The sequence below is a fragment of the Advenella sp. RU8 genome (assembly GCF_048381675.1).
GTDB lineage: Bacteria > Pseudomonadota > Gammaproteobacteria > Burkholderiales > Burkholderiaceae_B > Advenella.
On the sequence record NZ_JBLWIS010000001.1, the window covers coordinates 455,910 to 513,580 of the forward strand.

The window sequence follows — 57,671 nt, forward strand, 5'->3', positions numbered from 1 at the left end:
GGCCGTGCAACATGAGTTTGCCCAAGAGTTTGGCGCTGAAAAAACCATTACCACCTGGGCGGCCACTACAAAAACCTGGAATCTTATTCTTTTGTGCGCTGGCATGGCCTTATCGATCTTGGGGGCAGACCTGCTAGTGGACAGTGCGGTCACTATCGCAGAGCATTTCGGGGTTTCAAATGCCATCATAGGCCTTACAATTGTTGCGATTGGTACCTCATCTCCCGAATTGGTTACCACCATTTTGTCTACCATCAAGAATGACCGGGATGTGGCTATCGGCAATCTTATTGGCAGCAGTATTTACAATATCCTGTTTATTCTGGGTGTAACGGGTTTTGTCGTGCCTAACGGACTGAATATAGGTTCAGATCTTCTCTGGATTGATTTTCCATTGATGATTGCCGTTTCTGTATTATGCATTCCCATCTTTAAAAGCCAGGCAACCGTTTCACGCAAGGAAGGTGCATTCTTTGTTTTTCTTTATTTAGCCTATATGGCCTTATTGTTGTCCCGTATTTAGATAATGGCTGTTGAGATTATGATGCAAACGATTTCCTGGCAGGAAGCTGAAAAAGATTACTTTGCCTTCTGGCATTCTGAAAGCGGGGCCAAGCCACCCAGGCGTATTGTTCCAGTGAATGATACCTTGACCGCTGATGAGGCACTGAAGTTGGCGCATGAGGGTACCGGCTTGCTGTGGCAGGGCGATTATCAGAATGCGCGTCAGCTTTTGCAGGCAATGACGCGGCGACTGGATAAAAAATCATCCAGAAAAAAAGAAAAAACAGGTTCACCGGAAAATATCAAAGAGGTTTTCAACTTGTACCGGCTGGGGCAGGCACAACGTGCCCGGTTGTTGGGCATGGTGCTAATCCGGATTGATCCCGGTTTTAAAATTTCCCTTCGTCGTGCACCCGATGTGCAGCAGGCCTGTGCTTTGGTGTACCCGTACACCGATTCATTTGTTGTTTCACTTCGGGAACTATTGGGGGTGATTGGGGCGTTTGAATGGCGTCGCAACGGGGTACCGGTGCCCGAGGTGGGTGGCAAGATCCATCCTTATTATGGGGTTTTTTCACCGGTTCGGGGTGAGTATCTCAAGCTGGTTGATCAGGCTCCTTTGCCTGACTCGTGTGAAACCGCTTTTGACATCGGTACCGGTACCGGTGTGTTGTCCATTATCCTGGCTAAACGGGGTGTCAAGCACATAGTGGCTACTGATATGCAGCAAAGGGCGGTTGAGTGTGCCCGTTTTAATATTGCCAATACAGGGTATCAGGATGTGATTACGGTAGAGCAGCGCTCTTTTTTTCCTGATGGAAAAGCGGATTTGATTGTTTGTAATCCGCCCTGGTTGCCGGCGAAGCCTTCTTCACCACTTGAACATGCGGTTTATGATCCGGACAGCGCGATGCTGAGAGGTTTTTTGAAAAACCTGCCGGCACATTTGAACCGTAACGGGCAAGGTTGGCTGATTATTTCAGATCTGGCAGAACACCTTGGCTTGCGCAGCCGGGAAGATTTGCTTGGCTGGATAAAACAGGCCGGTTTAACCGTATTGGAAAGGCATGATATAAAACCGCATCACGCCAAAGTGGCAGACACCACCGATTTGCTGCATGCCGCCCGAAAAGCTGAAGTGACCAGTTTGTGGCGGCTTGCCGTGCACGAATGTACTGACGTTGGCTAATTAATTACACTGAAACGTCATGAAGTAGGCATCGTCAGTATTGCCGGAACCGGTTGGTGCATGTTGTGAGGCATTGACAACCGCTTGTGAGCCGCAGGTTGCCTGTGCTGATTTCATGCACATTTGCCAATTTGGAGGGGTAGTGGCATTTTCAGAACATTTCACGCCAAAATTATTTCTGTCAACGATGTCTATGCCGCTAGAGGCGCAGCCTGCCAACACAAGGGGAAAAATAGCGAGTAGAATTTTTTTCATGAATTTATCTCCAGTGGACAGCGAATATTGTAGCGAAAATAAGAGAATGTTTTTACTTTTAATTGAATTAAGAATATAGTATTTTAATAATGAAAAAAATTTCTTGCTTTTTTAAGTAAAGTGGTTTTACACAGTGTAAAGTGGCAGCATGACTTTCGTAATGGGTAAAATTTTTTTATCATGCAGCTCAGATATCTGAAAGTTTCTTTTTGTTTCAAAAAATGTACTGGCAACGAGTACAATGGTTTTTATACTAACTAGTAACGTATTTTATGAGGATTTTAATGATGAAAAAATATATTATCCCCGCTTTGGTTGCGCTCACTGCTTCAACAATGGTTCAGGCTCAAGAGAAGGACACGCGTTCCGCATGGGCAAAATCCCAGGATATGTATGTGGCGCCTTCATTGCGAATGACCGAAACTACGGTCATCATGACGCCTGAGCAGGCTCAGCAATTTAAGAGCTCAGGTGAGAAAGTACTGCCAGCAGGTTCCTATGAGGACGTTACCACTGTCCGTAAGATTATTTATCCAGACGGAACCGTGGTGCAGGTTCAGGAAGAGGCAGGAAAAGTTTTGCCTGTAGCGCCTGGCGCAACGCAAATGGCGCCGCAAGGAACTGCACCTGTGCAGGATTTGTCTACACCCAAGTAAGACCGTTACTCTTCGGTACTCGCCTGACCTGGCTTTTTAGCCAGAATCCTCAGGCAGTCCTCATGCCCGCCTTAACGGCGGGCATTTTAATTTGGGCGGTTATTTCAAATCAGGCCGGACACATTTAACCCTTATCCGGTTTTATCCGGGGTTCCCCAATTAGAATTAAGCAGCTTACAAAAAATCGGGGGTAGACATGAACCAGGCGGATGGGGAAGAAGATTCGGCCTTTCAGGAGCTGGCTACCTATCAAACCCTGTTTGACCGGATAGAGCGGCAACCGCTTACGATTGAGCAACGGATAGCCTGTGTCTCTAATGCCAGAAATACCTTGGTTTTGGCAGGGGCAGGTACTGGAAAAACCAGTACCCTTGCGGGCCGGGCGGCTTATTTGCAGGCCAGTGGCAAAGCCAGGGCAGCGCAGATTCTGTTATTGGCATTTGCCCGGGAAGCAGCCGATGAAATGGACAGCAGAATTGCTGCCCGTCAGTGGCAAAACGGAAACTCTGTTGAGGCAAGAACCTTTCATGCACTGGGGCTGAGCATTGTTCAACAGGTTGAAAAATCGGCCATTGCCTTGTCTGAGTTAAGTGATGAGGACCGGTTGCAGGCATTTCTTGAACGTGAGTTTCTGGATTTGTTCAAGCGTTCAACCCGGTATGGGCATCTTGTCTTGTCGTGGTTTGATGCCTATGAGTACAGGCCTATGCTGCGTTCACACTTTAAGGATGAAAAAAACTATACCGCCTATTTGGCACAGCAGGTTTTCAGGTCCTACAACGATGATTATGCAAGAAACGTGACCGAGTTGCTGTTTGCCAATGCGCTGGCCGTGCTAGGAATACGCTATTGTTATCGTGCCCACTATTTCAAGGATGTTTATATTCGTGCTTACGAACCCTACCGTTGCTGCTTCTATCTACCTGCTTATGATTGTTATGTGGAGATTCATGATGTGCCCGAGCATCAGGTTTCTGCTTGTGCTGCAATAGAAAAATATCGTGCCCGGATCCGCGAGATTCACCGCGCCAATCGTACCTGCCTGCTGGAGTTTTATGAACAGGAAATCGGACTTGTGGGCAGGAATCCATTTATAGGATTAATTCGGCAGACACTTAGTCTCGAGCCGCTGCCCATGAAAATGCCAGAACGCCTGTTTCGTTCGCCTTCACGTTTTCGAAACCTGCTGGGCTTACTCAAATCAGCGTTGTTGGCGGCCAGATCAGGTGCAACAAGCTTGCAGGGCATGAGGGCCAGGCTAGAAAATAAAAGTGATTTTGAAAGCAGGTATCAGGCACTTTTGCTTGACTTGTTGATGCCATTGGCCAGGATTCATGAGCAATATATTCTGGATTCCGGAACAATTGATTATGCCATGATGATTGACCGGGCTACCTGCTATGTTCGAGAGGGCAGGTATACCGCTTCATGGAGCGATATCCTGATTGATGAGTTTCAGGACCTGTCTGCCCAACGGTATGCTTTGATCAAGGCTATACGGGATCAAAATCCCCAGATACGGCTTTTTTGCGTGGGTGATGACTGGCAGGCCATTTATCGTTTTGCTGGCAGTGATATTGGCTATACCGCAAAGTTTGAATCCTGGTTTGGCCAGGCAAAATGTGTGGCCTTGCATCGTACTTTCCGGTTTAATAACCAGCTCTCTGCGCTGGCCAGTCGCTTTGTTCTTGAAAACCCTTCACAAACCCGCAAGGATCTGCTTGCCAATGTGTATCAAGCTGAACCGGCAGTAAGTGTGCTGGATGAAAAAAATGGCTTGGCTCCTGTGTTGTGGGACATTGTCCTGAGACAGGGAGAAAAAACCGGGATAAGCGTATTGATCCTGGCCCGTTTCAGGCATTTGCTGTTGCCTGAATCAACCCTGCAACGTTGGCAGCAGGATTTTTCTTCGCTAAGCTTGCGCTGTGCAACCGTGCATGCAGCCAAGGGCCAAGAGGCCGATTATGTTATTGTGCTGGGGTTGAATAATGGCCAGTTCGGGTTTCCGTCAGGCAAGCAGGCTAATCTTTTGCAAGAATCGTTGTTACCGGAAGCGGAAGATTTTACGCAGGCAGAGGAACGGCGCCTGTTTTATGTGGCATTAACCCGGGCCAGGGAACATGTTTACCTGTTGTATGATCCTGCGCATCCTTCTGCGTTTGCGCTTGAATTATTAAATAATCATTATGCTGTTAATGTGCTGGCAAACAAAGACTTGCCAGGTGAGATATCTTTAAAGCGGAGTAGGGCAGCATTAAATGCTGTATTGCACAAGATACCTTTGTTCCCTTTTGCGGCAAGCACCGGACGTTATCGTCATGATAAAGGGAGTGTTGGCTTGCTTTCCGGGCCTGCTCCTGATGGTAACGGGCCGGAAAGCATCGTTTGTAAAAACGGCCTGAAAACGGCTTTGCTTAAATTAATTGGGTTTGATAAAAGAGCGTGAATCCTGGTAATTCAGGAAGTCCAGGCCAGTATGGTAACTATTTTCATCTGAGCAAAAGAAAATGACTGTATCTTCCGATTGCATGTTGACCAGTACGGATTCCATTTCATCTTCAATGTCTTGGGATTCGTCAAGCGAGGCAACATGGATATCGTTCCCGAGTTCAAAACGCTCTTTGGGCACCAGGGTGGTGATTGCCTCGAAATCGGTTTCACCCATGATGAAATAAATATTCAGCGACAGGTTTTCAACTTCGCACTGGATTTCGATGCCATGCTCAAGGGGGCGGATTAAAGTACTTTTCAGTTCCATGGTGCAGTATTGTTATTGTTGAGGGGACATTAAATTGGTTGGAGGTGGAACATCGGCCGGAACCGTAGGTGCTCCATTGTAAGCGCCTTTGCTGGAGCAGGCGGCAAGTAAGGTGGCAACAGCAAGCGTTAATAGTTTGATTTTCATGATTTATAATAAGTGGGATGTGTAAGGTGTTTGGTTTTTGCCTTGGGCATAACAGTACATTGTAATCCAATTTAGGGTCTGCTTTTTGATGACGCGCAAGATTATTCATGTTGACATGGATGCCTTCTATGCTTCTGTCGAGCTTAGGGAAAATCCATCGTTGCTTGGCAAGCCGGTTGTGGTTGCCTGGGATAGTGGCCGCTCGGTAATTTGCGCTGCCTCGTATGAGGCAAGGAAATATGGACTGCGTTCGGCCATGTCAGTGGCAAAGGCCAGGATCTTATGTCCGCAGGCTATTTATGTTCCGCCCAATTTTGATCTTTATCGTTCTGTTTCAAGACAGGTAAGGTCTGTTTTTGAGCGTTATACCAATATGATTGAGCCATTGTCGCTTGACGAAGCCTATCTGGATGTCACGGTGAATTTCAAGAATCTGCCTTCGGCAACCGCGGTTGCCAATGCCATCCGGGCGGATATTTTGTCGCTTACGGGCTTGACGGCTTCTGCCGGTGTGGCGCCTAACAAGTTTTTGGCAAAAATAGCTTCTGATTGGCGCAAGCCTAACGGATTATTCGTTATTTCACCTGCAAAGGTACAGGATTTTCTGGCGCCATTGCCTTTGCAAAAAATTCCGGGTGTAGGTAAAGTAACCTTGGCCAAATTTCATCAATTAGGCATGTTTACGGTCAGTGATCTTTTGCGCTTTAGTGATAGCGAACTGGTGTTTCATTTTGGCAAATTCGGCCATCGCCTTTATCAGCTTGCCCGAGGTGTAGATGAGCGTCCTGTAGAGTCCAATCAGGTGGCCCAGCAGATTTCAACCGAAACCACTTTTGACGAAGATATTTCATTTGCGCAAATTGAAATGCCCTTGATGACATTGTGTACCAAGTTATGGGGTCAATTGCTTAAAAAGAATAAGTTTGGCTGTACGGTTACATTAAAGCTTAAAACAAACTCTTTTCGTATTATTACCCGCTCAAAAACCTTTTCTGTGCCTTTGCATAGCCAAACGCATTTGGTGCAGGCCGGCCTGTCATTGCTCGAAAGGGTAGACGAGGACATCAAGGACAATCAGTTTCGTTTGGCGGGTATTGGCGTTAGCCATTTTCCTGAAGAGCATCAGGCTGGTCAGCAATTGTCATTGTTGTAAGGCATCCAGGCAAGAATGCGGAAGATGATAAGACGGGTATGACAAGTGTGTGCATGCTGTCATTGCAACAGCGGTTTCAAATGACTGTTGCAATGTGGGGCCAGCCAGGGAAAATGGTTTGTATAACCTGGCTGGCAATTATGAAATTACATTAAGCGGGCTTTGAGTTGTTTGGACAACTCGGACATATCGGCGCGACCGGCGAGTTTTTGCTTGATGATAGCCATCGCTTTACCCATTGCCGGAGCGCCGCTTACCCCCTGTGCGGCCACTTCTTCAATGGCTGCAGTAATAACGGCAATGATTTCTTCCTGGCTGGCTTGTTCTGGCAGGAATTCGGCCAGTACTTGCATTTCGGCTTTTTCCGCTTCGGCCGTTTCAGTGCGTCCGGCTTTTTCGTAAGCGGCAATAGACTCTTTTCTTTGTTTGATTTGCTTTTCGATAATCGCCAGAATCTCATCGTTGGACAGCTCTGTGCGCTCATCTACCTCTTTTTGCTTGATGGCAGCCTGCAAAAGGCGCAAGGTGCCCAGGCGCTCTGATTGTTTGGCGCGCATTGCATTTTTAATTTCTTCGGAGATGGTTTGTTTTAAAGAATCAGACATGAAAATTCCAGGGGAATGTTAAGATAGAGATATATTATTACGCAGTTTTTTATAGGCTTCAACATGACAGAGCTGGTAACCGAAAGAATACTTGTTCCAGGAAATAGTGACATCAGGCAGTTATTTATCATTTTTTTAGATGATATCAGGCAAAAAGACAATCTTGATGTGCTGGTGCAGCATATATGCAAGAGTTTTGAAAATGCAGCGGTGGTCGCCGTTTGCCATTATCCGGTACAAGCAAGCAAGCCCAATGCCTGGGAGGAAAAATTATTGCGGCATCTGGCGTTGTCCGAAGCCGAACTTGCACAGATGGTGGAACACAGTGCTGGTAAATATCTTGACTATATCAAGGGCAAGCAACAGGAGTTCGCGCTTCCCGAGCAGGCAACGGCCCTCATTGGCGTAGGCTATGCCGCCAGTACTGTGCTGGAATTAACCAAGGCAGAAAATGTCCCGGCAGGCCGGGTTATTACGTTTGGTGGCAGATACGTACAATTGCCAGCTTCCTTGTCTATTAATCAAACCATTCATTTATTGCATGCTGATGAAGATGAGAAAATTAATATTCATTTTGCCCGTGATACGCATCAACATATAGATCGAATCCAGGGAGATGCAACGGTGGATATTGCCAACAAAACAAAAAATTCACTTGATCCGGTGTTAAGCAAAAGGATGATAGAGCGGCTGCTTACTTGTGTGCCTTTAAGATTCTGGCAAGAAGCGGAAGGGGGTGACTATGAGTTGCGTGAAACAGGTCCTGAGCCTGATGACACAATTCATTGATTCTATTTTTTAGAGATAAAAAATCCCCGGGCTAAGCCGGGGATTTGTTTGATGCCAATGCTTATAGACCCATTAAACAGTCTATAAGCATTAATAGTATTTACCTTACAGCAAGGTGGGGTAGTCGCTTTGGACTAAATGGCGTACCCGCACTGCATCGGCAAAACGGGTAAGGCGACCTTGTGAGTTCAGCAGTACAACGGCAACCGGGCGACCGTCCATTTGTGTTTTCATGACCAGGCAATCACCGGCTTCCTTGATGTATCCCGTTTTTGATATCTGGATTTTCCAGTTGGAATTCCTGACCAGGCGATTGGTGTTCTTGTATTTTTGCGTTTTTCCATTGCTGGTTACAATTTCGTATTCATCGCTAGTGGAAAGCTGCCGGATAAGGGGCTGTTCTGAGGTTGCCTGAATTAATCTGACCAGATCTCGGGGTGAGGATACATTCATTGGTGACAGGCCGGTGGGCTCAACAAAGCGGCTCCGGGTCATGCCCAAGGCGCGTGCCTGTGCGTTCATTTCACGTACAAAAGCGTCCAGGCCACCCGGATAGGTGCGGCCCAAGGCATGGGCAGCCCTGTTTTCAGATGACATGAGTGCCAGATGCAGCAACTCATGGCGGGTTAGCGTGGTGCCGACACTTAACCGTGAGCTGGAGTATTTGAAGCGGTCAACATCGGCATCGACGATTTGAATTTGCTCATTCATGGGCAAATGCGCCTTTGCAATGACCAGGGCGGTCATGAGTTTGCTGATGGAGGCGATGGGTCGAATGGTATCGCTGTTTTTGGAAAACAGGACCTCATTCGACTCAAGGTCTACCACGTAGGCCACCTCTGACTTCAGGGAAGCGCCACTATCGGCCATGCCGGTTACATTTGGTCCGGAAACGGGCTTTACGGGTGTTTGGGCATGCACCACGGGGGTTAGTTGCATGCTGAAGGCGCAAAATGCACCCAAGCACGCAGACAAGGTTTTATTCAAGTATTTTCGCATAGTGAAGAAATTTTATATATTAGAATAGGGTATTTTCAATTATAGAATTGAAAATAAAAAAAGTATATATATTAAATAGTTAGCTGTTCTTTTTAAATTCATTATTAAGAGATTTGGAAGGTGGGACAGGTTTGATTTATAAGACTTTTTTTATTGATGGCATGCTAGTCCGTTCAAAGGTCAATTTGAAATAAATTGTAAATAAGAAGGCAGCGATCTTGGTGCCCAGGTGGGTCTGGCTAATATTTTTGTCTATAAGGGCTTTTTTCCGGAGCCTTCAGGCAAGGCAGGCTAAAATGGGGTCTTTCCATCCAGCTTGTTTTTTTGTGAACAAAAACGTGTCTATTTACCAATTTATTCCCGGTTCTTCTGTATTGTCTGCGTTTAAACGCGAGCGCCTTCTTTCCAAAATGAAATCGGCGGGCATTCCCATTGCCAATCTGGTGGCCCGCTATGAACATCACGTGCTTATTGAGCAAGCACTTACAGAAGCCGAACAGCAGCGCCTGAAACAATTGCTCGATTATGGTCTTCCTGTCAATGCTGAAGACATTCAGGATAAAAAATCAGTCAGTTTACGCGTCTTGCCCCGTTTGGGAACTATTTCCCCATGGGCCAGCAAGGCCACTGATATTGCCCATAATTGTGGTTTGACAGGCATCAAAAGAATTGAACGGGGTATCGAATACATCCTGATACCTGAAAAAGGCCTGTTGGGTAGCAAGCAGTTTACCGAAGCCCAGCTTGGCAGTATTGCTGCCATGCTTCATGATCGCATGACAGAAACCGTCGTGGATGTCGATTTTGACGGACAAGCGCTGTTCAGGGTGCTTGAGGGCAAACCTTTGCAAACCGTGCCGGTATTGTCTCAGGGCAAAGCGGCGCTGAACCAGGCCAATACCGAATTGGGCCTGGCGCTGTCTGAAGACGAAATTGAATATCTGGTTGATGCGTTTACAACCCTTGGACGTGACCCTACCGATGTTGAACTGATGATGTTTGCCCAGGCGAACAGTGAGCATTGCCGTCATAAGATTTTCAATGCCAAGTGGAAAATTGACGGTGAAGAAAAAGAAAATACGCTGTTTGGCATGATTCGCCAAACCCATGCGGCGCAGCCGCTGGGTACGGTGGTTGCTTATTCAGACAACTCGGCTATTATGGAAGGTGGCGTTGCCCAACGTTTTTATCCGGATACTGAAGCAGCCGGTCCTGGTAAATATGCGTCTCATGAACGCCTTACGCATGTACTCATGAAAGTGGAAACCCATAACCACCCAACGGCTATTGCACCATTTCCCGGTGCGGCTACAGGGGCGGGCGGTGAAATTCGCGATGAGGGCGCAACCGGGCGTGGCTCCAAACCCAAGGCGGGTCTTACCGGCTTTACGGTTTCCAACCTTCAGTTCGACGATGCGCTTGAGGCATGGGAAAAAGACTCCCATGGCGCCCCAGATCGCATTGCTACGCCACTTGATATCATGATCGATGGCCCTATTGGGGGAGCAGCCTTCAATAATGAATTTGGTCGTCCGAATTTGTTAGGTTATTTCCGTGTTTATGAACAAACCGTTGCCGGCCAAAAATGGGGCTATCACAAGCCCATCATGCTGGCAGGGGGCATGGGGGCCATAGACGCCAGCCAAACACACAAAAACCAGATTCCTCCCGGCGCCTTGCTGGTTCAGTTGGGTGGTCCAGGCATGCGTATTGGCATGGGCGGCAGTGCCGCTTCCAGTATGGGCGTGGGTGCCAACTCGGCCCAGCTGGATTTTGATTCCGTACAGCGTGGCAACCCCGAGCTTGAGCGTCGTGCCCAGGAAGTGATTGATGCCTGCTGGCAACAATTGGACAATAATCCCATTATTGCCATTCACGATGTTGGCGCGGGCGGTTTGTCCAATGCCTTCCCTGAACTGGTCAATGATGCTGGTCGTGGTGCCATTTTTGATTTGCAGCGGGTAAATCTGGAAGAGTCCGGCTTGTCTGCCGCTGAAATCTGGAGTAACGAGGCACAAGAGCGTTATGTGCTTTCAATCTTGCCTGAAGACTTACCGCGCTTTGATGCGTTGGCCAAACGCGAGCGTTGCCCGTATGCGGTTGTTGGCGTTGCCACTGAAGATCGTGTGCTGCGCGTCACTAACGGTGAGGGTCTTCCCGGTGAGGCCGATACCACTTCGCTGGATGCCGCTACCGAACTGCGTCCGGTGGATGTGCCGATTGATGTCATTCTGGGTAAACCGCCACGCATGTTCCGTGATGTTACCCGGGTTCCGTTAGCTGAAGAGCCCATCGATGTAACCGGTCTGGATTTTGATCTTGTTTCGCGCCAGGTAATGCGTCATCCCACCGTAGCCAATAAAACCTTCCTGATCACCATTGGGGACCGTACGGTGGGCGGGCTTAATGCGCGTGACCAGATGGTTGGGCCATGGCAGGTGCCGGTTGCTGATTGTGCGGTAACACTGGCCGATTATGAAGGCTATCGCGGCGAGGCCATGGCACTCGGAGAGCGCTCTCCGTTGGCTATTATCAATGCACCTGCTTCAGGTCGGATGTCTATTGCAGAAGCCATGACTAACCTGGCTGCCGCAGACGTGGCAAGGATTGAAGATATCAAGCTTTCCGCCAACTGGATGGCCGCGTGCGGGGTAGAAGGCCAGGATGCGGCACTGTACGATACCGTACAGGCTATTAGCGAGCTGTGCCAGCAGGTTGGCCTTGCCATCCCTGTTGGTAAAGACTCTTTGTCCATGCGTACCAGCTGGCAAGAAAATGATGAGCAAAAACAGGTGGTTTCGCCCGTTTCCCTGGTGGTTACTGCCTTTGCGCCGGTTGCCGATGCGCGTCAAACCTTAACACCACAACTGGTTACTGATCAGGGCAATACTTCCCTTATTCTGATCGATCTTGGATTGGGTAAAAACCGCCTGGGTGGTTCTGTCTTGTCGCATGTCATCAACCAGTATGGTAATGAAGTGCCTGATCTTGACGATGCCGAATTGCTGCGCAAGTTCTTTGTTACTATTCGCGCCTTGGCACAAGATGGCAGTATTCTGGCTTATCACGACCGTTCTGACGGTGGTTTGCTGGCTACCGTCAGTGAAATGGCCTTTGCCGGACATACCGGTGTTTCCATTAACCTGGACATGCTGACTTTTGATCAGAATGTGGCTGATTGGGGCGATTACAAAATCCGCCCGGAACAAGTCGCCGTGCAGCGAGATGAAAGCACCATCAAGGCCTTGTTTAATGAAGAAGCGGGCGCGGTTATCCAGGTGCGTGCTTCTGATCGTGATGCGGTATTGCAGGTATTGCGTGCTGCTGGCCTGTCACAGTGCTCCCATGTTATTGGTAGCCTGAATACACAGGACGAGATTGAGTTTTACCGGGATGGCAAACGTATTTTCGGTTTTGATCGTGCCGAGCTTGGCAAGGAATGGAGTGAAGTTAGCTACCAGATCATGAAACGTCGTGATAATCCTGCTTGCGCTGTGGCTGAATTAAGTGTCTGGGATGATAAGGCTGATCCTGGCTTCACGCCAAAAGTGAATTTTAACCCTCAGGAAAATATTGCTGCCCCGTTTATTAATAGTGGAGCACGCCCCAAGCTGGCGGTGCTTCGAGAGCAGGGTTGTAATAGCCATGTAGAAATGGCCTGGGCCTTTACCAAGGCCGGCTTTGATGCTTATGATATCCACATGACCGACTTGCTAAGCGGCAAAGCCAATTTGTCAGAGGTACAGGGTCTGGTTGCCGTCGGTGGCTTCAGTTATGGTGATGTTTTGGGCGCCGGTGAGGGCTGGGCCCGTACTATTCGCTTTAATGATCAGCTAGCGGAACAGTTTGCGGCTTATTTTGCGCGTCCCGACGTTTTTGCCCTGGGTGTATGTAATGGCTGCCAAATGATGGCAACCTTGTCGTCCATGATCCCGGGTGCCGAGTTCTGGCCCAAGTTCACGTATAACCAGTCTGCCAAATACGAAGCGCGCTTGACCATGGTTGAAATTGCCAACTCTCCATCCATTTTCTTTAAAGGTATGGAAGGTACGCAATTGCCTATCGCTGTTGCTCATGGAGAGGGTTATGCCAATTTCGCCGAGCAGGGCAACAAAGAGAAGGTGCTGGCTAGTGTCCGTTATGTCAATAACCATGGCCAGATTACCGAGACTTATCCTGCCAACCCCAATGGCAGCCCTTATGGTCTGGCGGGTGTTACAACGGCAGATGGCCGCTTTAGCATCATGATGCCGCACCCAGAGCGGGTAACCCGTAATGTCATGATGTCCTGGGCTCCCGAGTCCTGGGGTAGTCAGGATGAAGGCGGTGACTATACACCATGGATGCGCATGTTCATGAATGCCAGGGTGGCTTTGGGCTAGATTGGTTTTTCCCGGCAGTAATGTCGGGTTAAAAAGAATACCCATTTGTTCAATTGGCAAGTAAACTGCTTATTGGCAAATGGGTTTTTTTATGGCAATGTGCTCATTGGCTTGAGTGCATTATCCCTTAAGCGTATAATCTTGTTTTGCGCCCGGAGTCTTTCATGCGTTTAGTTCAAAAAGCGCTTACCTTTGATGATGTCTTATTGGTACCTGCGTATTCCAATGTGTTGCCACGCGACACCTCTCTAAAAACCAAATTAACCCGTAATATCAGCCTGAATATTCCGCTTGTGTCGGCCGCCATGGATACCGTCACCGAGTCGCGTCTTGCCATTGCAATGGCTCAGGAAGGTGGTATTGGTATTATTCATAAAAACATGACTGCTGATGAACAGGCCCGTGAAGTGGCCCGTGTCAAGCGTCATGAATTTGGTATTGTTATCGACCCTATCACGGTAACACCGTCCATGACCGTTCGTGATGCGATTGCATTGCAAAAGCAAAATGGTATTTCAGGCCTGCCTGTTGTTGAAAATGGCAAGGTTGTCGGTATTGTCACTAACCGTGACCTTCGTTTCGAAGATCGCTACGACGAACCCATCAAAAATGTCATGACGCCGCAAGAGCGCCTGGTAACCATGCGTGAGGGCAGTACCCTCGAGGAAGCCCAGGCCCTGATGCACAAACATCGTCTGGAACGCGTGCTGATTGTCAACGAAAATTTTGAATTACGTGGTTTGGCAACCGTCAAGGATATTGTCAAAAACACAGAGCATCCCTTTGCCTGCAAAGATGCCTTTGGCCAGTTGCGTGTTGGTGCTGCCGTTGGTGTAGGTGAAGGTACTGAAGAGCGTGTGGCTAAACTGGCCGCTGCTGGCGTAGACGTCATTATTGTGGATACCGCTCACGGTCATTCACAAGGCGTTCTGGATCGTGTTCGCTGGGTTAAGCAAAATTATCCCAAGATAGATGTCATTGGTGGCAATATTGCTACCGCCGCTGCCGCCAAGGCATTGGTTGAGGCTGGTGCTGATGGTGTAAAAGTAGGCATTGGTCCAGGTTCCATTTGTACCACCCGTGTTGTTGCCGGTGTGGGTGTTCCGCAAATTACCGCCATTTCCGATGTGGCCAAAGCCCTTGAGGGCACTGGCGTGCCCTTGATTGCCGATGGTGGTATCCGTTATTCCGGTGACGTTGCCAAGGCCTTGGTTGCTGGTGCTTATGCCTGCATGATGGGCGGCATGCTTGCTGGTACTGAAGAGGCGCCGGGTGAAGTGGTCCTGTTTCAGGGGCGTTCTTACAAGTCTTACCGTGGCATGGGCAGTTTAGGCGCCATGGAAAAAGGCTCTGCAGACCGTTACTTCCAGGAAGCTTCCAGCAACACAGACAAGCTGGTTCCTGAAGGTATTGAAGGCCGTGTTCCTTACAAAGGCAGTGTGTTGGCCATTATTTACCAATTGGTAGGTGGTATCCGGGCTTCCATGGGTTATTGCGGTTGCGCCTCTATTGATGACATGCGCACCAAGCCAGAGTTCGTTGAAATCACCTCTGCCGGTGTTCGCGAATCTCACGTGCATGATGTGCAAATCACCAAAGAAGCACCTAACTACCGTGCTGATTAATTCTGCAGGGTGCCGGTAATGCCGGCTTGGTAGTTCTGCAAATAAAAACCCTTTCGTAAATTTTTCCGGAAGGGTTTTTTTATGATTTGAAAAAAAACTTCAAAAAGAAAGCAATAAATCAGCCAGCAAGTGCGGATGGGTAAAGGGGGCGGCATGGGAAGTGGGTAGTTTCACTATGCTCCAGCCTTGCTGTTTTTTAGCCAGTACATGCGATTGGGCAACCGGGTCGTAGGCCGGGTTGGTGCATTTGTAATAGGTAACTGGCAGGTAATTGCCCAGTGGATGATGCAGTTCCAGTTTGCTGGCATAAGTGCCAATAGGGTGGGGCGTAAGCATGGATGCAATGGTAGTGTTTACGTGCTCGTCTTCAGGGTAGCCCAGTAATACAGGCCGTGGCGCAGGCAGGGCCAGGCCTTTACATTGGCTGGCTGCGATGCTTTGCAGTTTTTCCACGGCCTTTTCAGGCAGGGTATTAAAAGCTGACTGGCCGTTTTCAACCAGGAAACCATCCAGAAAAATCAATTGCCTGATTTTCTCAGGAATTCTGTCTGCCACACCACTAATCACCAGGCCGCCAAAGCTGTGACCAAGCAAAACCACATCGTCTAGTTTTTCCCATTTGAACAGATTGATGATGTCAGTGATAAATGTGTCAAGATTAATGCTGCTATTAAGCAAATGGGATTTTTCGCCCAGGCCGGTAAGGGTTGGCGTGTATACATTGTGCCCTTGTTGGCGCAGGTGTTGTGCAAGGGTTTGCCACACCCAGCCGCCGTGCCAGGCACCATGCACCAGCACAAATGTTGTTGGGGTATGTTCTGTCATGCCGTCTCCTGTTAAGGGTTCCCGTTTGCGGGTATTTATTTGTTTTAGGTAAAAGAAGCTGCCAAGGCCGGATATAAATGTGTTTGCCGGGCAAAATACATTCATTTGGCACGGGACAATACATTATAATTTAGCCTTTATCCTGTCTGTGCTTTTGGCACAAATTGCTACATTTAATGGTCTTTATATGCATCAACGTATTTTAATTCTTGATTATGGTTCTCAGGTAACGCAGCTTATTGCGCGCCGTGTTCGTGAAGCGGGTGTTTACTGTGAAATACATCCCGGTGATGTCAATGAAGCATTCATTAAAGAGCAGATGGCCCAAGGCCTGAAAGGTATTATTCTGTCTGGCAGCCATTCGTCTGCTTATGATGAAAGCTCCCTGAAGGTGCCTACCGCGGTCTTTGAGCTGGGTGTGCCGGTATTGGGTATTTGCTACGGCATGCAAGCTATGGCCATGCAGCTGGGTGGCAAGGTAAGCTGGTCAGATCATCGCGAATTCGGCTATGCCGAAGTGCGGGCTCATGGTCACACTGAGTTGCTTAAAGGCATTCAAGACTTTGAAACCCCTGAAGGCCATGGCATGCTGAAAGTCTGGATGAGCCATGGTGACAAGGTAACCGAATTGCCTGAAGGCTTCAAGCTGATGGCGTCAACGCCTTCTTGCCCGATTGCAGGTATGGCTGATGAAAAACGTCATTTCTACGGTGTCCAGTTCCATCCAGAGGTCACTCATACGGTTAAGGGGCAGGCATTGTTAAGCCGTTTTGTGGTGGAAATCTGTGGTTGCGAAGGCGACTGGAATATGCCCGATTACGTTACCGAGGCAGTTGCCCGTATCCGTGAACAGGTGGGTGACGATGAGGTCATTCTGGGCCTGTCAGGCGGGGTTGATTCTTCGGTTGCCGCTGCCCTGATCCATAAGGCAATTGGCGATAAATTGACATGCGTATTTGTCGATCACGGTTTGCTTCGCCTCAATGAAGGCAAACAGGTCATGGAAGTGCTGCATGAGAACCTTGGCGTGAATATTGTTCATGTTAATGCTGAAGCAAAATTCATGGGTGAGTTGGAAGGGGTTGCTGACCCTGAAGCCAAGCGCAAGATCATTGGCCGTGAGTTTGTTGAGGTATTCCAGGAAGAGGCTGGTAAGCGTAAAGACGCCAAATGGCTGGCGCAAGGCACCATTTACCCCGACGTGATTGAATCAGCTGCCTCTAAAACCGGTAAAGCGGTTGCCATTAAATCGCACCATAATGTGGGTGGCTTGCCAGAAACCCTTAATCTGCAGTTACTGGAGCCTTTGCGCGAATTGTTTAAAGACGAAGTGCGTGAATTGGGCATCGCTCTGGGCTTGCCGCATCATATGGTTTACCGTCATCCGTTCCCCGGACCCGGTCTGGGTGTTCGTATCCTGGGTGCGGTAAAACAGGAATATGCCGATTTACTGCGCCGTGCCGATGCGATCTTTATTGAAGAGTTGCGCAACACCATAGACCCTGAAACGGGCCGTAGCTGGTATGACCTGACTTCACAGGCCTTTGCAGTGTTCCTGCCGGTTAAATCGGTGGGTGTGATGGGCGATGGCCGTACCTATGATTACGTTGTGGCCTTGCGTGCGGTACAAACTTCAGACTTCATGACCGCCGACTGGGCACCGTTGCCATACCCCTTGCTGGCCAAGGTATCCGGACGCATTATTAACGAAGTACGCGGTATCAACCGCGTGGTTTATGACGTGTCCAGCAAACCGCCTGCTACGATTGAGTGGGAATAAATTACAGGGGCGGGGCGCCTTGCCGGCGCCCTGCCGCTCTTCCAAAACAAGATATTGAAACCATCAACGAGTAAATACATGAATACCAGCGAAAAAATTTATTCCGGCAAGACCAAAGACTTGTTCGCCTTGCCAAACGGCAACATCCTCCTCGTTTTTAAAGACGACGTTACGGGTGATAACGGCGTCATCGATCCGGGTGCCAATACGGTTATTGGCAAGGTCGAAGGCAAGGGCCGAAAATCCCTGGCCATGACTGATTACTTTTTCAAGCGCCTTCACGCTGCCAACATCCCCACCCATTTCGTGAACGCAGACCTTGAAAAGGGTACCATGGAGGTTCGTCGTGCCGAGCCATTAGGTAAGAGTATCAGCGGTACAGGCGCCCTCGAGTTCGTTTGCCGTACCCGGCCCTGGGGCAGTTTCCTGCGCCGTTACCAGCAGTACATTCCCGATGTGAATGCCAATCTGGATTATCTGGTTGAGATCACTGTCAAAGACGATGAGCGTGGTGACCCACTGATTAATGATGACACCCTCGTTGCCTTGGGTCTTGTCAGTCCTGCTCACCTTGAGCATGCCAAGGAACTCACTCGCCGCGTGTGTCGTATCGTTGAAGACGACTTACGCAGCAAAGGCCTTACCCTGGTTGACATGAAGATTGAAATCGGTCTGGTTGGGGATGACGTTGTGGTTATTGACGAAATTTCGGCTGATGCCATGCGTGTCATGGATGAAAACGGCAAAGTGCTGGAGCACGGCACTGTTTACGAAAAGCTGATCAACGGCTAAGGTAGTGTGCAGGCTTTTTTGTGGGAAACATTCAAGGCTCAGAAAGAGGAACCCCGGGCCAGCGCGACAAAGGCCTGTACATAATCAATCGCGGTATCTGTTCGTAAGCCCACGAAAATCTGCTTGGCAATGCCATTGGGTCCCAACCTTACAGGTACTATGGGTAGTTTGTCGGCATATTCTTCAACCAGCCAGCGTGGCAAGGCGGTTACCCCGCGACCACTGGCCACCATCTGCAACATAATGTCTGTGGTTTCAATGGTTTTGTGGCGCTTGGGTGCGATGCCTGCCGGCAGCAGAAACTGGTTGTAAATGTCCTGGCGCTCAATGTCTACCGGGTAGCTGATAATGGGGATGCGGGTTCGTTACTTGATGCCTGAAATTTATAATGCCAATTCTGTAGCGGGTAAATGCTATCAACCACGTTTAACAAACCAAGATCACTCATTAACCCAAATTGTTTACGACCGGGAAGAACGCAGCCAATTGGCTATTGAGCAGGGCAGATTGACTGAAGAGCATTTCATGAAGCCCTATAAAACCACGCTTGAGCAAAGGGCCGCCGGCTACGCGCTTTAATTAATAGAAAAAGAATGTCATAATTCTCATGTGCCCATTGATCTTATTGAGCTTATCAGGGGCAAGAAAGTGATGGTGGGAGCCATTGATGTGGCAAGCAATACCATCGAAACGCCAGAAGAGGTTGTCAATACCCTGCGAAAGGCGCTTCAGTTTGTTGATGCCGATAAACTGTATCCCTGTACCAATTGCGGAATGGCACCTTTATCCCGTCAAGTGGCAAGAGGTAAATTGCGTGCCTTAAGTGCCGGCGCGGAAATCGTTCGCAAAGAACTCTCCATTTAGTGGGGGTGGGCCACTCCCACGCGGAGCGTGGGAGTCAGGCATTGGTTGCAAGCGTCTTCTGACTGAATGCTTGTCTGTGATTATCCTATCAGATCAATGTCAAAAACCATCAGGAGCCGGGTAAATACTGCAAAACACACGATGGTCAATAATGCCGATGCAGCAATGGCCCCCCAGAAACCAAATTTACCTAGAAACCAGGGAAACGCGATAAACATAGGTAACGTTGGGATCACATACCAAAATGTGTAATAGGCATGGTTGGCTATTTTTTCGGTACCTTGTTTTTCGAAATACAGCCAGAACAGGGTGAGTAATGTAACCAGTGGCAATGATGCCAGCAGACTGCCCAAGCGGTCACTTCGCTTGGCCACTTCAGAAATCAGAACGACTAAACCGGCTGTCACCAGATACTTTGTTACGATCCACAACATCAGTTAATCCTTAAAAACCCCTAACTAAACATAAATCATAAATGATATGCAAATAATAAAAATCGCAAGTATGGTATTTTTCATGATTTCCTAGTGTTTTTCGTACTCGTTCCCATGCTCCTGCGTTGGAACGCAGAAAAGTATAGAATTTATGCTTCTATTACATAGCGTGGGAGTAACTCCAGGTGTCACTGGCAGACAGGCATGAGATTTTCATGGAAATGGCTTTACAACAGGCACAACTGGCGTATGATTGCGCAGAAGTGCCGGTTGGTGCGGTGGTGGTGAATAGTGCGGGCGAGGTTATTGGCAAAGGCTATAATCGTACCATTATTGACTCTGATCCCACCGCGCATGCGGAAATAGTCGCATTGCGTCAGGCTGCGGCTCATGAGAGGAATTATCGTTTGCCCGACCTGACGGTTTATGTAACACTTGAGCCTTGCGTCATGTGCATTGGGGCATTAACGCATGCAAGGATCGCCCATGTGGTTTATGGCGCTTCCGATCCTAAAACAGGTGCCTGTGGTAGTGTATTGTGCATTCAGGCCAATAAAAAAATCAATCATCACACAAGAATTACATCGGGTGTCTTGGAACAGGCGTGTGCAGAAAAGTTGCGCCATTTTTTCAGGGAACGCAGAAAAGGATCAAGATTATGAACGCAAGTGCAGAGCATCACAGCAAAAAAGAGAAAACACAGGAAGAAACCGAACGTTTAAACGATGTCCAGATTTTATTGGATGAGGCTGATGACGTACCCGTGCCGCTTTCTGTTTATGAAGACCCGATCGGCTTATACCTGCTTTCCCCATCTGGCGCCTTGCAGGATCGGAGCAAACTGGTGTTGGCCGAAAAAAGGCTGACTAAAATGGGCTTTCGGGTTACGGTTGATAAAGCAGCGGACGCCCAGGACTTGCGTTTTGCCGGTACTGACAAGCAAAGGGCCCGGGCGTTCTCCCGTGCGGCCAAAGACAGTAGCACGGTGGTTATGTCAACCCGTGGCGGTTATGGAATTAGCCGGATTCTGCACCAGATTGACTGGAAATTACTTGAAAACAATCCGAAGAAATATATTGGTTACAGTGATTTCACCGCTTTCAATCTGGCCTTGTTGGCAAAAACCGGTCTAAGCAGTTTTACCGGACCCGCAGCAGTGTCCGACTTTGGCAATAAAAAAGTAGACGACTTGACCGCCGAGATTTTTGTGGAAAGCATGCGTGGTGAGCTGGAAATATTAAGTTTTGAATCGCCCGATTCTGATGCCGTTGATGCACGTGGCACGTTATGGGGTGGTAACCTGGCAATGATTGCTTCGCTGGTGGGTACGCCTTATTTGCCTAAAATCAAAAACGGCATTCTTTTTTTTGAAGATGTGGGTGAGCATCCCTATCGTGTTGAGCGTATGCTGACCCATTTGTTGCATGCGGGTATTTTGCAAAAGCAAAAGGCGATTCTGCTAGGACACATTACCGATTACAAATTGACTGAAAACGATAACGGCTATGATATGCCCCATGTTATCAAGTGGCTGAAAGAGCAGGTAAATGTGCCGGTTGTATATGGCTTGCCTTATGGTCATGGCGAAGTCAGGGTCACCTTGCCGATTGGCAAGAAGGTGGGGGTCGCTACTGAAGACGGTATGGCTTATTTGGTCCTGGAGGAACATGTTCATTCTCATGAAGCTGAAGCCGGTGCAGATGATAGTAGTGAACAAGGTCATGCCCATGAAAGCGTTCATTTACATGTGCATGATGAGCCAAAGCTCGCAAGCAAGGAAAAAACCGGAAAAAAAAGCAAAAAATAATCATGAATTATTGAAAAAAGGTATTATTTTCAATAATTAAGGCCTTATTTTGTTAAAATTACGGCTAAATTCAAATCTTGAAATGTCTTTTCCATCAGGGAAAGGCATTTTTCTTTGCAAGTAACTTTTTCATTAAAAATTATCGTGATCTCTACAGCAAATCTTACCATTCAGTTTGGACCCAAACCTCTTTTTGAAAATGTCAGTGTTAAATTCGGTGGAGGTAACCGTTATGGCCTGATTGGTGCCAATGGTTCTGGTAAATCCACTTTCATGAAAATCATTGGTGGCGACCTCGAGGCAAGCTCTGGTAATGTTTCGCTGGATCCCGGTGTGCGCTTGGGTAAGTTGCGTCAAGACCAATTTGCCTACGAAGAAGTTCGGGTGCTTGATGTGGTCATGATGGGTCACGTTGAAATGTGGGAGGCCATGAGCCAGCGCGATGCTATTTACGCCAACCTTGAGGCCACCGATGACGATTACATGCGTGCGGCCGAATTAGAGGCCAAATTTGCCGAATATGATGGCTATACCGCAGAAGCCCGTGCCGGTGAGCTGTTGCTTGGGCTGGAAATACCGGTTGAGCAACATCAGTTGCCCATGAAGGAAATCGCACCGGGCTGGAAGTTGCGGGTATTGCTGGCGCAAGCCCTGTTCTCCAACCCTGATGTCCTGCTGCTTGATGAGCCTACCAACAACCTGGACATCAATACCATTCGATGGCTTGAAGGGGTGCTTAACGGTTACCAAAGTACCATGATCATCATCAGTCACGACCGTCACTTCCTGAATCAGGTCTGTACCCATATGGCCGACCTCGATTATGGGGAAATCCGTATTTATCCCGGTAACTATGATGATTATATGCTTGCTTCCACCCAGGCCCGTGAAAGGCTGGTGAGTGACAATGCCAAGGCCAAGGAACGCGTAACTGAACTGCAGGATTTTGTGCGCCGTTTTGCCGCCAATAAATCCAAGTCACGCCAGGCCACGTCTCGCCTGAAGCAAATTGACCGGATCAAGTCTGAAACCGTTGAAGTCAAGCCATCTTCACGGCAGAACCCTTACATCAGGTTTGAGCAGGAAAAAGTTTTGCACCGTCTGGCCGTAACGGTTGAAAAAGTCAGCAAGGCTTTTGATGTACCGGTTATCAAGGATTTTTCTGCCATGATCGAAGCGGGCCAGAAAATTGCTATTATTGGTGCTAATGGTGTGGGTAAAACTACGCTGTTAAGACTGTTTGCCGGTGATCTGCAGCCAGATAGCGGCACAATTAAATGGTCTGAGAATGCTGATATCGGTTACATGGCTCAAGACGTTTCCGACTATTTTCAGAAAGACATTAATGTGTTTGACTGGATGGGGCAGTATCGCAAGCCAGGAGATGAAGACCAGGCCATCCGTTCTGTCCTGGGCCGATTGCTGTTTTCTGCCGATGATATCGTCAAGCAGGTCAAGGTGTTGTCGGGCGGCGAGAAAAACCGCATGACATTCGGACGCCTGATGCTTGGACGGCATAATGTCCTGCTGCTTGATGAGCCGACCAATCACCTGGATATGGAATCTATTGAGTCATTGCAGTTTGCGCTGGAAAAATTCGCCGGTACCTTAATCTTCGTTTCACACGACCGTGAATTCGTTTCAGGCCTGGCCGATCGCATCATTGAAATCATGCCCGATGGCGAGATTGTTGACTACCAGGGTGGCTATGAAGATTACTTGTCTTCACGCGGTATCGAGGGTTAATGAGGACACTGTCTGAGCCGTTCTCGTTTGAGGAAGATATTAAAAAAAGCCGGTTTATTGCACATGCCCTGCCGGTGTCTTCTTCAGAAGAGGCGCTTGATTTTTTTGCCCGGCTTCATGAGCCCGAGGCCACTCACAATTGTTGGGCCTTCAAGGTTGGCCAGAATTATCGATTCAATGATGATGGTGAGCCGGGTGGAACGGCCGGGCGGCCTATTTTGCAGGCCATAGAAGGCCAGGACCTTACCAATGTTGCGGTACTGGTTATTCGTTACTTTGGTGGTATCAAGCTGGGTACTGGCGGGTTGGTACGGGCATATGGCGGCTGCGCGGCCAAATGTCTGCGTGCGGCCCCTCAGGTGGAAATCATCGCAACAAAAACCGTGATTTGCTCTTGCCTGTTTTCAGAAATGGCGCTGGTTAAGTCGCGGATTGCCCAGACTGAAGCCAAAATTGTGGATGAAATTTATACCGATACAGGTATAACCATGACACTTGAAATACCCCTGGCCCAGATTGAACCCCTTGGGCAGGTGTTCATTAACCTGACCAAGGGCAAGGGACAGTGGTATTTTCCTGATGCCCCAGGGCAGTCATAAAGTCATAACTGCCGCTGCTTTGGCATAAATGTGTTGTTTGCCACGTCATGTGGCCAAGAAGATGCAAAATCAGGCTTTGTTCTCTTCATTTGCCTTGGCTTGTGCCGTGGCAATTTCCTGATGCACTTTCTCCATGTCAATTTCCTGGATTTTGGTTAGCAATTCATCCAGTTGATTGGGAGACAGGGCGCCCGCTTGGGAAAACATCAGGACTTTTTCACGGAAAACCATCAGGGTAGGAATAGAGCGGATCCTTAGGGCACCGGCCAGTTCTTGCTCTTCTTCAGTGTTGATTTTGGCAAACTCAATATTGGTGAATTTTTCTGAGGCTTTTTCAAAAACCGGTGCAAACTGGCGGCAAGGGCCGCACCAAGGTGCCCAGAAATCAATAATCAGGGTGTTGTTGTCTTTGATGGCAGCCTCAAAGGTTGCCTGGGTTAGTTCTTTAATGGCCATGATGAGTGTTCCTTAAGTAAGACCTGTATAGTAACTGTAAATGCGGGTCAGTGGCGTCAAATTAAAGTTGAATTTTTTTATCATTCCCATAGGCAAATTATTAAGCCGGCACTGCTTTTAGGCAAGGCCGGCTTTTTTTTATTGCAGCTTAATTTGGCGTTAGCCAGAATGGACGTTAATGTCTTTTAAGCATTTTGTTTATTCAAGAATAAACCGGATAACGAACAGCACGGCAACAATAACGCTGGCAATATGCAGTTCTTTCATCCTGCCGGTGCCAATTTTCATGATCACGTAGCTGATAAACCCGAATGCAATCCCTTCGGCAATTGAATAGGTAAACGGCATGATAATCGCTGTCAAAGAGGCGGGAATGGCTTCTGTGACATCGGACCATTCTATCTCTGTCAAGTCTCTTACCATGAGGCCGGCGACATAGAGCAGGGCTGGCGCGGTAGCGTAAGCGGGTACAACGCTGGCCAACGGAGCAAAGAAAAGACAAAGCAGGAACAGTATGCCAATGATCATGGCAGTCATGCCGGTACGTCCACCTGCCTGTACACCAGCGGCACTTTCAACAAAGGCGGTGGTGCTGCTAGTGCCAACCAGGGAGCCAGCCAAAATGGCGCTGCTATCGGCAAACAGGGCGCGTCCCAGTTTGTTGGGCTTGCCTTCAGGAAGCAGATTGGCGCGTTTTGCCACGCCAATCAGGGTGCCGGTAGCGTCAAAAACCTCAACCAGTACAAAGACCAGAATAACGTTCAGGAAACCATGGTTCAGCACGCCGGCAATATCAAGCTGAAGAAAAGTGGGTGCAACGCTTGGCGGCATGGAAACGATATTTGAAATAGGCGGACTATAGCCCAGTATGGCCGATAAAATGGTAATGGCCAAAATGCCGATCAGGATAGCACCCTTGATTTTTAAGGCATCAAGGACTGCGATAATAAAAAAGCCCAGAATAGCCAAGAGCACTGTGGGAGAGCTTAAGTCGCCCTGTGAAACCAGCGTGGCATTATTTCCAACAACAATGCCGGCAGATTTAAGTGCGATTAGTGCCAGAAACAGGCCGATACCCGCCACAATAGCCGCCCGCAGGGATTTGGGAATGCCCTCAATTAGCCATTTTCGCAAGCCGGAAGCGGAAAGAATCAGGAAAATAACGCCCGATACAAACACTGCGCCAAGGGCCTGTTGCCATGTATAACCCATGGCTCCGACTACCCCGAAGGCAAAAAAGGCATTCAGGCCCATGCCGGGCGCCATGCCAATGGGCCAGTTGGCCAGAAAAGCCATGATAAAGCAACCCAGGGCAGCCGCCAGGCAAGTGGCTACAAATACCGAACCCTTGTCCATACCCGTTGTCGCCAGGATTTCCGGGTTGACAAAGATGATATAGGCCATGGTCAGGAAAGTGGTGACGCCGGCCAGAACTTCGGTTCGGGCATCGGTTGAATGCTCTCGTAGCTTAAACAGTGACTCAAGCATGGGCATTACTCCTATTTAATGAAGAACAACGTGTAAAATATGTACTTTAACGTACACGGCGTCTCCTTCATAAATAAAAAGGCGTATGGTTTGGGTATTTATACAGGCACGTCTTTAATAAGCAACATAATGATTTTGTCAGGTGACTGCCCTGGTGCTGCAAGAAAGGTTGCTGCCAACGTTCCATCTAGCATAAAACTGCTGTTTTTAGATTTGAAATAATGAATATTATTGGTTTTGAAAGTTCCTGTGATGAAACAGGCGTTGCAATCGTCAATACTGAAAAGGGCTTGCTGGCGCACGCCTTGCATAGCCAGATTGCCATGCACCAGGCTTATGGTGGCGTCGTGCCCGAGTTGGCCTCACGTGACCATATCCGGCGTGTCTTGCCGTTAACCCGCGAAGTGCTGGAAAATTCCGGGCTATCCATCAATGATATCGATGCCGTTGCGTATACGGCAGGTCCTGGGCTGGCCGGAGCCTTGCTGGTTGGTGCTTCAGTGGCGCAGGCATTTGCCTGGGCGCATGGTTTGCCTGCCATTGCCATTCATCACCTTGAGGGGCATTTGCTGTCTCCGATGCTGGCTGAAGAAGTGCCCGAGTTTCCTTTTGTGGCTTTGCTGGTTTCCGGTGGGCATACCCAAATCATGCGGGTTAATGGGGTTGGGCAGTACGAGTTGCTGGGTGAAACCCTTGATGATGCGGCCGGAGAGGCGTTCGATAAATCGGCCAAACTCATGGGTTTGCCTTATCCAGGTGGGCCAGCGCTTTCACGACTCGCTGAAAAGGGGGATCCATCCGCTTATGCCTTGCCACGTCCGATGATGCATAGTGCAGATCTTGATTTCAGTTTCAGTGGGCTGAAAACGGCGGTGCTAACCACGCTGCGAAAAATAGAGCAGGGTGGCGCTTTGGCAGAACAGGACAGGGCAAACCTGGCTGCCTCGGTGCAACAGGCTATTGTTGATGTGCTGGGTTACAAGGTTATTAAGGCCATGAAGCAGACCGGGCTGAAAAGACTGGTAGTGGCGGGCGGTGTTGGGGCAAACAGCCAGTTGCGCAGCTATTTGCGTAGCGAGATGGCCAAGCAGGGCGGGCAGGTGTTCTTCCCGCCGCTTGCGCTGTGTACCGACAATGGCGCAATGATTGCGCATGCTGCGGCAGAACGGGTAAAGGCGGGGTTGGTTGACCTAAGCAGCGATACTTACGCGTTCAAGGTACAACCCCGCTGGGAGCTTTCCGAGGCTTAGTGCCGGTTTTTTTGCCCAAGCCGGGATTCTGTTCCCGCCAGCAGATTGATAATGTTCTTTTTATGCTTGTAAATAAGTATCAGGGAAATAAGGCAAATAACCCAAAATATTTCTGGTACGCAGTACCAGGCAATCTGATGGCCGGCATAATAGTAAAAGGGTGCAAAAATGGCGGCAACAATTGCCGCCAGCGAAGAGTACCTGAAAAATACGGCAATAATGATCCAGGTGGCCAGGGTGGCCACAGCTAGCCATGGCTGGATGGCAAGCAGGATGCCCACGGCTGTTGCCACGCCTTTGCCACCTTTGAATTTAAGAAAGATAGAATACAAATGGCCAAGGAAAACAGCCAAAGCAACCAGTGCAATACTGCTCACGGTAAGGTTAAATTCCGGCGCGAACTTGATGGCAATATATACCGCCAGCCATCCCTTGAACGCATCGCCAACCAAGGTAAGGGCGGCGGCCAGTTTGTTGCCGCTTCTGAGAACATTAGTGGCGCCGGGATTGCCCGAGCCAAAGGTTCTGGGGTCTTGGAGACCAAATAATTTGCTGGTAATAATGGCGAAAGGTATTGATCCTGCCAGGTAGGCTAAAATAATGGCGAGAATGCTTGCCAGCATGGTATTCATTGGAATTCCTTCTTATTATGAAGTGCAGATTATAAACAGGAATGATTTTATTTTTAAGTCGACACGTGATATTTTTGGATAATATTTGCAAGATGTAATTCAAACAAGTTCATTCAGGTTATATTGTTTTAAAATGCAATAAGCTGATTATAAAAAGAATGAGCAAGTCAACTTTTGTTCCTCGGTAAAGGTTTTCCATCCCATTGTTTTTTTGGGTTGTTTTTCTAGTTTGGATCTTATGAAGCGAATTTTAGTCTCTAACGATGATGGATATAACGCAAAAGGCGTTGAGTTGCTGGCAGAGGCGCTACGATCGTTCGCGGAAGTCACCGTCATTGCGCCGGAAACCAATCATAGCGGTGCTTCCAATTCACTTACGCTGACTCGTCCGTTAACGGTTCGGCAGGCATCCAATGGCTATTATTATGTTAATGGGACGCCTTCCGATTGTGTGCATATTGCCTTAACGGGCATCCTGAAATATAAACCCGATTTGGTGGTTTCAGGCATTAATAATGGCGCCAATCTTGGTGAAGATACCCTGTATTCAGGTACGGTTGCCGCAGCAACCGAAGGTTATCTGTTCGGGATTCCATCCATTGCCTTTTCCTTGACAGAACGCAACTGGCCCCATATTGAAGCGGCCGTTGAAATTGCCGCTTATATTGTCAAACACCAGTTGGAACAGCCTCGCCAGGCGCCTTGTCTGCTAAGCGTGAATATTCCGCCTTTGCCAAAGCATGAGCCTGAAAATATCCGGGTAGCCCGTTTGGGGCGTCGTCATCCATCTCAACCGGTAATCGAGACAACCAATCCTAATGGAGAAATCCTTTACTGGATTGGTCCTACCGGTGAAGTGGCTGATGCCGGCAGTGACACCGATTTTGGCATTATTAACCAGGGACACATATCAGTTACCCCCTTGCGTCTTGATTTGACGCATTATGACGAGCTGGGCATTACGCATGAGTGGCTGGAGGGTTTATGCGTAAACCCATAGATGATCTTGTGGTTTATGGCAATAAAAATGTTAGGGATGTTCATAAAACCTCGGCGTTTGGTCCGTCACCGGTAAAGAACATTAAAATTACCCCAACCAATAGTAATACACGTATTTTGTCGGGTGCCCAGTCTTTTTCTTATGGGCAAAGCAGTGTTGCCGCCCAGGTCAAGCCAGGCGTGGCAGGTGGCACAACAGGAGGTTCCATGAATCTCGGACTGAATTCGGACAGATTGCGGCACCAGATGGTGGCACGCCTGAAGCAAAAAGGCATTACTGATACGCGGGTGCTGGCGGCCATGCTGGCGGTACCCCGGCATATATTTGTTGATCAGGGTTTGGCCAGCAGGGCATATGAAGATGCCGCTTTGCCCATTGGGTTTTCACAAACCATTTCCCAACCCTGGATTATTTCCAGGATGCTGTCCATTGTGTGCGAAGACAGAAATCCGCAAAAGGTGCTGGAAATTGGTACGGGTTGTGGTTATCAGGCTGCCGTCATGGCTCACCTGTTTCCGGTTGTTTATAGCATAGAACGTATAAAAGGCCTTTATGATATGGCACGTGAGCATTTAAGAGACTTGCGCCTGGTTTCCAAAGTCAGCCTGACCTTCGGTGATGGCATGCTTGGTTTGCCGGCTTATGCGCCTTTTGATGCCATCGTCATTGCCGCGGCTGGCCTGGAGATTCCGGGTGTATTGTTGCATCAGCTTAGTGTGGGGGGCAGGTTGATTGCCCCTGAAGGCACCAGTAACCAAAGACTGGTTCTTATAGAAAGAACCGGAGAAGCAAGTTGGGACCGTTCTGAACTTGAGGCCGTGCGCTTCGTTCCGTTACGGTCAGGTACACAATCTTAGATGGAGAATTTTTGCCTTAAATTTAATTGGCAAACTGGATATTATGAATATGTATTCGTTCAGAAGAAAGTCATTGTTAGTTGGTACGGTATTTATGGCTGCAGTGCTTGCAGGTTGTGGTAGTACCGGAAAAGCGCCAGTATCCTCCCTGGGTGGCGGTGGTGCTGCGTCTGCAGGGCAATATGTTGTGCAAAGGGGCGATACGCTTTACAGCATTTCGCGCCGCTATAACATGAGTGTTGCCCAACTGAAGTCATTGAATAATATTTCCGATCCTTCCCAGCTAGAGGTTGGGCAACGTTTGCGTGTCTCATCTTCAGGGGGTGCCAGTAGTCCTGGTAAGGGATCAGCTGGCACAAACGTATCAACTTCTGCCCCAAGGGCCAGTGATGCCAGCCTGGTTTCATGGACGTGGCCGGTCAAGGGTAATATCATTACCGGCTATTCCAGCTCAACCCGTGGTATTGATATTGCTGGCAATACTGGCGATCCGGTTTATGCTGCAGCCTCAGGAACCGTTTCTTATGTCGGTAATGGCTTGCGTGGCCTGGGTAACCTTATCCTGATCTCACACGGTAATGGCTTTATTACTGCTTATGCACACAACAGCAAGTTGTTGGTCAAAGACAAGCAAAGGGTTAGCAAAGGGGAAAAAATTGCCGAAGTCGGGCAGTCAGACACAACTTCTCCACGATTGCACTTTGAAATTCGTCGCAATGGCCAGCCGGTCAATCCATTGTCATATTTGCCAAAATAAAGTCAGCTTATGCTTCCCACCCTTGTTTTTGATCTTGAAACCATTCCTGATGCGCAGGGAATCCGCAGCCTGAATGGCTGGGATCCTGGTATGTCCGATGCTGAAGTGGTTGAACGTGCCTCACAAATCAGGATAGAGCAAACCGGATCTGATTTTTTTCCCTTGCATTTGCAAAAAATTGCCGTTATTGGCTGTGTTTTTCGTGATGATAACGGGTTCAGGGTCAAAACATTGGGTAAGCCTGAAGATGATGAGGCAACACTGATTAACGGTTTTTTTAAAACCATAGAGCGTTATACCCCAAGGCTGGTTAGTTGGAATGGCAATGGTTTTGATTTGCCAGTATTGCATTACCGCAGCCTGATTCACGGTGTCCAGGCACATCGGTACTGGGATATGGGCGAAGAAGACCGCGACTTCAAATACAATAATTACATCAGTCGTTATCATACGCGGCATATAGACTTAATGGATTTGCTGGCCAAGTATAACGGCAGGGCCAATGCCCCATTGGATCAATTGGCCAAGCTTTGCGGTTTTCCTGGCAAGTTGGGTATGGATGGCGGGCAGGTTTGGCCAGCCTGGCAAGCCGGCAAGGCAGATGAAGTACGTGCTTATTGTGAAACTGATGTTGTCAATACATGGCTGGTCTATTGCCGATTTCGTTTTATCAGGGGAGAAATAGATCAGATTGCCTACGATCGAGAAGTGGAACTGGTCCGCCAGTCACTGGAAGAAATCAATGCCCCACATTGGCAGGAATATCTGGCCGTCTGGGATAAGTAAAGCCAAAATAATAAGCGGAAAGCGGGAGCTATTATTGATGATTTCCTGTTTTCCAGTAACCAATTGAAAATATTCGGGTAAAAGTGCAATAGGTTTGAAACCGGTTATGCCTCAAAATAGCTTCACGTTATCAGTAAACACAAAGGAGCTTTACCATGACTAAATCAATTTCTTCATTTGTTGTTAAATCTCTTGCTGTTGCCACCACCGCATTGGCTATCGGTTCTACATTTTCAATTGCTGCAGCGCAGCCCCAAGATGTTGATGCTCGTCCGGGCATGAATCAAAAAATGGGTGACGGGTATGGTCAATTCAAAGGTGAGCGTGGGCATGCCAAAAATCGTGGCGAAAAAATGAATGCCAAAGCAGCAATCGTGATTCCCGGTTTTGGTCCCGCAGGTCAAAAACTGGTTGATGATCTGAAGCTGAGTGATGATCAGAAAGCCAAGCTTCAGGCTGCCCTGGCTAATAAAGAACAGGCGCGTGGCGAACATCGTGATGTTTTCAAGAAAGTGTTCGACCTGCGTAAGCAGCAAGTAGAATCAGGCAAGCTTGATCCTAAAGCCCTGCTGGAAGCCGAAAAAGAATTGCGTGCCACCATGCAGGCAAAACGTGATGCACATCAGGCCCAATGGCTGGTTTTATGGGAAAGTTTCACGCCTGAGCAGCAGGCAACGGTAGGTAAATACTATCAGGAACGCGCCAAAAACATGCAAGAGCGCAAGGAACAGCGTGCAAAACGCATGGAAGAGCGTCAGGAAAAACGTGAGCAACGCATGGAAAACAGGGCTAAACAGGCTCCTGTAGAACAGGCTGAAGCAAAATCATAATACTGTTTGAATAGTTTTGTAGCTGTAACATCTATCCTCTCTTTTATCCCGGTTTTTTTAACCGGGATTTTTTTATGTTTTTGACGACTTCGTTCATTTGCACGCATGCTTGAATTTACAATAGGTGCTTCATTTGGATTGGAACAGTCATGTCTGAAGTATTGTCTATAGAGTCGTTGGATCTTGAGGCACGTGGCATCGCACGTCGTGAAGGAAAAACCATTTTTGTCCAGGGGGCGCTACCCGGAGAGGTGGTTGAAGCCACTATTCTCAGGAAGAAACCTTCGTATGAAGTTGCCCGCACGCAGCGGGTATTGAAAGAGTCCAGCTTACGGGTAACGCCCCGTTGCCCAAATTTTGGCATGTGCGGTGGCTGTGCCATGCAACACGTGGATACGGCGACCCAGGTCGCGGTCAAACAGCGGGCACTGGAAGATTGCTTCCGGCATATATCAAAGCTTAACATTCCCCATGTGCTGGCGCCCATGCATGGCCCCGATTGGGGTTATCGTTACCGTGCCCGTTTATCGGTGCGTTACGTCAGAAAAAAAGGCACGGTTCTGGTTGGGTTTCATGAACGCAAAAGCGGATATGTTGCCGATATGACTGAATGCCATATTTTGCCTAAACATGTATCTGATTTATTGGTACCTTTGCGGCAGCTTATTGGCAATTTAAGCGTATGTGAGCGGGTTCCGCAGATTGAAGTGGCAATTGGGGATGGCGTTACGGTTTTAACCATCCGCCATATGGATCCGTTTACAGAAAATGATCTTGCCTTGCTGGATGATTTTGCAGATAAACATCAAATTATCTGGTGGGTACAGTCCAAAGGACCTGAAACAGTCAAACCCTTGCATGAAAAAGATGCAGGCAAACTGGCTTACAGCCTCCCGCAATTTGGCTTGCGCATGGCCTATAAGCCTACTGACTTTACCCAGGTTAATCATCAGATCAATCAGGCCCTTATTGCCAGGGCACTTAATTTGCTGAATGTGCAATCCCAGGACAGGGTGGCTGATTTGTTTTGCGGCTTGGGTAATTTTACTTTGCCCTTGGCCACTAAAGCCCGTGAGGTGGTGGGTATAGAAGGCAGTAAAACCCTGACAGACAGGGCGCTTGATGCCGCAAAAGACCATGGCCTTGAGCATAAAACAAGTTTCTCTACCCTGAATCTGTTTGAGGTGGATGTGCAATGGTTACGGGATCTTGGCTATTTTGACCGGATGCTGATTGATCCGCCCCGTGAAGGGGCGCTGGAGGTAGCCCGGGCATTGGCACAACTCACGTCAGCGGAAAGACCCAAGCGTATCGTTTATGTTTCCTGTAATCCGGCGACACTGGCGCGTGATGCGGGTGTCTTGGTTGAAAACGGAGCTTACAAACTGATATCGGCTGGTGTCATCAATATGTTTCCCCATACTGCCCATGTAGAGTCCATAGCCGTGTTTGAGTCCTGTTAAACACAAGAGAGTGGGTTATCTTTGCCTGAAGTGTTTTATAGCTTGGGACGTCGATAACCCCCTTTTATACCCTCCGGAGACAGGACCAATTGCCATAATTGATTTGAGCGTGCCCTGAATGAACCGGCGCAGACCAATAAATAATAACGCCACATCCGATAAAAACGTTCAGAATACTGGTTCTTGAATTCATGCCAGTGTTTTTCGAAGTTGGCATGCCAGGCCATCAGGGTTTTGTCATAATCGGCCCCAAAATTGTGAATATCCTCAATCACGAACAAAGACTCCAGTGAATCGGAAATCTGGCCAATGACAGGGACTTCCCCATTGGGGAAAATATATTTGTCAATCCAGGGGTCGGGGTGGTGGTCGCGAATTTGTCCGCCAATGGTGTGCAGTAAAAACAAGCCGTCTTCCTTCAGGTTGCGACGGGCCACCTCGAAATAGGTGCGATAGTTTTTGCGTCCGACATGCTCAAACATGCCCAGGCTGACAATTGCATCATATTGCTCATGCAGGTCTCGATAATCTTGCAGGCGAAACGTAACCGGCAGGCCTTGGCATAATTGTTCGCCGTATTCGGCCTGTTCTTTTGAAATGGTTATCCCTGTGCAGCGCACACCATAATTTTCTGCCGCATAACGCATGAAGCTGCCCCAGCCACAGCCGATGTCCAGGACATGCATGCCGGGTTTCAAGTCCAGTTTTTGGCAGACCAGATCCAGTTTTGCCAACTGCGCATCATTCAGGTTGTCGGCCTTGTCCCAATAGCCGCAGGTGTAAGTCATGTAGGGATCTAACATTTTGGCAAAAAAATCATTGCCAATGTCATAGTGTGTTTCTCCGACTTCCCATGCGCGGGTACGGGTTTGGTGATTCAGGATTTGTGCCCGCAGGCTGTACCACAGGGTGCTCAGGTTTCTTATTTTGGTATCCAGTTTGGTACGCAGGATTATATTAATGAGCTCGTCAATTTGTTGGCAATCCCACATGCCGGCCATATAGCTTTCACCCAGGCCCTTGCTGCCATGTGCCAGGATCAGGTCGGCTGCCGTGGGGTCGTGAATCTTGATATCCCAGGGGTGATTGCCATTGATGGTGATGTTGCTGCAGGCCAATAATTGTTTAAGGTATTCGTATGATTTATTGGTGACTGGTTTTGGATTGTCTACTCCTGTTAACTCCTGGTGTTTCATGTGCTTTCCTTTAGTGGTATGTAAAGAAAACAACTGCATCAATAAATGATGGGCAATTGTGAAATACAGGAAGTGGATGCCTTTCTGGATTTAAAGGAACCCCTTTCTTTTTATAGTTTATAACTTAACATTGTGACCATAAAATTTCAAATTTTATTTATGAGGCTCTAATGCCTGATAGGTTTTTAAAGCAAATTTCCCTGGCCAGGGTTAGAAAAGCCTGAATATAACTGGCTCTCCGGTCTTCACTGCGTACAGCGGCATACAGTGTTTGCCAAATACCAGGGGGGGTACCTAAATGACAGATCTTAAGCCATTCCTGGTTGACGTAATCGGTCAGGGTCCAGTTGGGAAGGGCTGCCACGCCTCGATTGCTGTTAACCAGTTGGATGATCATGGGAGTCAACTCAGCTGTTCTCGTGGCTGCAGGCTCGATATCGGCCGGCTCAAGAAAAGTACTGTAAATATCCAGTCGGTCTTTATCAACCGGGTAGGTAATCAAGACTTGGTTAGCAAGATCTTGGGGCTTGATATATCGCTTTTGCGAAAGCGGATTGGCAGCGGATACGGCAACAACCAACTCATATTTGAACAATGGGATGTAATCAATGTTTTCCGAACGTACAGGGTCTGAGGTAATGACCAGATCCAGATCGCCCCGGCGCAGAGCAGGGAAAGGCGCAAAAGAAAATGCCGCTGATAGATCCAGTGAAATTTGTGGCCATTGTTGCCGGTAGGCGTCAAGGGCGGGCATCAGCCATTCAAAGCAGGAATGGCACTCAATGGCAAGGTGCAGCCTGCCGGTGTTGCCTGCTGCCAGTTTTTGCAGCTCTCTTTCGGTTGATTTGATTTTTGGCAGGATATCGTCAGCCAGCGCAAGTATGCGCAAGCCGGCGGTTGTTAGTCTGGCGGGGCGGGTGCGACGATTCAATACGCTGGTGCCCAGCCTGTTTTCAAGGTCGCGCAGCTGGTGTGAAAGGGCAGATTGGGTAACAGAGAGATGGTCGGCTGCTTCCTGGAGATTGCCAAAATTTCGAATTGCCGTAAGCGTTTCAAGATGTTTGATTTCCAGCATATGTAGGTTCTTTTAAACAGGATTGTTAGTTTGTATGATTTAAATATTATTTAAAATCAATGAGTTATATTTAAATATTAGAATTTCTCATGTTATGTTTAAAATTTTGAGATATATTCATGTTAATTGTAAGGCAAAATCCAAATACTTGATAATTATTCATGCTATTTAGGATTAATATGACAATAATTCATAATTTAGGCTTCCCCAGGATTGGTGTTCAACGGGAACTGAAAAAAGCGCTGGAACAATATTGGAGTGGGAAAATCAATGCCGAGGCCCTTGGGGCTGTCGCGCAGGAGCTCAGGAGGAGACATTGGCAACAGCAGGCAGATGCGGGCGTTTCCTTGCTGCCCGTGGGGGACTTTGCCTGGTATGACCAGATTCTGGAATGGAGTACCTTGATTGGGGCGGTTCCTGCCCGTTTTGAACAAGATCCCAATCAGGAAGTGGGGCTGGACACTTTGTTCAGGATGGCGCGCGGCAAGGCACCGACCGGACAGGCCACAGCTGCCTGTGAAATGACCAAGTGGTTTGATACCAATTATCACTATATTGTTCCTGAGCTGGAAGCCGGACAAACATTCCGGATTGTCCGCGGTTATCTGTTTGATCATGTCGATGAGGCATTGTCCCAAGGCTATCAAGTCAAGCCGGTTATCCCCGGTTTATTAAGCTATTTGTGGTTAAGCAAGGGCGAAGATTTCACCAATGGCGCAGCTGACGAGCGCAAGCTGGCCTTGATTCCTGCCTTGCTCGAGGTTTATCAACAGGTATTGGCACGCTTGCATGCGCAGGGCGTAGAGTGGGTGCAGATTGATGAACCCATCCTGACACTGGAGTTGCCCCAGGCCTGGCAAGCGGCTTTCAGGCAGGTGTATCAACAACTGGCACAACAGAAACAGAAAATTTTGCTGGCAACGTATTTTGAAGGTCTTCATGACAATCTTTCCGTGGTAAGCAGTTTGCCGGTAGCCGGTTTGCATGTGGATCTGGTGCGTGGCAATCATTGTCTTCAATCTATCGCTGATTACCTTCAGCCAGAACAGGTCTTGTCGGCCGGCATTGTCAGTGGCCGTGATATCTGGCGAACTGATCTGGAAGCGGCTGCTGCCCGCTTGCAACCGTTAAAAGAACAACTGGGTGAAAATTTATGGTTGGCGCCGTCTTGCTCTTTATTGCATGTGCCGGTGGATCTGGCTTATGAAGTCAAACTTGATGAAGAAATAAAATCCTGGCTTTCTTTTGCGATCCAGAAGCTGGAGGAGTTAACCGTACTGGCGGCTGTGCTGGATAAACGCCTGACACCTTCTATTGAGGATTTCCTGGCCCGGCAGCAACAGGCGCTTAATAACAGAAAAATATCAAAGCGGATTCATAACCCGTTGGTTCAACAGCAACTTTCCCAATCCAGTCAGATCAGGCGTGATCGCACACCCTATAAAGAGCGTGTGCAAAAACAGCGTGAAGCCTTGGACTTGCCCCTGTTTCCGACGACGACTATTGGTTCATTTCCGCAAACCACGGAAATCAGGGCTTTGCGTCGTGACTGGAAACAGGGTGCCCTGAGTGATGCAAAGTATGAGGCATCCATCAAGGAAGAAATTGCCAAGGTAGTGACTTTTCAGGAGGAGGTCGGGCTGGATGTGCTGGTTCACGGAGAACCTGAGCGCAATGATATGGTTGAGTATTTTGGTGAACTGCTGGCTGGCTATGCTTTCACTGAAAATGGCTGGGTACAGAGCTATGGTTCACGCTGCGTAAAACCACCTATTATTTTTGGGGATGTTGCCCGTGTTATTCCCATGACGGTAGGGTGGACGGCTTATGCCCAATCCCTGACTAAAAAGCCGATGAAAGGCATGCTGACTGGCCCGGTTACCTTGTTGCAATGGTCATTTGTCCGTGATGACCAGCCACGGGAGCAAACATGCCGTCAACTGGCATTGGCATTGCGAGAGGAAATTCTTGATCTTGAGAAAGCGGGAATTGGCATTATCCAGATTGATGAGCCTGCATTTCGCGAGGGTTTGCCACTTCGCAAGGGAAAATGGCAGTCTTATCTGGACTGGGCGGTTGATGCGTTTCGCCTGTCAACTTCTGGCGTTGAGGATACCACGCAAATCCATACGCACATGTGCTATGCCGAATTCAATGACATCATTGAGGCGATTGCCGCTATGGATGCCGATGTGATTACCATAGAAACCTCCCGTTCCAATATGGAATTGTTGCGTGCTTTTGAAGAATTCCATTATCCCAATGAAATTGGTCCTGGTGTTTATGATATTCATTCCCCGAATATTCCGGATACCGACTGGATGGTACGACTGATGGAAAAAGCCTCTGGGCAGATAGATAAACAGCGTTTATGGGTCAATCCTGATTGTGGGCTGAAAACAAGGGGGTGGCCTGAAACCCGAGCTGCACTTGAAAAAATGGTTGAGGCGGCCAAGGCCTTGAGATTGCAATAGGCTATAAATTTTGATTGATATTAGGGTAAACCCTAAAAATAAAGGACGGATTTAAGAATCCACGCATGATGATTTACGGGTACGCTATACTTTCCGCAATCATTCATCAATTGCTCTTGAATTCGTCTCATAATGTCGTTTGATACTTCAGTAAGCCGCAAACCCATTCATACCCGAAAAATAGAAATGAATTCCTTTTTAAGGGAGGATGGGTTGTGGGAGCTAGAGGCATCCTTGCTCGATTATAAGGCTTACGATTTTCCCAAGCGCAATGGCGGCATTAAAGTGGCGGGTTCACCTGTGCATAATATGAAAATCTGTCTGCTGGTAACAGAAGACGGAGAGGTGCGTGATGCCCGTGCGCATTATGATGATGCGCCTTACGATCAAACCTGTTCGGCAATCGAGGCCGCCTACAAGGGGCTGGTTGGCTTGCATTTGCTCAGGAATTTTCGCAACGCAGTCAAAGAGCGATTTTCCAGAACATCTGGTTGCACGCATATGTCCGAACTTGTTGTACTATTGCCAACGGTTTTTGTCCAAAGTTTGTCGGCATCCCGCAACCGCAAAGAAGCAAAGTCCGGTAAAAAACCTTTTCAGCTTGAAGGTTGTCATGCCCTGGCTTTAACTTCACCGGTGGTCAAAGAGTTTTACCCTGACTGGTATGTCAACGAGACGATCGAAGCAGTCAAGATCAATTGATGGTGGCCCCTCCCGCGCAAGCAGGTCATTTTATTTTTTCCTACATCTATATAGGTAATACATGAAGATCCATGAGTATCAAGGTAAAGAACTTCTGAAGAAGTTTGGCGTTACCGTACCTCGCGGTATTCCCGCATTCTCTGTTGACGAGGCTGTGAAAGCAGCAGAAACACTGGGCGGACCGGTTTGGGTTGTCAAGGCCCAGATTCATGCCGGTGGTCGTGGCAAGGGCGGCGGTGTCAAACTGGCCCGTTCCATTGATGAAGTGCGTCAATTGGCTTCTGAAATCCTGGGTATGCAACTGGTTACACACCAGACAGGCCCTGAAGGTCAGAAAGTGAAGCGTCTTCTGATTGAAGAGGGTGCTGACATCAAAAAAGAATACTACGTTGGTATCGTTACCGACCGTGCTACCCAGCGCGTTTGTGTCATGGCCTCCAGCGAAGGCGGCATGGATGTAGAAGAAGTTGCCGAAAAAACACCGGAAAAAATCCTGAAGGTATTTGTTGATCCTGCTACAGGACTTACCGACGAAGACGCAGCTAACCTGGCGCGTGGCATTGGTGTGCCTGAATCTTCCGTTGCCAAGGCTGCTTCCGAATTCCAGAAGCTGTATAAAGTCTACTGGGAAACTGATTCCTCTTTGGCTGAAATCAACCCGCTGATCCTTACCGGTTCAGGCGATATCATTGCACTTGATGCCAAATTCAACTTTGACTCAAACGCTTTGTACCGTTTGCCAGAGATCGTGGCTTACCGCGACCTTGACGAAGAAGATCCCGCTGAAATCGAAGCCAGCAAATTTGACCTGGCCTACATCCAGTTAGACGGCAATATTGGCTGCCTGGTAAACGGTGCCGGTCTGGCCATGGCAACCATGGACACCATCAAGCTGTTTGGTGGCGAACCTGCCAACTTCCTTGACGTCGGTGGCGGCGCGACTGCAGAAAAAGTAACCGAAGCCTTCAAAATCATGTTGAAAAACAAAGATGTGAAAGCCATTCTGGTTAACATTTTCGGCGGTATCATGCGTTGTGACGTTATTGCCGAAGGCGTTATTGCGGCATGCCGTGCAGTTAACCTGAGCGTTCCTTTGGTTGTACGCATGAAAGGAACCAATGAAGAGCTGGGCAAGCAAATGCTGAAAGATTCAGGTCTTCCCATTATCAGTGCTGACACCATGGCAGAAGCAGCAACGAAAGTTGTTGAAGCAGCCAAGTAAGTAAGGAATTCATCAATGTCTATTCTTATCAATAAAGATACCAAAGTAATTACCCAGGGTATTACAGGTAAAACCGGCCAGTTTCACACACGTATGTGCCGTGAGTATGGCAATGGCAAAGAAGCTTTTGTTGCTGGCGTTAATCCAAAACGTGCAGGTGAAGATTTCGAAGGTATCCCAATCTATTCATCTGTTAAAGAAGCTAAAGAGGAAACTGGCGCAACCGTTTCTGTCATTTACGTTCCACCAGCAGGTGCAGCGGCAGCAATTTGGGAAGCAGCTGAAGCAGACCTGGATTTGGCCATCTGCATTACAGAGGGTATCCCTGTCCGTGACATGCTTGAACTTCGCAATCGCATGCGCGCTGAAAACAAGAAAACCTTGTTGTTGGGCCCTAACTGCCCTGGTTTGACCATTCCTGATGAAATCAAGATTGGTATTATGCCTGGCCATATTCACCGTAAAGGTAAAATCGGTATTGTCAGCCGTTCCGGTACATTGACTTATGAAGCCGTTGCACAGGTTTCTGAGCTGGGCATGGGTCAGTCTGCTGCGGTTGGTATTGGTGGTGACCCTATCAATGGCCTGAAGCACATTGACATCCTGAAAATGTTCAACGACGATCCTGAAACCGAAGCTGTTATCATGATTGGTGAAATTGGCGGACCTGACGAAGTCAATGCGGCTTTGTGGGCCAAAGACAACATGAAAAAACCGGTAGTTGGTTTTATCGCCGGTGTTACAGCGCCTCCCGGAAAACGCATGGGTCACGCAGGTGCCCTCATTTCTGGTGGAGCAGATACTGCGGATGCCAAACTTGAAGTGATGGAAGCTTGCGGTATTCGTACTACCCGCAATCCTTCTGAAATGGGCAAATTACTTAAATCCATTTTGTAATATGCTTCAATAAATCAAAAAACCGCCACTTTCAATATTATTGATTGGCGGTTTTTTGATTACGGAAAAATGCCACTGTAATCAAGCGCTTGTTGTATTAGCAAGAAAAAGTCCAGTTTGTAGTGCTGGCTCCCATGCCAGATTTATAAGGTGGACTTTTGCCGTTGAAAATTAAAAAGACCTTGAACTGAATTATAATTTGCTGTTTTCTTCGGAAACGCAGTAAATACATGATTCAATTTAGGTAGCATTTAGCCGTTAAGGCTGTTTCAAAACAGGTGGTCAAATCCTGCCTGTTCATGAACTGTCTTCTTAACAAAAAATAGGTAAAAAGATGTTAGAGTTTTTTCAAGAGATCCATTGGGCCGCTATCGGTCAAATTATTGTGATCGACATTCTCCTGGGCGGGGATAATGCAATTATTATCGCCCTGGCTTGTCGAAACCTGCAAAAGGCACAACGTCTCAAAGGTATTCTTTGGGGGACGGTTGGTGCGATTACCATGCGCGTGGTGCTTATCATGTTTGCCATGGAAATGCTCAAAATACCATTCCTCAGACTGATTGGCGGTGCCTTGCTTATCTGGATTGGTATCAAGTTGCTCATTCCCGAGGAAGATCACGGAGAAGGTATTCAGGCCAGCAGCAGTGTTTGGGGTGCAGTGAAAACCATTCTTATCGCTGACTTTGTCATGAGTCTGGATAACGTGATTGCAATTGCCGGTGCCGCAGGCAACGCACATGTCGATCACCAGACTGCTTATGTTATTTTCGGTTTGCTGGTCAGTGTGCCCATTATTATTTGGGGTAGTACCATCGTTCTCAAGATCATTGACAAGTTCCCGCTGGTTATCCTGTTTGGCGCCGGTTTGCTGGGCTGGTTGGCAGGTGGTATGTTCGTTGGCGATGTGTATATTCAAAACACCTTCTTTGGTGGCGCCGAGTCAGCTGCTACAGTCAAGTATACTGCCGAGATAGGTTGCGCCTTGTTTGTCATGATTGTGGGCAAGCTGATTGCTTCACGAAAAGCCGCTGAAGCCAGCGAAAAGGCTGAATAGCCCGTATTTATTTTTAGGATAGTCAGTAAAAAATATGTCACAAAAACCCAAACTTACCCTGTTGCAATATTTGTTTGTCCTGGCGGTTATCGGTATTGTCATTGCTGTCCTTGCCAATTATTTTAAATAGGAGCCCGCAATGTCAGTACAACCTGAAAAATTGATTATCGCCACCCGAGCCAGTCGTTTGGCTTTATGGCAGGCCGAATTTGTGCAGGCTAAGTTGCAGGCGTTGTATCCAGCCTGCCGTGTCGAACTGCTGACCATGACGACCCGGGGCGATCAGATTCTTGATCGCACCCTGTCAAAAGTGGGTGGTAAGGGTCTGTTCGTCAAGGAACTGGAAACCGCCTTGCTTGATGGCCGGGCCGATCTTGCCGTGCATTCCCTTAAAGATGTACCAATGGATCTACGTTCTCCATTCCAGCTGGGGGTTGTCATGGACCGTGCAGACCCTCGTGACGCATTTGTATCCAATAAATACGAAAAACTGGCCGATTTGCCCAAGGGCGCTGTGGTGGGTACCTCCAGCCTGCGCCGTGAATCACAAATCAGGGCCAATTTCTCACACCTGGATGTAAAGCCCCTACGTGGCAACCTTGATACTCGTCTTGGTAAACTTGATAATGGTGAGTATGATGCCATTATCCTGGCTGCAGCCGGGTTGCAACGTTTGGGTCTTCAGGAGCGAATCCGCAGTTGCCTCTCGGTGCAGGATAGTCTGCCTGCTGCCGGGCAGGGGGCGCTGGGGATAGAAATTCTTGAGTCTCGCACCGATGTGCTTGCTGCCTTGCAGCCCTTGTCATGCGAGGAAACCCTGGCATGTGTGACGGCAGAAAGGGCAGTTTCATCATTTTTGGGCGGTTCTTGCCAGGTGCCTTTGGCTGCTCATGCGGTTATCAATGGCAATATGCTTTCCATTCAGGCGTTTGTAGCATTACCCGACGGAACCAAAGTGCTGCGTGCGCAAAGTAGTGGTCCTGTCGAGCAGGCAGAACAACTGGGCCTTGATGTTGCCAAAGAGCTGCATCAGGCGGGTGCCGACAAAATCTTGGCAACATTGCTGAATAGTTAACCCTGTTTTCTTGAGTTGCAAGAAAACATGCACAGACATATCATCCTTACCCGTCCGGCAGGCAAGAATTCATTATTACAATCATTGCTGCTCGAGACGGGTTTTCAGGTTACAGAACTTCCTGCCATTGAGCGATTTCCCTTGCCTTTAACAGCAAGGGAAGTTCCTGATATTGCCAGTTATAGTTTGGTTTTTTTTGTCAGCGGTTATGCTGTCCAGGTGTTTTTTGAAACACTGGCAAAATATGGTCGAAGTTGGCCTAAAGGGTTATATGCAGGCGCTGTCGGCATGGCAACCGCCAATGCTTTGCTGGCGCAAGGTGTGCCTCCCGAGCAAATTATTTATCCGGACCCTAAGGCTGAATATCAGGATTCAGAGGCATTTTTTGACGAATTGATAAAAAAAGACTTGCAGACATTTACCAGTGTCCTGGTTGTTCGCGGACAGGCGGGTCGCCAATGGCTGGCCGAGAAACTACAGGGATTGAACATACCGGTGACTTTTTTGTCGGTGTATGAAAGAAAACCCCGATTGTGGACAGTGGCCGAGAGTGAGCAAATGTCGGTGTTGTGTCAGTCAAATAAAATCATATGCTGGCTTCTTACCAGCAAGGAAAGCGTTGACAGTGTGTTCAGTGAGTTGAAACGTAACGGGCTGGTTCAATATTGTCTTGATCATCATTTTGTGGTTACCCATCCAAGAATCTCAGAGCGGCTCCGTGATCATTTGAACAGGGCCATGGCTGAGTATGGTTTGCCCAAAAAGACGGTTGTCATTAATATATGTCAACCAAGCGATGCTTCAATATTTGAGAAGTTAAGCATAGCTTAATTACAATAGTCGCCATCTTCCACTACAATGCGATTATGAGAAATAAGCGAACACGCCATAATTTACATTCCAAAAACCATAATCTCAGCAAGGGATCAAAAAACATGGATGAGAAAAAACAGGATAGTATTCAATCTTCAGATAACCAAGAGATGAGTACGCCAGAAGTAAACGTGCATCATAACAATACTGAAAATATTGCGTCTGAAGGCGCATCTGATGCCGTTGAGCATGAACAAATCGGGTCTAAAGAAGAATCAGTGTCCACATCGTCAACATCTGGCTCCAAGTCTGGCGTTAATAAAAAAGTGGTTGGAGCGGCGGTGGTTGTAGTTGCTGCGGTCGTGGGCGGGGCTGTTTATATGACACAGCAATCCCAAAATGGCGGCATGTGGTTAAAAGGCAATTCATCTTCCCGTACACAACAGCTTGCTGAGGATGCTAAGCCGGATGCAATCGTTTCAACGCCTGAAGCAGCACCAACAGAAATCCCGCAGGAAGCCAGCCAGGCGCCAGTACAGGCAGAAGAGACCCCCGGCAGTGCGGTGAAAGAGTCTGAAACTGTGGCTGTAAATGAAGGAATTGTGCCTGAAGAAAAAACGGCCGCGCCTGTTGTGACAGTGGAGAATGTGCCGGCAGGTGCAAGCCAGGATACGGAACACGGCGATACGGTTAACGCTAACCCAATCGTAAGTGGGACGGAATCAGGCAATATACAAGCGACTGTTTCTGTGGCTGAAGCAGTTGGTTCTGAGGAATTGGCACAATCTCCTGCGACAGGCAGTGCCGTCGCTGAAGACGGCTTGGCGGGCGTTTTCAAAGCGCAGCTTGATCAGCAAACCGAGCAAATCAATCAGCTTAAGGCTGAATTGCAGCAAATGCAGAAGCAGTACACCGAGTTGCTTGAGCAACGGCTTAGCAGGGCTGATGTTGATGTTAGCCTGTTTGTTGTCAATGATGTTGCCCGCCTGGTTCAGTCTGCTGATAATGAACTAAGCATTGCCGGTAACCTGCCTAATGCCGTGCGTGCATTGGAAATGGCGCGGCAAACTATCCAGCGTGCCAATAATCCTATTCTTTCAGGGCTTGCTGGTGCAGTGTCTTCAGATATTGTGATGCTTAAATCGGCACCAGTCATGAATGAGGAAACGCTGTTCAAGGAAGTAGGCAAGTTAATCGAGTTGCTTGATAAAGCGCCACTGGTTTCACCTGATAGGGTAGATCATTTGTCAACGGTTTTGCCGGGAAATGCTAACAGCCCGCAAGGTGAACAAGACTTGCAGGTATCTGCTAATCCCGATTTGAACTGGTATGAAAAAGCCTGGGAAGAGGTTAAGTCCTGGCCATCAAGTGCTGTTGGTATGCTGAAATCCGACCTGGGTGGTCTGGTTCGGGTTGAAAAACTGGATGACCCAACGGTTGCCTTGATTTCTGCCGGGCAAGCGGCAGCGCTTAAAAACAACCTCAAGCTTGATTTGCGATTTGCGCAGCAAGGCTTGTTGAATGCCCAGCAGGGCATCTGGACCAGTTCTCTTGAGGCCGTGCAGGCCGCTTTGCTGAAATACTATAACCAGGATGCCCCGGAAACCCGGAATGCGCTAGCGCAGACCCGTAGCTTGCTGGCAATCCCGGTAAGGCCGCAATTGCCACAAATTACCCATAGTGTAAAAGCGATTGAGGAAACCAGAAACCAGATTATCAATTTGGGTAAACCGCAGGAGTAAGCCATGAGGACAGGTCTAAAATTACTTGTGCTACTCGCGCTTGCCGTGGGTTTTGCACTTCTTATTCAAGATTCAAACGGTTATTTCATGCTGGTTACCGGAGACGAGCGTCGCACGGTTTCCTTGATGACGGGCATTTTCTTGTTGCTTATCGCCTTTGTGCTTGTTTACTTGTTGGTCAGGTTTATTGTTGCTTTAAGCACATCCCCCACCACCTATAAACAATGGCGGGTTCGGCGTCATACCAGTAAAGATGTTGATTTGCTCGAAAAGGGGTGGCTTGAACTGATCGAGGGTCGTGCTGGTTTGGCAGAAAAAGATTTTACGCGATTGTTCAATCATAGCCACAATCCATCGCGTCAGGCAATTGCCAGTTTGGCCGCAGCCAAGGCGGCGCATATGTCGGGCCATCATGAGGAACGTGACAAACTGTTGCTGATGGCGGAAAAAAAGTCCAGCCATTTTCCCCGACTTGCCGAGGCAACGGCTACGGTCAAGGCCGAGTTGTTGCTGGATCAGGGGGAATCCAAACAGGCTCAAGCTTTGCTTGAGGCGCTTGATACGGCGAATGGCAGTAATCAGGAACATATACAAAAACTGTTGTTGCGGGCTTACAAGCAAACCGGTAATAATGAAAAGTTATTGCCATTGGCTCGCATAATGCTGAAAAAAGGTCGTCTTGATCGTTTCGAGGCATTAAGGCTTATTGAACATGCGGCAGCCGGCACTATCAATAGTGCCGCATCGGAAGAATGGCAATATGTATGGAAAAGCCTGAATAGCGATGAAAAAACCATGCCATTGGTGGCACTGGCTGCATCTGCGCGATTTGATGCCAAAGGTGATAGTAAAAATGCGGGCAAGGTGTTGGAACATGCCTTGGAAATTACAAAAGATGCCCGTTTGCTAAAAGCCTATGTGCAGACTGCGGGTGAATTGGTTCATGATCGTTTGGCCATGGCGCAAACCTGGCTGAAAAATGACGGTAATAATCCACAGTTGTTGACGGCCTTGGGCTATTTATGCCTGAAAGGTCAGTTATGGGGGCAGGCGGAACGCTACCTTACCCGTAGCCTGGCTATTAGCGCTGAAGCGGGCGTACAATCTCAAGCACAGGCAGGGCTGGAAACGGTCGTTTCCCGCGATGAAGCCCTGACCCACGCCTTGCTGGGAACCCTCTATGACCGGCTTGGGCGCGCTCAGGATGCCATCAAGCATTGGCGTATCGCCTCAGCGGCCACTTCGGCATTGCCCGTGTTGAATAATGATAGTATTCTACCGGCGGCAGATACAACGGAAGATCCGGACGGTCCGCCAGACAGGAAGAAACTGGATAATCTGGATGAGCGGATCATGTCGACAAAGATTTCGGCAGATACGGATTATCAGGCTGATGAGTATTTTGATACTGCTCCCATCCCTGGTTATGAAGCCGGAAAACAAAGCAGAAAATAGTTAATATTTCTTTTAATCTTTAAAGGTTATTTTATGAGTTTAGATCGTGTGCCAGCAGGTTCAAAGTTACCAGATGAATTCAATGTGGTTATTGAAATCCCAATGAATTCTGACCCCGTAAAATACGAGGTGGATAAAGAAACTGGTGCTGTTTTTGTTGACCGTTTCATGATGACGGCCATGCATTATCCTTGCAACTATGGCTATATTCCCCAAACTATTTCAGATGATGGCGATCCGGTTGATGTACTTGTGATTGCTCCCTTCCCGATTCAAGTCGGTGCAGTCATCAAATGCCGTGCTATCGGTGTGTTGCATATGGACGATGAAGGCGGCGGTGATGCAAAATTGTTGGCGGTTCCTGTTGACAAACTGTATCCTGTTTATCGCAACATCAAGTCTTCTGCGGATCTGCCTGAAGAAGAGTTGAAGCGCATCCAGCATTTCTTTGAGCATTACAAAGACCTGGAGCCAGGCAAATGGGTCAAGGTTAAAGGCTGGGAAGGTGTAGAAGCCGCCAAAGCTGAAATTGTGGCTAGTGCAGAAAGATACGCAAAAAGCGCCAATTAATTACTGGTCATTGCCTGGTTTTTAAAAACGGGCAAGTACGCTTTTGCTGAATCAGCCCCAATCATCCGGATTTGTTCCGGTTGCTTGGGGCTTTTTCATGTCTGGCGTTTATTTGCTTAATAGGGGTCTTGCTAATGCGTAGGGATGGAACGGGTTGTGCTTGGTATGTCGCTTAAGAGATTACTTATGTCGTAACTTTTTTTGTCCCGTAATGAACCCATGAATGGATTGTTGAAGGCATAAAAAAACCATCCGAAAAAGAACGGATGGCTGGTGGGTCAGGTTAGAGGGGGTACCGGGCAGGTACCCCATGATGGCCAATTTACTTCTTGAGGCGGCTTTTCTGTTCGTTGATTTTAGTCAGCAACTCGCTAAAGTTAGCCAATCTTTCTTTTTCCTGCTCAATCACGGCAGCAGGGGCACGGGCAACAAATTTTTCATTGCCCAATTTGCCATTGGCTTTGGTAATTTCGGTTTCCAGTCGTTTGGCTTCCTTGTCAAGGCGGGCCAGTTCGGCTTCAACGTCAATTTCAACATTTAGCATCAGATGAGTGCTTTCAAGAATTTGCACCGGAGCACCTAAGTCAGGCAGTTCATTGACGATGTCAACCTGGCTCAGTTTGCCCAGTGCCTGCAGGTAAGGCGCGTTAAGTGCAAGCAGGGAAGCATCGCCCTGTGCATACAAGGGAACTTTCTGTGCCGGAGACAGGTTCATTTCACCACGCAGGGCGCGTACGGCCTCAACTTGTGCCTTGAGTTGATTTAATGAGGCTTCAGCTGCTTCATCAAACTGGCTGGCGTCAGGCAAGGGGTAGGGCTGGATGCTGATTGAAGTGGTTTCATTCGCTTTGCGTTTGCCGGCGACAAGCGCTACTTTTTGCCATAACTCTTCGGTAATGAATGGAATGATGGGGTGAGCCAGGCGCAGGATGGTTTCCAGTACATTGATTAATGTTTGGCGGGTGCCACATTGTTGCGCCGGTGTACCTTGCTGGATTTGTACCTTGGCCAACTCGACATACCAGTCGCAGTATTCATCCCATACAAAGTGATAGATGGCGTTGGCGATGTTGTCAAAGCGGAAATCATTGAAGCCTTTTTCGGCTTCAACCAGGGTTTGTTGCAGACGGGAAAGAATCCAGCGATCTGCAAAGGACAGTTCAACGCCGTCTTTGCCGCCAAGATCATGTCCTTCAACGTTCATCAGCACAAAGCGGGAGGCATTCCACAGCTTGTTGCAGAAGTTGCGGTAGCCGCCACAACGTTTAAGGTCAAAGTTCATGTTGCGGCCAAGCGTGGCATAGGCAGCCATGGTAAAGCGCAAGGCATCGGCGCCGTAAGCCTCGATGCCATCAGGGAACTCCTTGCGGGTTTCCTTTTCGATTTTGCTGGCCTGCTTGGGGTTCATCAGGCCAACCGTGCGCTTTGCCACCAGGGGCTCAAGTTCAATGCCATCAATCAGGTCAACCGGGTCAAGCGTGTTGCCCTTGGATTTACTCATTTTCTGGCCGTTGGCATCCAGTATTAGGCCATGGACATAAACAAACTTGAAGGGGATCTGGCCGGTCAGGTGCATGCTCATCATGATCATCCGGGCAACCCAGAAGAAAATAATGTCGAACCCGGTAACCAGGACACTGGAGGGCAGGTAGCGCTTGTAGTCAGGCGTTTCTTCAGGCCAGCCCATGGTGGTAAAGGGGACGAGGGCAGAAGAGAACCAGGTGTCTAGAACGTCATCATCGCGGCGCAATGGGCCGTTGATACCTGCTGCGCGGGCTTTTTGGATGGCTTCTTCTTCATTGCGGGCAACAAAAATCTGTCCGTCTTCACTGTACCAGGCAGGGATTTGATGGCCCCACCATAATTGACGGGAAATGCACCAGTCCTGAATGTTTTCCAGCCATTGGTAATAGGTGTTTGTCCAGTTTTCAGGGTAGAACTTGATTTCGCCCGTACGAACCACATCAAGGGCAGTCTCGGTAATGCTTTTGCCGGGATTGTAGGTGCCTTCGGGTGCCGGTTTGCTCATGGCAACAAACCACTGGTCGGTCAGCATGGGCTCAATGACTGTTTTGGTGCGGTCACCACGCGGAACCATTAATGTGTGGGGCTTGACGCTTTCCAGCAGCTCAAGGGCCTGAAGGTCTGCAACGATTTTTTCGCGGGCATCAAAGCGGTCCATGCCGCGATAGGCTTCGGGGGCGTCATCGACGATTTTGGCGTCAAGGGTAAGTATGCTTGAAAACGACAGGCCGTGACGCTGGCCTACTGCATAGTCATTAAAATCGTGGGCAGGCGTTACTTTTACCACGCCAGTACCAAATTCCCGGTCAACATAATCATCGGCAATAATCGGGATTTCACGATTAACCAGCGGCAAAATAACGGTTTGCCCAATAAGGTGCATGTAGCGTTCGTCTTCGGGGTGAACCATGACGGCCACGTCGCCCAGCATGGTTTCCGGGCGGGTAGTGGCAACGGTCAAATGGGTCAGTTCATCCGCTGGCTTGCTAAGCGGATAGCGAATATGCCACAGGCTGCCTTGTTCTTCACAGCTTTCCACTTCAAGGTCGGAGACCGCGGTGCCCAGCACGGGGTCCCAGTTCACCAGGCGTTTGCCACGGTAAATGAGTCCTTGTTCATGCAGGCGTACAAAAGTTTCAATAACTCCTTTGGACATTTGGTCGTCCATGGTGAAGTATTCGCGAGGCCAATCCGCTGATGCGCCCAGGCGGCGTACCTGACTGGTAATGGTGTTGCCGGAAAGTTCTTTCCATTCCCAGACTTTTTCAAGGAATTTTTCCCGGCCAAGATCATGGCGGGAAATTTTTTGGGCATCCAGTTGTCGTTCAACCACGATTTGCGTGGCAATGCCGGCGTGGTCGGTGCCGGGGACAAACACGGTATCGTTGCCCAGCATGCGATGGTAGCGGATCAGGCCGTCCATGATGGTCTGGTTGAATGCATGCCCCATATGCAGAGTGCCGGTCACGTTTGGTGGCGGAAATTGAATGGTAAACGGCTTGCCACATTCTTCGGAAGTGGTTGTTGTGTATTGCCCCGCAGCAAAAATGCCTTGATTGTTCCACTCCTGATACCAGTGGGCTTCTAGTTCTTTGGGTTCGAAACTCTTGGAGAGTTCTTTGGTGTCAATACTGTTAGATTCTTGGTTCATTATGATTCTGATTCCGACGGATTGGTTACTTTGTTCGCGAAAACCCTTATTTTAAGGTGTAGAAGGTACTTTTTGCATGTTAAAATGCCAAGTTGAGTAAAACTTACTTGAAGTTATTGTTTTTATTGAAATTTTGGAGTATTAAATGGCTGTTGAACGCACATTGTCTATTATTAAACCTGATGCAGTTGCAAAAAACGTTATCGGCGAGATCATTTCCCGCTTTGAAAAAGCAGGCCTGAAAGTGGTTGAAGCACGTATGCAACAATTAACCCGTGAAGAAGCTGAAGGCTTTTACGCTGTTCACAAAGAGCGTCCTTTCTTCAATGATCTGGTCAGCTTCATGATTTCCGGTCCTGTATTCATTCAGGCTCTGGAAGGCGAAAACGCCATCCTGAAAAACCGTGAATTGATGGGTGCTACCGATCCTAAAAAAGCAGAACCCGGTACCATTCGTGCCGATTTTGCTGAAAGCATCGACGCAAACGCAGTGCATGGCTCTGACGCTCCAGAAACAGCAGCTGTTGAAATTGCCTACTTTTTTGGCAAGTAATCGGTAGTTTTACGATTTATAGTTTTGATATTGAATAAGGCTTATTCCATGACTGACCAAATTAATCTCCTGGGTATCCCAACTGATGCCCTCATTGACCTTGTTGGTCAGTGGGGGAGTAAGCCCTTTCGTGCAAAGCAGCTTCAGCGCTGGGTTCACCAGCGTGGAGTCAGCGAGTTTGGGCAAATGAGTGATCTTGCCAAAGATTTTCGTTCCCAGCTCGCTGAATCCTGTTGCATACAGGCACCTTCGGTCATTACACAAAAAATTTCTTCAGACGGTACCCGTAAGTGGCTGTTCGATGTGGGCAATAATAATGCCATCGAAACGGTCTTTATTCCTGAAGATGACCGTGGTACTTTATGTATTTCAAGCCAGGCCGGCTGTACAGTCGCCTGCCGGTTTTGCTCTACCGGTCATCAGGGCTTTAACCGCAATTTGACAACCGCGGAAATTGTTGGCCAGTTGTGGCACGCCCGCCGGGTTATCCAGGAAGACCTGTTGTCTGCGCGTATTGGCAATGCCGAAGCCCCTGAAGATATATCACGAGTCATCAGCAATGTTGTCATGATGGGCATGGGAGAACCCTTGCTTAATTATGATCAGGTCGTACCGGCCCTTCAGCTTATGCTTGACGACAATGCTTATGGTTTGTCACGCCGTCGTGTTACGGTATCCACATCTGGCGTGGTGCCCATGATGGATCGCCTGTCACAAGATTGTCCTGTGGCGCTGGCGGTTTCGCTTCATGCGCCCAACGATGCCTTGCGCGACCAGTTGGTTCCATTAAATAAAAAATATCCGTTGGCTGAATTGATTGCTTCATGCAATCGTTATCTTGAATTTGCACCCCGTGATTTCATTACATTTGAATACGTCATGCTTGATGGTGTTAACGACACCGATGAGCATGCACGCCAGCTTATTGAAATTACTAAACAGGTTCGTTGCAAGCTTAACCTGATCCCTTTTAACCCGTTTCCTGAATCCGGCCTGAAACGTTCAAAGTCTGCCAGGGTGCGTATATTTGCCAGCATTCTGATGGATGCAGGCGTTATTACAACTGTGCGTAAAACGCGGGGCGATGATATTGATGCCGCCTGTGGTCAGCTGGCGGGTGATGTCAAGGATAAAACCAAGATCAGTGCGCTCATGCAGGCCAGAAAATCCATTCCCATCATCGAGGTGCAGTAGTGTCGCAATTTAACTCAGACTTGAACGAAGTTTCCAGTTCAGATTCCTTGGAAGAAAAAAACCTGGGTGCATTGTTAAAGGGACTGCGTGAAAAAAAAGGTTTATCGGTTAGTGATGTTTCAAGCCAGATCAAGTTTTCCTCAATCCAAATCAACGCCTTAGAAGCGCAAGACTGGTCAGCCTTGCCGCAAGGGTTTGTCTTAAAGGGATTGGTTCGAAAATACGCCAATTTGTTAGGTGCTGACGAGAAGCAGGTGCTTGATCTTCTGGCCAGGCAAAGCGGTGCCAATCTCAATAAGCAAGAGTTGAAGAGCCTGCAGCCAACCGTCGATTTCAGTGCCCATGAAGGGTATGAATCGCAGCGTTCGGGTACGGGAACTTGGATTTTCATTATTTTCCTGATCCTGGTCATTATTGCTGTTTATGGATATAGCCGTGAGTGGTTTACACTTGAAGATATCGGCTTGGAAAATTTCAGGAATTTATTTAATTAATCATCATGTCCATCTGTCAAAACCCATTTTCGGTCGGGCCTGCTGTCCGCCACCAGACCCGTCTGGTCAATGTTGCCTGGGGCTCAACCGTTGTGCCCATTGGTTCTAGTGCGCCTATTGTTGTCCAGTCAATGACTAATACGGATACGGCTGATCACATTGCCACCGCCATCCAGGTTAAAGAGCTGGCGTTGGCAGGTTCCGAGATGGTTCGGATTACCGTGAATACCCCCGAAGCGGCGCAGGCTGTCCCTGCCATTCGTGAGCAGCTTGATAAAATGGGTGTTTCAGTGCCTTTGGTGGGTGATTTTCACTATAACGGCCATAAATTGTTAACCCAATACCCTGACTGTGCCCAGGCATTGTCCAAGTATCGAATCAATCCCGGTAATATGGGAGGGGGCAAAAAGCGTGATGATAATTTTGCCCAAATGATCGAGGTGGCTTGTAAATATCAAAAACCGGTTCGCATCGGTGTTAACTGGGGTAGCCTTGATCATGAATTGATGGCGCGGATGATGGATGAAAACAATGCCAAGTCCGAGCCATGGGATGCGCAATCCCTCATGCGCGAGGCGTTGGTGGTGTCAGCCATCAGCAATGCACAGCGGGCCGAGCAGCTGGGCATGCCAGGGGATGCCATTATTCTTTCCTGCAAAGTCAGTCATGTCCAGGACCTTATTTCGGTTTACCGGAATCTGGCCAGTCGCTGTAACTACCCCCTGCATCTTGGTCTTACCGAGGCAGGCATGGGCAGCAAAGGCATTGTGGCATCTACAGCGGCACTTGCAGTATTAATGCAGGAAGGCATTGGTGATACCATTCGTATTTCCCTAACGCCAGAGCCTGGTGGTGATCGTCGCAAAGAAGTGGTGGTGGCCCAGGAAATATTGCAAAGTCTTGGATTACGCGCTTTTACTCCAATGGTAGTGGCTTGTCCTGGTTGTGGGCGTACCAGCAGTACGGTATTCCAGGAACTGGCCGACAGCATACAATCATACTTGCGTGACCAAATGCCATTCTGGAAAACCAAATACCCGGGCGTCGAAAACATGAATGTGGCAGTAATGGGCTGTGTGGTTAATGGCCCTGGTGAAAGCCGTCATGCAGATATTGGTATCAGTCTGCCTGGTACCGGTGAGGTGCCTTCTGCCCCGGTTTTTATTGACGGAGAGCGCACAATAACCCTGAAGGGTGATAATATTGCAGCCGAGTTTCATGAAATTGTCCGTAATTATGTCGAGAAGCGTTACGGTATCCGCTCATAAGCGCTTGGTAAAAAAATAAATTATCTGAATAAAGAGATTCGTTTGTATGACTAAAACATTCCAAAAAGTTTCTGCAATACGTGGAATGAATGATATTTTGCCAGCTGAAAGCTGGCAGTGGGAAAAACTGGAAGCAACCATTCGTGAGTGGCTTGCCCAATATGGCTACAATAATATTCGTACTCCCATTTTGGAGCAAACCCGTCTGTTTGCCCGTGGCATCGGAGAGGTAACCGACATCGTTGAAAAGGAAATGTATACTTTCAGCATGTCAAAAGACAAGACGGATATTGGTGAAATGCTTACCATGCGGCCCGAGTTTACGGCGGGTATCGTGCGTGCGATGATTGAGCATAACCTTTTGTACGATGGCCCTCAGCGTGTGTTTTCAATGGGGCCGGTGTTTCGCCATGAGCGTCCGCAAAAAGGGCGTTACCGGCAGTTTCATCAGGTTTCTGTCGAAGCCATGGGTTATGCAGGCCCCGATATCGATGCCGAACAAATCATCATGCTGGCTCGTCTTTGGAAAACCTTGGGTCTTTCCGATGTTCGCCTCGAGCTGAACTCACTGGGTCAGCCCGAAGAACGGCAGGCGCATAGGCAGGCCCTGATTGCACACCTTGAACAACACAAGGATCTGCTTGATGAAGATGGCTTGCGCCGGATGTACAGCAATCCATTGCGTGTGCTCGATACCAAGAACCCAGCCATGCAGGAGATGGCCAATAGTGCGCCCAAGCTGTTTGACTTCCTGAAAGAAGAATCTTTGGCCCATTTCAATGAAATGCGTGCCCGTCTTGATCAGGCCGGCATTGCTTATACGATTAATCCCCGTTTGGTGCGTGGTCTTGATTACTACAACCTGACGGTCTTTGAGTGGGTAACCGATCGTTTGGGCGCTCAAGGTACGGTATGTGGCGGTGGCCGTTACGATGGCCTGCTGTCCTTGCTGGGCGGAAAGCCGGCTCCGGCAATTGGTTTCGGTATTGGTATCGAACGTTTGCTGGCATTGGTATTGCAAGATAAAGAACTGGTTAAACCGGCGGAATGTGATGTATATTTCATTCACCAGGGAACTGAAGCCTCCCTTCATGCTCAATTATTGGCAGAGCAATGCCGGGATGAGGGTATGCGCGTTATCGTGCATGCTGGTGCCGCATCATTCAAGGCGCAGTTCAAGCGTGCGGATAGCAGTGGGGCAAAGGTTGCCGCTATTCTGGGAGAAGATGAAGTTAAAAGCGGCACCATTGGTATCAAATCGTTGCGGGCATCTGAAGATGGTAATATTGCACCTCAGGTGACGGTACCTTTGGTAACATTCATTAATGAATTAAAAAATAGGATTTAAACAGAAGTATGGCTTTTGACTTAGAAGAACAGGAAAAGATTGATGCCCTGAGAGCCTGGTGGGATCGTTGGGGTACGCCTATTATGTCGTTGGTGACCGTTATCATGCTGGCTTTTTTGGCTTGGTATGGCTGGCAGTGGTACCAATCAAACCAGTCAAGGCAGGCATTGGGATACTTCGAGGTTATCCAAAGTGCCTCTGTCAATGATGACAAGGCGGCAGCAACCCGTGTGAACGAGGCTAGTGCGATCTTACAGAAAGATTATGCCAAAACACCCTATACAGGAAGGGCTGTCTTGTTGGCATCCGATTTTTTGGCAAAAAACAATCAACCTGATGCTGCCAAGGCCCAGCTTGAGTGGCTTATAGGGCAGGCGGCGTCTTTCCCCGACCTGGTGCCTGTTGCCCGGTTAAGAATGGCGTCTTTGCTTGCAGATGAAGAGAAATACGATGAGGCTCTGCTGCAGTTGGCTAATCCGTTAGAGTCTTTCAGGGCGGTGTTTCTGGATCGTACCGGTGATGTGCTGGTAGCACAGGGCAAAAAAACAGAGGCTGTCCAGCAATGGAAGGCAGCGCTTGAGCTGCCTAATCTGGGCCCTGAGTTTATTCGTGCCGTTCAATTAAAATTAAATGTGCTGGGTGGGGAGTAATTTATGAAAAAATCGTGTCATCGTATTTTGTCTGGTTCTGTTCTTGCGCTTGCGGTTGCTGCAATGGGTGGTTGCTCACTGTTTAGCAACGAGTCGCGTTTTGAGCCGGTCGATCTCACGGAATATCAACAACAGCTCAGCGGCTTTACCGTATGGTCTGCAAATATAGGCTCTGGCAGTGGCTTTGGTTTTGCGCCAGCACTGGTGGGTGACTCGGTTTATGCAGCTACACCCGATGGCGCTGTCGTCAAGGCAAGCCTGGCCAATGGCGCAATCCAATGGAGAGCAAAGCTTGATGAGGACCTGGCGGCCGGTGTCGGTACCGATGGCAATATTGCGGTTGTAACAACCCAAAAAGGCAAGGTGATTGCCCTGGATTCATCTGGCAAGACGCTATGGACTGCCAATGCTTCCACCGTTGTTTCTACCCCACCCGCTATTGGTGGTGGATTAGTCGTGGTGCGTGCCGATGATTACCGTGTGCAGGCTTTCAATGCACAAAATGGTGAGTTGCAATGGAGTTATCTCAGGACGAATCCTGAAATGGCCCTTAAGGCAAACTCCCGCATGTTGATTGACGGCAATCAGGTTCTTGTGGGTGTCCCGACGGGCAGGCTGGTTTCCCTTGATTTGCAAACGGGTACGCCGCGGTGGGATATTCTGGCAGCAACCATTCAGGGTCCAACAGACCTTGATAGTGTCACCGATGTCGTAGGGCAACCTTTGTTGTCGGGTAATGGTTTATGCCTTGCCACGTATCAGGGCCGGGTAGGATGTTACGCGATTTCCGCAAGGGGCGCGGAACCGGTCTGGAATCAACCGTTTTCAAGTGCAGTGGGCGTTGGATCTGCCGGTAGCTCATTGTACGCAGCCAGTGTCCATGGCGAAGTACGCGCATACAATATCACCAATGGTCAGGAATTATGGTCTGACCAGACATTAACTAACCGTGGTTTGAGCAATCCGGTTGTTTATGGCAACGTGGTTGCCACAGGTGATTATGAAGGTTATGTGCATTTCTATTCAGCCGCTGATGGCTCGTTACTGGGGCGTGTTTCCGCCGGTAGCGGAGATGCCATCGTTTCTCCCATGACGGCAACCAATATCGGTATTCTGGTACAGAATGGTTCGGGTAATTTAGTAATGCTTGGTGTTAAGTGAACAGTATTCAGTTTAAGCCCGTAGTTGCCCTGGTAGGGCGACCCAACGTCGGTAAGTCTACTCTTTTTAATCGTCTGACCCGTTCGCGGGCAGCGCTAGTGGCGGACTATTCCGGCCTAACG

At 48.5% G+C, this 57,671-nt stretch carries 51 protein-coding genes and 3 pseudogenes (2 of these 54 cut by a window edge); 41 read left to right on the top strand and 13 right to left on the bottom strand.

Annotated features, from left to right (window positions below):
• Both ACM5Q9_RS02150 and ACM5Q9_RS02155 read left to right on the top strand, forming a co-directional pair.
• Window positions 1-523, top strand: partial view of a calcium/sodium antiporter gene (locus ACM5Q9_RS02150; RefSeq protein WP_418143081.1) — the 3' portion only. 458 nt of this gene lie to the left of the window's left edge; 523 of the gene's 981 nt are visible here — the last part of the coding sequence; the start codon falls outside the window, past its left edge; the stop codon is at window positions 521-523.
• Window positions 524-526: 3 nt separating this feature from the next.
• Window positions 527-1,693, top strand: coding sequence for a methyltransferase (locus ACM5Q9_RS02155; RefSeq protein ID WP_418143082.1), 1,167 nt, complete (start codon window positions 527-529; stop codon window positions 1,691-1,693).
• Here ACM5Q9_RS02155 and ACM5Q9_RS02160 read toward each other — a convergent pair whose 3' ends face one another.
• Window positions 1,694-1,948 carry a hypothetical protein gene (locus tag ACM5Q9_RS02160; protein WP_418143083.1) on the bottom strand — a complete coding sequence of 85 codons (255 nt, stop codon included), beginning with the start codon at window positions 1,946-1,948 and terminating at the stop codon, window positions 1,694-1,696.
• 287 nt (window positions 1,949-2,235) lie between these two features.
• Between ACM5Q9_RS02160 and ACM5Q9_RS02165 the strand changes: the two genes are divergently transcribed.
• Both ACM5Q9_RS02165 and ACM5Q9_RS02170 read left to right on the top strand, forming a co-directional pair.
• Window positions 2,236-2,604, top strand: coding sequence for a hypothetical protein (locus ACM5Q9_RS02165; RefSeq protein ID WP_418143084.1), 369 nt, complete (start codon window positions 2,236-2,238; stop codon window positions 2,602-2,604).
• 196 nt (window positions 2,605-2,800) lie between these two features.
• Entirely contained in the window at window positions 2,801-5,050 is a 2,250-nt protein-coding gene (locus tag ACM5Q9_RS02170; protein WP_418143085.1) for a UvrD-helicase domain-containing protein, read from the top strand.
• Here ACM5Q9_RS02170 and ACM5Q9_RS02175 read toward each other — a convergent pair.
• Window positions 5,024-5,362, bottom strand: coding sequence for a hypothetical protein (locus tag ACM5Q9_RS02175; RefSeq protein WP_418143086.1), 339 nt, complete (start codon window positions 5,360-5,362; stop codon window positions 5,024-5,026). The two genes, ACM5Q9_RS02170 and ACM5Q9_RS02175, sit on opposite strands and share 27 nt — an antisense overlap.
• Window positions 5,363-5,597: 235 nt before the next feature.
• Here ACM5Q9_RS02175 and dinB point away from each other — a divergent pair, with 235 nt between their 5' ends.
• The gene (gene dinB, locus ACM5Q9_RS02180) at window positions 5,598-6,662 is read left to right on the top strand and encodes a DNA polymerase IV (protein ID WP_418143087.1); all 1,065 of its coding nucleotides are present in this window, start codon (window positions 5,598-5,600) and stop codon (window positions 6,660-6,662) included.
• A gap of 146 nt (window positions 6,663-6,808) precedes the next feature.
• Here dinB and ACM5Q9_RS02185 read toward each other — a convergent pair whose 3' ends face one another.
• Entirely contained in the window at window positions 6,809-7,267 is a 459-nt protein-coding gene (locus ACM5Q9_RS02185) for a GatB/YqeY domain-containing protein (RefSeq protein WP_418143088.1), read from the bottom strand.
• A 63-nt stretch (window positions 7,268-7,330) separates the two neighbouring features.
• On the opposite strand from ACM5Q9_RS02185, the gene ACM5Q9_RS02190 reads away from it, so the two are divergent.
• The gene (locus ACM5Q9_RS02190; RefSeq protein ID WP_418143089.1) at window positions 7,331-8,056 is read left to right on the top strand and encodes a hypothetical protein; all 726 of its coding nucleotides are present in this window, start codon (window positions 7,331-7,333) and stop codon (window positions 8,054-8,056) included.
• Between the two features lie 105 nt (window positions 8,057-8,161).
• On the opposite strand, the gene pbpG is transcribed toward ACM5Q9_RS02190, so the two are convergent.
• Window positions 8,162-8,995 carry a D-alanyl-D-alanine endopeptidase gene (pbpG, locus tag ACM5Q9_RS02195; protein ID WP_418143090.1) on the bottom strand — a complete coding sequence of 278 codons (834 nt, stop codon included), beginning with the start codon at window positions 8,993-8,995 and terminating at the stop codon, window positions 8,162-8,164.
• A 398-nt stretch (window positions 8,996-9,393) separates the two neighbouring features.
• Between pbpG and purL the strand changes: the two genes are divergently transcribed.
• Complete coding sequence (gene purL / locus ACM5Q9_RS02200) at window positions 9,394-13,437, top strand: phosphoribosylformylglycinamidine synthase (protein ID WP_418143091.1); 4,044 nt, start codon at window positions 9,394-9,396, stop codon at window positions 13,435-13,437.
• 164 nt (window positions 13,438-13,601) lie between these two features.
• Window positions 13,602-15,062, top strand: coding sequence for an IMP dehydrogenase (gene guaB, locus ACM5Q9_RS02205; protein WP_418143092.1), 1,461 nt, complete (start codon window positions 13,602-13,604; stop codon window positions 15,060-15,062).
• Window positions 15,063-15,161: 99 nt separating this feature from the next.
• Here guaB and ACM5Q9_RS02210 read toward each other — a convergent pair whose 3' ends face one another.
• Complete coding sequence (locus ACM5Q9_RS02210) at window positions 15,162-15,887, bottom strand: alpha/beta fold hydrolase (protein WP_418143093.1); 726 nt, start codon at window positions 15,885-15,887, stop codon at window positions 15,162-15,164.
• Between the two features lie 187 nt (window positions 15,888-16,074).
• Here ACM5Q9_RS02210 and guaA point away from each other — a divergent pair, with 187 nt between their 5' ends.
• Both guaA and ACM5Q9_RS02220 read left to right on the top strand, forming a co-directional pair.
• A complete protein-coding gene (guaA, locus tag ACM5Q9_RS02215) occupies window positions 16,075-17,667 on the top strand; it encodes a glutamine-hydrolyzing GMP synthase (protein ID WP_418143094.1) in 1,593 nt (530 codons plus the stop codon).
• Between the two features lie 78 nt (window positions 17,668-17,745).
• The gene (locus ACM5Q9_RS02220) at window positions 17,746-18,459 is read left to right on the top strand and encodes a phosphoribosylaminoimidazolesuccinocarboxamide synthase (RefSeq protein WP_418143095.1); all 714 of its coding nucleotides are present in this window, start codon (window positions 17,746-17,748) and stop codon (window positions 18,457-18,459) included.
• Between the two features lie 38 nt (window positions 18,460-18,497).
• On the opposite strand, the pseudogene ACM5Q9_RS02225 reads toward ACM5Q9_RS02220, so the two are convergent.
• Window positions 18,498-18,809 (bottom strand): annotated as a pseudogene (locus ACM5Q9_RS02225) (LysR substrate-binding domain-containing protein); the annotation flags it as partial.
• 25 nt (window positions 18,810-18,834) lie between these two features.
• Here ACM5Q9_RS02225 and ACM5Q9_RS02230 point away from each other — a divergent pair.
• A pseudogene (locus tag ACM5Q9_RS02230) lies at window positions 18,835-19,038 on the top strand (putative oxygenase MesX); the annotation flags it as partial.
• A pseudogene (locus ACM5Q9_RS02235) lies at window positions 19,039-19,323 on the top strand (methionine synthase); the annotation flags it as partial. It lies immediately after the preceding pseudogene.
• 80 nt (window positions 19,324-19,403) lie between these two features.
• Here the strand turns inward: ACM5Q9_RS02235 and ACM5Q9_RS02240 are convergent.
• Window positions 19,404-19,757 (bottom strand): DUF3147 family protein, encoded by a 354-nt coding sequence (locus ACM5Q9_RS02240; protein WP_418143096.1) that lies wholly within the window; start codon window positions 19,755-19,757, stop codon window positions 19,404-19,406.
• A gap of 185 nt (window positions 19,758-19,942) precedes the next feature.
• Between ACM5Q9_RS02240 and tadA the strand changes: the two genes are divergently transcribed.
• The 4 genes from tadA (at window position 19,943) to ACM5Q9_RS02260 (ending at window position 23,909) form a co-directional block, all read left to right on the top strand.
• Window positions 19,943-20,419, top strand: coding sequence for a tRNA adenosine(34) deaminase TadA (gene tadA, locus ACM5Q9_RS02245; protein WP_418143097.1), 477 nt, complete (start codon window positions 19,943-19,945; stop codon window positions 20,417-20,419).
• Window positions 20,416-21,564 carry an LD-carboxypeptidase gene (locus ACM5Q9_RS02250; protein ID WP_418143098.1) on the top strand — a complete coding sequence of 383 codons (1,149 nt, stop codon included), beginning with the start codon at window positions 20,416-20,418 and terminating at the stop codon, window positions 21,562-21,564. The genes tadA and ACM5Q9_RS02250 overlap by 4 nt, the downstream gene beginning before the upstream one ends.
• A 144-nt stretch (window positions 21,565-21,708) precedes the next feature.
• A complete protein-coding gene (locus ACM5Q9_RS02255; RefSeq protein WP_418143153.1) occupies window positions 21,709-23,310 on the top strand; it encodes an ABC-F family ATPase in 1,602 nt (533 codons plus the stop codon).
• Window positions 23,310-23,909, top strand: a complete 600-nt coding sequence (locus ACM5Q9_RS02260; RefSeq protein WP_418143099.1) for an IMPACT family protein — start codon at window positions 23,310-23,312, stop codon at window positions 23,907-23,909. The genes ACM5Q9_RS02255 and ACM5Q9_RS02260 overlap by 1 nt, the downstream gene beginning before the upstream one ends.
• Window positions 23,910-23,978: 69 nt before the next feature.
• Here ACM5Q9_RS02260 and trxA read toward each other — a convergent pair whose 3' ends face one another.
• Window positions 23,979-24,365: a thioredoxin gene (gene trxA / locus ACM5Q9_RS02265; RefSeq protein WP_418143100.1), complete on the bottom strand. Its 387-nt coding sequence runs from the start codon at window positions 24,363-24,365 to the stop codon at window positions 23,979-23,981.
• Window positions 24,366-24,563: 198 nt separating this feature from the next.
• The gene (locus tag ACM5Q9_RS02270) at window positions 24,564-25,853 is read right to left on the bottom strand and encodes an NCS2 family permease (RefSeq protein ID WP_418143101.1); all 1,290 of its coding nucleotides are present in this window, start codon (window positions 25,851-25,853) and stop codon (window positions 24,564-24,566) included.
• A gap of 221 nt (window positions 25,854-26,074) precedes the next feature.
• On the opposite strand from ACM5Q9_RS02270, the gene tsaD reads away from it, so the two are divergent.
• The gene (gene tsaD / locus ACM5Q9_RS02275; protein WP_418143102.1) at window positions 26,075-27,103 is read left to right on the top strand and encodes a tRNA (adenosine(37)-N6)-threonylcarbamoyltransferase complex transferase subunit TsaD; all 1,029 of its coding nucleotides are present in this window, start codon (window positions 26,075-26,077) and stop codon (window positions 27,101-27,103) included.
• On the opposite strand, the gene plsY is transcribed toward tsaD, so the two are convergent.
• Window positions 27,100-27,735 carry a glycerol-3-phosphate 1-O-acyltransferase PlsY gene (gene plsY / locus ACM5Q9_RS02280; protein WP_418143103.1) on the bottom strand — a complete coding sequence of 212 codons (636 nt, stop codon included), beginning with the start codon at window positions 27,733-27,735 and terminating at the stop codon, window positions 27,100-27,102. The two genes, tsaD and plsY, sit on opposite strands and share 4 nt — an antisense overlap.
• A gap of 238 nt (window positions 27,736-27,973) precedes the next feature.
• Here plsY and surE point away from each other — a divergent pair, with 238 nt between their 5' ends.
• The 6 genes from surE to rlmD all read left to right on the top strand — a co-directional run bounded on the left by surE (window position 27,974) and on the right by rlmD (window position 33,428).
• Window positions 27,974-28,735, top strand: a complete 762-nt coding sequence (gene surE, locus ACM5Q9_RS02285; protein ID WP_418143104.1) for a 5'/3'-nucleotidase SurE — start codon at window positions 27,974-27,976, stop codon at window positions 28,733-28,735.
• Between the two features lie 206 nt (window positions 28,736-28,941).
• Complete coding sequence (locus tag ACM5Q9_RS02290) at window positions 28,942-29,592, top strand: protein-L-isoaspartate(D-aspartate) O-methyltransferase (RefSeq protein ID WP_418143154.1); 651 nt, start codon at window positions 28,942-28,944, stop codon at window positions 29,590-29,592.
• A gap of 94 nt (window positions 29,593-29,686) precedes the next feature.
• Window positions 29,687-30,349, top strand: coding sequence for a peptidoglycan DD-metalloendopeptidase family protein (locus tag ACM5Q9_RS02295; RefSeq protein WP_418143105.1), 663 nt, complete (start codon window positions 29,687-29,689; stop codon window positions 30,347-30,349).
• 9 nt (window positions 30,350-30,358) lie between these two features.
• Window positions 30,359-31,135, top strand: coding sequence for a 3'-5' exonuclease (locus tag ACM5Q9_RS02300; protein WP_418143106.1), 777 nt, complete (start codon window positions 30,359-30,361; stop codon window positions 31,133-31,135).
• A gap of 155 nt (window positions 31,136-31,290) precedes the next feature.
• Window positions 31,291-31,965, top strand: a complete 675-nt coding sequence (locus tag ACM5Q9_RS02305) for a hypothetical protein (RefSeq protein ID WP_418143107.1) — start codon at window positions 31,291-31,293, stop codon at window positions 31,963-31,965.
• A 149-nt stretch (window positions 31,966-32,114) separates the two neighbouring features.
• Complete coding sequence (rlmD, locus tag ACM5Q9_RS02310) at window positions 32,115-33,428, top strand: 23S rRNA (uracil(1939)-C(5))-methyltransferase RlmD (protein ID WP_418143108.1); 1,314 nt, start codon at window positions 32,115-32,117, stop codon at window positions 33,426-33,428.
• Window positions 33,429-33,463: 35 nt separating this feature from the next.
• Here the strand turns inward: rlmD and cfa are convergent, their stop codons facing one another.
• Together cfa and ACM5Q9_RS02320 are read right to left on the bottom strand one after the other, a co-directional pair.
• On the bottom strand, window positions 33,464-34,624 hold the full coding sequence (gene cfa / locus ACM5Q9_RS02315) for a cyclopropane fatty acyl phospholipid synthase (protein ID WP_418143109.1): 1,161 nt from the start codon (window positions 34,622-34,624) through the stop codon (window positions 33,464-33,466).
• 157 nt (window positions 34,625-34,781) lie between these two features.
• A complete protein-coding gene (locus ACM5Q9_RS02320) occupies window positions 34,782-35,699 on the bottom strand; it encodes a LysR substrate-binding domain-containing protein (protein ID WP_418143110.1) in 918 nt (305 codons plus the stop codon).
• 179 nt (window positions 35,700-35,878) lie between these two features.
• Here ACM5Q9_RS02320 and metE point away from each other — a divergent pair, with 179 nt between their 5' ends.
• The 10 genes from metE to ppa all read left to right on the top strand — a co-directional run bounded on the left by metE (window position 35,879) and on the right by ppa (window position 47,706).
• A complete protein-coding gene (metE, locus tag ACM5Q9_RS02325; RefSeq protein WP_418143111.1) occupies window positions 35,879-38,173 on the top strand; it encodes a 5-methyltetrahydropteroyltriglutamate--homocysteine S-methyltransferase in 2,295 nt (764 codons plus the stop codon).
• Window positions 38,174-38,305: 132 nt separating this feature from the next.
• A complete protein-coding gene (locus ACM5Q9_RS02330; protein ID WP_418143112.1) occupies window positions 38,306-38,875 on the top strand; it encodes a DUF2889 domain-containing protein in 570 nt (189 codons plus the stop codon).
• A 61-nt stretch (window positions 38,876-38,936) separates the two neighbouring features.
• The gene (gene sucC, locus ACM5Q9_RS02335; protein WP_418143113.1) at window positions 38,937-40,097 is read left to right on the top strand and encodes an ADP-forming succinate--CoA ligase subunit beta; all 1,161 of its coding nucleotides are present in this window, start codon (window positions 38,937-38,939) and stop codon (window positions 40,095-40,097) included.
• A 15-nt stretch (window positions 40,098-40,112) separates the two neighbouring features.
• Window positions 40,113-40,994: a succinate--CoA ligase subunit alpha gene (sucD, locus tag ACM5Q9_RS02340; protein ID WP_418143114.1), complete on the top strand. Its 882-nt coding sequence runs from the start codon at window positions 40,113-40,115 to the stop codon at window positions 40,992-40,994.
• A gap of 334 nt (window positions 40,995-41,328) precedes the next feature.
• The gene (locus tag ACM5Q9_RS02345; RefSeq protein WP_418143115.1) at window positions 41,329-42,051 is read left to right on the top strand and encodes a TerC family protein; all 723 of its coding nucleotides are present in this window, start codon (window positions 41,329-41,331) and stop codon (window positions 42,049-42,051) included.
• Between the two features lie 139 nt (window positions 42,052-42,190).
• On the top strand, window positions 42,191-43,126 hold the full coding sequence (gene hemC, locus ACM5Q9_RS02350) for a hydroxymethylbilane synthase (RefSeq protein ID WP_418143116.1): 936 nt from the start codon (window positions 42,191-42,193) through the stop codon (window positions 43,124-43,126).
• Window positions 43,127-43,153: 27 nt separating this feature from the next.
• Window positions 43,154-43,957: a uroporphyrinogen-III synthase gene (locus ACM5Q9_RS02355; protein WP_418143117.1), complete on the top strand. Its 804-nt coding sequence runs from the start codon at window positions 43,154-43,156 to the stop codon at window positions 43,955-43,957.
• Between the two features lie 104 nt (window positions 43,958-44,061).
• Window positions 44,062-45,681 carry a uroporphyrinogen-III C-methyltransferase gene (locus ACM5Q9_RS02360; protein ID WP_418143118.1) on the top strand — a complete coding sequence of 540 codons (1,620 nt, stop codon included), beginning with the start codon at window positions 44,062-44,064 and terminating at the stop codon, window positions 45,679-45,681.
• A 3-nt stretch (window positions 45,682-45,684) separates the two neighbouring features.
• Window positions 45,685-47,136 carry a heme biosynthesis HemY N-terminal domain-containing protein gene (locus tag ACM5Q9_RS02365; protein WP_418143119.1) on the top strand — a complete coding sequence of 484 codons (1,452 nt, stop codon included), beginning with the start codon at window positions 45,685-45,687 and terminating at the stop codon, window positions 47,134-47,136.
• A 33-nt stretch (window positions 47,137-47,169) separates the two neighbouring features.
• Window positions 47,170-47,706: an inorganic diphosphatase gene (gene ppa, locus ACM5Q9_RS02370; protein WP_418143120.1), complete on the top strand. Its 537-nt coding sequence runs from the start codon at window positions 47,170-47,172 to the stop codon at window positions 47,704-47,706.
• A gap of 322 nt (window positions 47,707-48,028) precedes the next feature.
• Here the strand turns inward: ppa and ACM5Q9_RS02375 are convergent, their stop codons facing one another.
• On the bottom strand, window positions 48,029-50,881 hold the full coding sequence (locus tag ACM5Q9_RS02375; RefSeq protein WP_418143121.1) for a valine--tRNA ligase: 2,853 nt from the start codon (window positions 50,879-50,881) through the stop codon (window positions 48,029-48,031).
• A gap of 145 nt (window positions 50,882-51,026) precedes the next feature.
• On the opposite strand from ACM5Q9_RS02375, the gene ndk reads away from it, so the two are divergent.
• The 8 genes in view from ndk to der are tightly spaced (at most 48 nt apart) and all read left to right on the top strand, a layout consistent with a single transcriptional unit that may run on beyond the window.
• Complete coding sequence (gene ndk, locus ACM5Q9_RS02380; protein ID WP_418143122.1) at window positions 51,027-51,434, top strand: nucleoside-diphosphate kinase; 408 nt, start codon at window positions 51,027-51,029, stop codon at window positions 51,432-51,434.
• Window positions 51,435-51,482: 48 nt separating this feature from the next.
• Window positions 51,483-52,628 carry a 23S rRNA (adenine(2503)-C(2))-methyltransferase RlmN gene (rlmN, locus tag ACM5Q9_RS02385; protein ID WP_418143123.1) on the top strand — a complete coding sequence of 382 codons (1,146 nt, stop codon included), beginning with the start codon at window positions 51,483-51,485 and terminating at the stop codon, window positions 52,626-52,628.
• The gene (locus tag ACM5Q9_RS02390) at window positions 52,628-53,122 is read left to right on the top strand and encodes a helix-turn-helix domain-containing protein (protein ID WP_418143124.1); all 495 of its coding nucleotides are present in this window, start codon (window positions 52,628-52,630) and stop codon (window positions 53,120-53,122) included. Before rlmN ends, ACM5Q9_RS02390 begins: the two co-directional genes overlap by 1 nt.
• Window positions 53,123-53,127: 5 nt before the next feature.
• Window positions 53,128-54,390, top strand: a complete 1,263-nt coding sequence (gene ispG / locus ACM5Q9_RS02395; RefSeq protein WP_418143125.1) for a flavodoxin-dependent (E)-4-hydroxy-3-methylbut-2-enyl-diphosphate synthase — start codon at window positions 53,128-53,130, stop codon at window positions 54,388-54,390.
• 46 nt (window positions 54,391-54,436) lie between these two features.
• On the top strand, window positions 54,437-55,738 hold the full coding sequence (gene hisS / locus ACM5Q9_RS02400; RefSeq protein ID WP_418143126.1) for a histidine--tRNA ligase: 1,302 nt from the start codon (window positions 54,437-54,439) through the stop codon (window positions 55,736-55,738).
• An 8-nt stretch (window positions 55,739-55,746) separates the two neighbouring features.
• On the top strand, window positions 55,747-56,388 hold the full coding sequence (locus ACM5Q9_RS02405; RefSeq protein ID WP_418143127.1) for a YfgM family protein: 642 nt from the start codon (window positions 55,747-55,749) through the stop codon (window positions 56,386-56,388).
• Window positions 56,389-56,391: 3 nt separating this feature from the next.
• Window positions 56,392-57,549: an outer membrane protein assembly factor BamB gene (gene bamB / locus ACM5Q9_RS02410; protein WP_418143128.1), complete on the top strand. Its 1,158-nt coding sequence runs from the start codon at window positions 56,392-56,394 to the stop codon at window positions 57,547-57,549.
• Window positions 57,550-57,554: 5 nt separating this feature from the next.
• A protein-coding gene (gene der, locus ACM5Q9_RS02415) for a ribosome biogenesis GTPase Der (RefSeq protein WP_418143155.1) crosses the window boundary here: on the top strand, window positions 57,555-57,671 show its 5' end (the start). The gene runs 1,299 nt beyond the window's last position; only the first 117 of its 1,416 coding nucleotides appear in the window; its start codon is at window positions 57,555-57,557; its stop codon lies beyond the right edge, outside the window.

Coding starts and splice junctions, on each gene's coding strand:
- ACM5Q9_RS02155 (WP_418143082.1), top strand. CDS start 527: ATGGCTGTTGAGATTATGATGCAAACGATTTCCTGGCAGGAAGCTGAA.
- ACM5Q9_RS02160 (WP_418143083.1), bottom strand. CDS start 1,948: ATGAAAAAAATTCTACTCGCTATTTTTCCCCTTGTGTTGGCAGGCTGC.
- ACM5Q9_RS02165 (WP_418143084.1), top strand. CDS start 2,236: ATGAAAAAATATATTATCCCCGCTTTGGTTGCGCTCACTGCTTCAACA.
- ACM5Q9_RS02170 (WP_418143085.1), top strand. CDS start 2,801: ATGAACCAGGCGGATGGGGAAGAAGATTCGGCCTTTCAGGAGCTGGCT.
- ACM5Q9_RS02175 (WP_418143086.1), bottom strand. CDS start 5,362: ATGGAACTGAAAAGTACTTTAATCCGCCCCCTTGAGCATGGCATCGAA.
- dinB (WP_418143087.1), top strand. CDS start 5,598: ATGACGCGCAAGATTATTCATGTTGACATGGATGCCTTCTATGCTTCT.
- ACM5Q9_RS02185 (WP_418143088.1), bottom strand. CDS start 7,267: ATGTCTGATTCTTTAAAACAAACCATCTCCGAAGAAATTAAAAATGCA.
- ACM5Q9_RS02190 (WP_418143089.1), top strand. CDS start 7,331: ATGACAGAGCTGGTAACCGAAAGAATACTTGTTCCAGGAAATAGTGAC.
- pbpG (WP_418143090.1), bottom strand. CDS start 8,995: ATGCAACTAACCCCCGTGGTGCATGCCCAAACACCCGTAAAGCCCGTT.
- guaB (WP_418143092.1), top strand. CDS start 13,602: ATGCGTTTAGTTCAAAAAGCGCTTACCTTTGATGATGTCTTATTGGTA.
- ACM5Q9_RS02210 (WP_418143093.1), bottom strand. CDS start 15,887: ATGACAGAACATACCCCAACAACATTTGTGCTGGTGCATGGTGCCTGG.
- guaA (WP_418143094.1), top strand. CDS start 16,075: ATGCATCAACGTATTTTAATTCTTGATTATGGTTCTCAGGTAACGCAG.
- ACM5Q9_RS02220 (WP_418143095.1), top strand. CDS start 17,746: ATGAATACCAGCGAAAAAATTTATTCCGGCAAGACCAAAGACTTGTTC.
- ACM5Q9_RS02240 (WP_418143096.1), bottom strand. CDS start 19,757: ATGTTGTGGATCGTAACAAAGTATCTGGTGACAGCCGGTTTAGTCGTT.
- ACM5Q9_RS02250 (WP_418143098.1), top strand. CDS start 20,416: ATGAACGCAAGTGCAGAGCATCACAGCAAAAAAGAGAAAACACAGGAA.
- ACM5Q9_RS02260 (WP_418143099.1), top strand. CDS start 23,310: ATGAGGACACTGTCTGAGCCGTTCTCGTTTGAGGAAGATATTAAAAAA.
- trxA (WP_418143100.1), bottom strand. CDS start 24,365: ATGGCCATTAAAGAACTAACCCAGGCAACCTTTGAGGCTGCCATCAAA.
- ACM5Q9_RS02270 (WP_418143101.1), bottom strand. CDS start 25,853: ATGCTTGAGTCACTGTTTAAGCTACGAGAGCATTCAACCGATGCCCGA.
- tsaD (WP_418143102.1), top strand. CDS start 26,075: ATGAATATTATTGGTTTTGAAAGTTCCTGTGATGAAACAGGCGTTGCA.
- plsY (WP_418143103.1), bottom strand. CDS start 27,735: ATGAATACCATGCTGGCAAGCATTCTCGCCATTATTTTAGCCTACCTG.
- surE (WP_418143104.1), top strand. CDS start 27,974: ATGAAGCGAATTTTAGTCTCTAACGATGATGGATATAACGCAAAAGGC.
- ACM5Q9_RS02290 (WP_418143154.1), top strand. CDS start 28,942: ATGAATCTCGGACTGAATTCGGACAGATTGCGGCACCAGATGGTGGCA.
- ACM5Q9_RS02295 (WP_418143105.1), top strand. CDS start 29,687: ATGGCTGCAGTGCTTGCAGGTTGTGGTAGTACCGGAAAAGCGCCAGTA.
- ACM5Q9_RS02300 (WP_418143106.1), top strand. CDS start 30,359: ATGCTTCCCACCCTTGTTTTTGATCTTGAAACCATTCCTGATGCGCAG.
- ACM5Q9_RS02305 (WP_418143107.1), top strand. CDS start 31,291: ATGACTAAATCAATTTCTTCATTTGTTGTTAAATCTCTTGCTGTTGCC.
- rlmD (WP_418143108.1), top strand. CDS start 32,115: ATGTCTGAAGTATTGTCTATAGAGTCGTTGGATCTTGAGGCACGTGGC.
- cfa (WP_418143109.1), bottom strand. CDS start 34,624: ATGAAACACCAGGAGTTAACAGGAGTAGACAATCCAAAACCAGTCACC.
- ACM5Q9_RS02320 (WP_418143110.1), bottom strand. CDS start 35,699: ATGCTGGAAATCAAACATCTTGAAACGCTTACGGCAATTCGAAATTTT.
- metE (WP_418143111.1), top strand. CDS start 35,879: ATGACAATAATTCATAATTTAGGCTTCCCCAGGATTGGTGTTCAACGG.
- ACM5Q9_RS02330 (WP_418143112.1), top strand. CDS start 38,306: ATGTCGTTTGATACTTCAGTAAGCCGCAAACCCATTCATACCCGAAAA.
- sucC (WP_418143113.1), top strand. CDS start 38,937: ATGAAGATCCATGAGTATCAAGGTAAAGAACTTCTGAAGAAGTTTGGC.
- sucD (WP_418143114.1), top strand. CDS start 40,113: ATGTCTATTCTTATCAATAAAGATACCAAAGTAATTACCCAGGGTATT.
- ACM5Q9_RS02345 (WP_418143115.1), top strand. CDS start 41,329: ATGTTAGAGTTTTTTCAAGAGATCCATTGGGCCGCTATCGGTCAAATT.
- hemC (WP_418143116.1), top strand. CDS start 42,191: ATGTCAGTACAACCTGAAAAATTGATTATCGCCACCCGAGCCAGTCGT.
- ACM5Q9_RS02355 (WP_418143117.1), top strand. CDS start 43,154: ATGCACAGACATATCATCCTTACCCGTCCGGCAGGCAAGAATTCATTA.
- ACM5Q9_RS02360 (WP_418143118.1), top strand. CDS start 44,062: ATGGATGAGAAAAAACAGGATAGTATTCAATCTTCAGATAACCAAGAG.
- ACM5Q9_RS02365 (WP_418143119.1), top strand. CDS start 45,685: ATGAGGACAGGTCTAAAATTACTTGTGCTACTCGCGCTTGCCGTGGGT.
- ppa (WP_418143120.1), top strand. CDS start 47,170: ATGAGTTTAGATCGTGTGCCAGCAGGTTCAAAGTTACCAGATGAATTC.
- ACM5Q9_RS02375 (WP_418143121.1), bottom strand. CDS start 50,881: ATGAACCAAGAATCTAACAGTATTGACACCAAAGAACTCTCCAAGAGT.
- ndk (WP_418143122.1), top strand. CDS start 51,027: ATGGCTGTTGAACGCACATTGTCTATTATTAAACCTGATGCAGTTGCA.
- rlmN (WP_418143123.1), top strand. CDS start 51,483: ATGACTGACCAAATTAATCTCCTGGGTATCCCAACTGATGCCCTCATT.
- ispG (WP_418143125.1), top strand. CDS start 53,128: ATGTCCATCTGTCAAAACCCATTTTCGGTCGGGCCTGCTGTCCGCCAC.
- hisS (WP_418143126.1), top strand. CDS start 54,437: ATGACTAAAACATTCCAAAAAGTTTCTGCAATACGTGGAATGAATGAT.
- ACM5Q9_RS02405 (WP_418143127.1), top strand. CDS start 55,747: ATGGCTTTTGACTTAGAAGAACAGGAAAAGATTGATGCCCTGAGAGCC.
- bamB (WP_418143128.1), top strand. CDS start 56,392: ATGAAAAAATCGTGTCATCGTATTTTGTCTGGTTCTGTTCTTGCGCTT.